The sequence below is a fragment of the Micromonospora sp. NPDC047467 genome (assembly GCF_040643095.1).
Lineage (GTDB): Bacteria > Actinomycetota > Actinomycetes > Mycobacteriales > Micromonosporaceae > Micromonospora.
This window is the reverse complement of sequence record NZ_JBEYTO010000006.1, coordinates 56,867-114,140: the sequence shown is the minus strand read 5'-3', so window position 1 is coordinate 114,140 and position 57,274 is coordinate 56,867. Positions and strand designations below refer to the sequence as shown.

General features: G+C 72.3%; 50 protein-coding genes, 1 tRNA gene and 1 pseudogene (2 of these 52 cut by a window edge). 24 read left to right on the top strand and 28 right to left on the bottom strand.

What is annotated here, in order from left to right; all coding sequences use genetic code 11:
* Positions 1–64: the 5' end (the start) of a hypoxanthine phosphoribosyltransferase gene (hpt, locus tag ABZ780_RS18200; protein ID WP_030328005.1), read on the bottom strand. Its footprint begins 512 nt before the window's first position; 64 of the gene's 576 nt are visible here — the first part of the coding sequence; it begins with the start codon at positions 62–64; its stop codon lies beyond the left edge, outside the window.
* Positions 65–164: 100 nt separating this feature from the next.
* Positions 165–314 carry a hypothetical protein gene (locus tag ABZ780_RS18195; protein WP_357010742.1) on the bottom strand — a complete coding sequence of 50 codons (150 nt, stop codon included), beginning with the start codon at positions 312–314 and terminating at the stop codon, positions 165–167.
* A 138-nt stretch (positions 315–452) separates the two neighbouring features.
* Here ABZ780_RS18195 and ABZ780_RS18190 point away from each other — a divergent pair, with 138 nt between their 5' ends.
* Entirely contained in the window at positions 453–1,415 is a 963-nt protein-coding gene (locus tag ABZ780_RS18190) for a helix-turn-helix domain-containing protein (RefSeq protein ID WP_357009827.1), read from the top strand.
* A 22-nt stretch (positions 1,416–1,437) separates the two neighbouring features.
* On the opposite strand, the gene tilS is transcribed toward ABZ780_RS18190, so the two are convergent.
* The 3 genes from tilS to dacB all read right to left on the bottom strand — a co-directional run bounded on the left by tilS (position 1,438) and on the right by dacB (position 5,015).
* Positions 1,438–2,433 carry a tRNA lysidine(34) synthetase TilS gene (tilS, locus tag ABZ780_RS18185; protein WP_357009824.1) on the bottom strand — a complete coding sequence of 332 codons (996 nt, stop codon included), beginning with the start codon at positions 2,431–2,433 and terminating at the stop codon, positions 1,438–1,440.
* Between the two features lie 10 nt (positions 2,434–2,443).
* Positions 2,444–3,514, bottom strand: coding sequence for a zinc-dependent metalloprotease (locus ABZ780_RS18180; protein ID WP_357009821.1), 1,071 nt, complete (start codon positions 3,512–3,514; stop codon positions 2,444–2,446).
* 94 nt (positions 3,515–3,608) lie between these two features.
* The gene (dacB, locus tag ABZ780_RS18175; protein ID WP_357010710.1) at positions 3,609–5,015 is read right to left on the bottom strand and encodes a D-alanyl-D-alanine carboxypeptidase/D-alanyl-D-alanine-endopeptidase; all 1,407 of its coding nucleotides are present in this window, start codon (positions 5,013–5,015) and stop codon (positions 3,609–3,611) included.
* Positions 5,016–5,729: 714 nt separating this feature from the next.
* On the opposite strand from dacB, the gene ABZ780_RS18170 reads away from it, so the two are divergent.
* On the top strand, positions 5,730–6,236 hold the full coding sequence (locus ABZ780_RS18170) for an inorganic diphosphatase (RefSeq protein ID WP_357009818.1): 507 nt from the start codon (positions 5,730–5,732) through the stop codon (positions 6,234–6,236).
* A gap of 31 nt (positions 6,237–6,267) precedes the next feature.
* On the opposite strand, the gene eccD is transcribed toward ABZ780_RS18170, so the two are convergent.
* Positions 6,268–7,671 (bottom strand): type VII secretion integral membrane protein EccD, encoded by a 1,404-nt coding sequence (eccD, locus tag ABZ780_RS18165; protein ID WP_357009815.1) that lies wholly within the window; start codon positions 7,669–7,671, stop codon positions 6,268–6,270.
* Between the two features lie 101 nt (positions 7,672–7,772).
* Here eccD and eccCa point away from each other — a divergent pair, with 101 nt between their 5' ends.
* The 3 genes from eccCa (at position 7,773) to ABZ780_RS18150 (ending at position 13,949) form a co-directional block, all read left to right on the top strand.
* Positions 7,773–11,750 (top strand): type VII secretion protein EccCa, encoded by a 3,978-nt coding sequence (gene eccCa, locus ABZ780_RS18160; protein ID WP_357486717.1) that lies wholly within the window; start codon positions 7,773–7,775, stop codon positions 11,748–11,750.
* Positions 11,751–11,824: 74 nt separating this feature from the next.
* The gene (gene mycP, locus ABZ780_RS18155) at positions 11,825–13,159 is read left to right on the top strand and encodes a type VII secretion-associated serine protease mycosin (RefSeq protein WP_357486716.1); all 1,335 of its coding nucleotides are present in this window, start codon (positions 11,825–11,827) and stop codon (positions 13,157–13,159) included.
* A 43-nt stretch (positions 13,160–13,202) separates the two neighbouring features.
* On the top strand, positions 13,203–13,949 hold the full coding sequence (locus ABZ780_RS18150; RefSeq protein ID WP_357486714.1) for a phosphatase PAP2 family protein: 747 nt from the start codon (positions 13,203–13,205) through the stop codon (positions 13,947–13,949).
* 13 nt (positions 13,950–13,962) lie between these two features.
* Here the strand turns inward: ABZ780_RS18150 and ABZ780_RS18145 are convergent, their stop codons facing one another.
* The 6 genes from ABZ780_RS18145 to ABZ780_RS18120 form a co-directional block, all read right to left on the bottom strand.
* Complete coding sequence (locus tag ABZ780_RS18145; RefSeq protein ID WP_357009803.1) at positions 13,963–15,141, bottom strand: MarP family serine protease; 1,179 nt, start codon at positions 15,139–15,141, stop codon at positions 13,963–13,965.
* Between the two features lie 63 nt (positions 15,142–15,204).
* Positions 15,205–15,897, bottom strand: a complete 693-nt coding sequence (locus tag ABZ780_RS18140) for a CoA pyrophosphatase (RefSeq protein WP_357009800.1) — start codon at positions 15,895–15,897, stop codon at positions 15,205–15,207.
* Positions 15,894–16,559, bottom strand: coding sequence for a TlpA disulfide reductase family protein (locus tag ABZ780_RS18135; RefSeq protein ID WP_357009797.1), 666 nt, complete (start codon positions 16,557–16,559; stop codon positions 15,894–15,896). Before ABZ780_RS18135 ends, ABZ780_RS18140 begins: the two co-directional genes overlap by 4 nt.
* Positions 16,556–17,344 (bottom strand): endonuclease III, encoded by a 789-nt coding sequence (gene nth, locus ABZ780_RS18130; protein WP_357009794.1) that lies wholly within the window; start codon positions 17,342–17,344, stop codon positions 16,556–16,558. Before nth ends, ABZ780_RS18135 begins: the two co-directional genes overlap by 4 nt.
* Positions 17,345–17,385: 41 nt before the next feature.
* Positions 17,386–18,564 carry a CapA family protein gene (locus ABZ780_RS18125; RefSeq protein ID WP_357009792.1) on the bottom strand — a complete coding sequence of 393 codons (1,179 nt, stop codon included), beginning with the start codon at positions 18,562–18,564 and terminating at the stop codon, positions 17,386–17,388.
* A gap of 56 nt (positions 18,565–18,620) precedes the next feature.
* Positions 18,621–19,283: an adenosylcobinamide amidohydrolase gene (locus ABZ780_RS18120; protein WP_357009789.1), complete on the bottom strand. Its 663-nt coding sequence runs from the start codon at positions 19,281–19,283 to the stop codon at positions 18,621–18,623.
* A gap of 144 nt (positions 19,284–19,427) precedes the next feature.
* On the opposite strand from ABZ780_RS18120, the gene ABZ780_RS18115 reads away from it, so the two are divergent.
* From ABZ780_RS18115 to ABZ780_RS18070, 10 genes are all read left to right on the top strand, one after another.
* Positions 19,428–20,105, top strand: a complete 678-nt coding sequence (locus ABZ780_RS18115; RefSeq protein WP_007466162.1) for a Crp/Fnr family transcriptional regulator — start codon at positions 19,428–19,430, stop codon at positions 20,103–20,105.
* 135 nt (positions 20,106–20,240) lie between these two features.
* Entirely contained in the window at positions 20,241–20,984 is a 744-nt protein-coding gene (locus ABZ780_RS18110; RefSeq protein ID WP_357009787.1) for a metallophosphoesterase family protein, read from the top strand.
* 642 nt (positions 20,985–21,626) lie between these two features.
* Complete coding sequence (locus ABZ780_RS18105) at positions 21,627–22,232, top strand: helix-turn-helix domain-containing protein (protein ID WP_357009785.1); 606 nt, start codon at positions 21,627–21,629, stop codon at positions 22,230–22,232.
* A gap of 37 nt (positions 22,233–22,269) precedes the next feature.
* Positions 22,270–23,067, top strand: a complete 798-nt coding sequence (locus ABZ780_RS18100; protein WP_357009782.1) for a TIGR03084 family metal-binding protein — start codon at positions 22,270–22,272, stop codon at positions 23,065–23,067.
* The gene (locus tag ABZ780_RS18095; protein ID WP_357009779.1) at positions 23,064–24,764 is read left to right on the top strand and encodes an acyclic terpene utilization AtuA family protein; all 1,701 of its coding nucleotides are present in this window, start codon (positions 23,064–23,066) and stop codon (positions 24,762–24,764) included. The genes ABZ780_RS18100 and ABZ780_RS18095 overlap by 4 nt, the downstream gene beginning before the upstream one ends.
* Positions 24,761–25,957, top strand: coding sequence for an acyl-CoA dehydrogenase family protein (locus ABZ780_RS18090; protein ID WP_357486712.1), 1,197 nt, complete (start codon positions 24,761–24,763; stop codon positions 25,955–25,957). The genes ABZ780_RS18095 and ABZ780_RS18090 overlap by 4 nt, the downstream gene beginning before the upstream one ends.
* Positions 25,954–27,555, top strand: coding sequence for a carboxyl transferase domain-containing protein (locus ABZ780_RS18085; RefSeq protein WP_357486710.1), 1,602 nt, complete (start codon positions 25,954–25,956; stop codon positions 27,553–27,555). The genes ABZ780_RS18090 and ABZ780_RS18085 overlap by 4 nt, the downstream gene beginning before the upstream one ends.
* A 68-nt stretch (positions 27,556–27,623) precedes the next feature.
* Positions 27,624–29,681: a biotin carboxylase N-terminal domain-containing protein gene (locus ABZ780_RS18080; protein ID WP_357486708.1), complete on the top strand. Its 2,058-nt coding sequence runs from the start codon at positions 27,624–27,626 to the stop codon at positions 29,679–29,681.
* Positions 29,678–30,841: an acyl-CoA dehydrogenase gene (locus tag ABZ780_RS18075; protein ID WP_357009769.1), complete on the top strand. Its 1,164-nt coding sequence runs from the start codon at positions 29,678–29,680 to the stop codon at positions 30,839–30,841. Before ABZ780_RS18080 ends, ABZ780_RS18075 begins: the two co-directional genes overlap by 4 nt.
* Before the next feature lie 165 nt (positions 30,842–31,006).
* Entirely contained in the window at positions 31,007–31,345 is a 339-nt protein-coding gene (locus tag ABZ780_RS18070) for a hypothetical protein (protein WP_357009767.1), read from the top strand.
* On the opposite strand, the gene ABZ780_RS18065 is transcribed toward ABZ780_RS18070, so the two are convergent.
* From ABZ780_RS18065 to ABZ780_RS18035, 7 genes are all read right to left on the bottom strand, one after another.
* Positions 31,332–32,831 (bottom strand): protein kinase, encoded by a 1,500-nt coding sequence (locus ABZ780_RS18065; RefSeq protein WP_357486706.1) that lies wholly within the window; start codon positions 32,829–32,831, stop codon positions 31,332–31,334. The genes ABZ780_RS18070 and ABZ780_RS18065 overlap by 14 nt on opposite strands.
* A 30-nt stretch (positions 32,832–32,861) precedes the next feature.
* Positions 32,862–33,386, bottom strand: a complete 525-nt coding sequence (locus ABZ780_RS18060; protein ID WP_357486705.1) for a hypothetical protein — start codon at positions 33,384–33,386, stop codon at positions 32,862–32,864.
* A gap of 116 nt (positions 33,387–33,502) precedes the next feature.
* The gene (locus ABZ780_RS18055) at positions 33,503–37,126 is read right to left on the bottom strand and encodes an adenylate/guanylate cyclase domain-containing protein (protein WP_357486703.1); all 3,624 of its coding nucleotides are present in this window, start codon (positions 37,124–37,126) and stop codon (positions 33,503–33,505) included.
* A complete protein-coding gene (locus ABZ780_RS18050; protein WP_357486702.1) occupies positions 37,123–37,959 on the bottom strand; it encodes an MBL fold metallo-hydrolase in 837 nt (278 codons plus the stop codon). The genes ABZ780_RS18055 and ABZ780_RS18050 overlap by 4 nt, the downstream gene beginning before the upstream one ends.
* A gap of 123 nt (positions 37,960–38,082) precedes the next feature.
* Complete coding sequence (locus ABZ780_RS18045; protein WP_357009754.1) at positions 38,083–38,544, bottom strand: RidA family protein; 462 nt, start codon at positions 38,542–38,544, stop codon at positions 38,083–38,085.
* Positions 38,545–38,599: 55 nt separating this feature from the next.
* The gene (locus ABZ780_RS18040) at positions 38,600–38,755 is read right to left on the bottom strand and encodes a DUF4177 domain-containing protein (RefSeq protein ID WP_007466198.1); all 156 of its coding nucleotides are present in this window, start codon (positions 38,753–38,755) and stop codon (positions 38,600–38,602) included.
* Positions 38,756–38,799: 44 nt separating this feature from the next.
* On the bottom strand, positions 38,800–39,282 hold the full coding sequence (locus ABZ780_RS18035) for a hypothetical protein (protein WP_357009752.1): 483 nt from the start codon (positions 39,280–39,282) through the stop codon (positions 38,800–38,802).
* Positions 39,283–39,918: 636 nt separating this feature from the next.
* On the opposite strand from ABZ780_RS18035, the pseudogene ABZ780_RS18030 reads away from it, so the two are divergent.
* From ABZ780_RS18030 to ABZ780_RS18020, 3 genes and pseudogenes are all read left to right on the top strand, one after another.
* Positions 39,919–40,536, top strand: a pseudogene (locus ABZ780_RS18030) (hypothetical protein); the annotation flags it as partial.
* A 26-nt stretch (positions 40,537–40,562) separates the two neighbouring features.
* Positions 40,563–41,540, top strand: coding sequence for an ArsA-related P-loop ATPase (locus ABZ780_RS18025; RefSeq protein ID WP_357009749.1), 978 nt, complete (start codon positions 40,563–40,565; stop codon positions 41,538–41,540).
* Between the two features lie 54 nt (positions 41,541–41,594).
* On the top strand, positions 41,595–42,746 hold the full coding sequence (locus ABZ780_RS18020; protein ID WP_357009746.1) for an ArsA-related P-loop ATPase: 1,152 nt from the start codon (positions 41,595–41,597) through the stop codon (positions 42,744–42,746).
* A gap of 6 nt (positions 42,747–42,752) precedes the next feature.
* Here the strand turns inward: ABZ780_RS18020 and ABZ780_RS18015 are convergent, their stop codons facing one another.
* Positions 42,753–43,073, bottom strand: a complete 321-nt coding sequence (locus ABZ780_RS18015; protein ID WP_030328078.1) for a WhiB family transcriptional regulator — start codon at positions 43,071–43,073, stop codon at positions 42,753–42,755.
* 404 nt (positions 43,074–43,477) lie between these two features.
* Here ABZ780_RS18015 and ABZ780_RS18010 point away from each other — a divergent pair, with 404 nt between their 5' ends.
* A complete protein-coding gene (locus tag ABZ780_RS18010; protein ID WP_357009743.1) occupies positions 43,478–45,925 on the top strand; it encodes a transglycosylase domain-containing protein in 2,448 nt (815 codons plus the stop codon).
* A gap of 167 nt (positions 45,926–46,092) precedes the next feature.
* Here the strand turns inward: ABZ780_RS18010 and ABZ780_RS18005 are convergent, their stop codons facing one another.
* On the bottom strand, positions 46,093–46,548 hold the full coding sequence (locus tag ABZ780_RS18005; protein ID WP_357009741.1) for a GatB/YqeY domain-containing protein: 456 nt from the start codon (positions 46,546–46,548) through the stop codon (positions 46,093–46,095).
* 25 nt (positions 46,549–46,573) lie between these two features.
* Here ABZ780_RS18005 and ABZ780_RS18000 point away from each other — a divergent pair, with 25 nt between their 5' ends.
* Positions 46,574–47,467, top strand: coding sequence for a metallophosphoesterase (locus tag ABZ780_RS18000; protein ID WP_357009739.1), 894 nt, complete (start codon positions 46,574–46,576; stop codon positions 47,465–47,467).
* Between the two features lie 156 nt (positions 47,468–47,623).
* Here the strand turns inward: ABZ780_RS18000 and ABZ780_RS17995 are convergent, their stop codons facing one another.
* Positions 47,624–48,460, bottom strand: a complete 837-nt coding sequence (locus ABZ780_RS17995; protein ID WP_357009737.1) for a transposase family protein — start codon at positions 48,458–48,460, stop codon at positions 47,624–47,626.
* A 319-nt stretch (positions 48,461–48,779) separates the two neighbouring features.
* On the opposite strand from ABZ780_RS17995, the gene ABZ780_RS17990 reads away from it, so the two are divergent.
* Positions 48,780–49,751 carry an IS30 family transposase gene (locus ABZ780_RS17990; RefSeq protein ID WP_357009735.1) on the top strand — a complete coding sequence of 324 codons (972 nt, stop codon included), beginning with the start codon at positions 48,780–48,782 and terminating at the stop codon, positions 49,749–49,751.
* 107 nt (positions 49,752–49,858) lie between these two features.
* Positions 49,859–49,935 (top strand) — tRNA-Pro (locus ABZ780_RS17985).
* A gap of 359 nt (positions 49,936–50,294) precedes the next feature.
* On the opposite strand, the gene ABZ780_RS17980 is transcribed toward ABZ780_RS17985, so the two are convergent.
* From ABZ780_RS17980 to ABZ780_RS17965, 4 genes are all read right to left on the bottom strand, one after another.
* Entirely contained in the window at positions 50,295–50,747 is a 453-nt protein-coding gene (locus ABZ780_RS17980; protein WP_357009733.1) for a hypothetical protein, read from the bottom strand.
* Positions 50,725–51,111, bottom strand: coding sequence for a hypothetical protein (locus tag ABZ780_RS17975; protein ID WP_357009731.1), 387 nt, complete (start codon positions 51,109–51,111; stop codon positions 50,725–50,727). Before ABZ780_RS17975 ends, ABZ780_RS17980 begins: the two co-directional genes overlap by 23 nt.
* Before the next feature lie 211 nt (positions 51,112–51,322).
* Positions 51,323–51,913: a DinB family protein gene (locus ABZ780_RS17970; protein WP_357009728.1), complete on the bottom strand. Its 591-nt coding sequence runs from the start codon at positions 51,911–51,913 to the stop codon at positions 51,323–51,325.
* Positions 51,914–51,961: 48 nt separating this feature from the next.
* On the bottom strand, positions 51,962–52,435 hold the full coding sequence (locus tag ABZ780_RS17965; RefSeq protein ID WP_357009724.1) for a hypothetical protein: 474 nt from the start codon (positions 52,433–52,435) through the stop codon (positions 51,962–51,964).
* 154 nt (positions 52,436–52,589) lie between these two features.
* Between ABZ780_RS17965 and ABZ780_RS17960 the strand changes: the two genes are divergently transcribed.
* Positions 52,590–53,876: an MFS transporter gene (locus tag ABZ780_RS17960; protein WP_357009721.1), complete on the top strand. Its 1,287-nt coding sequence runs from the start codon at positions 52,590–52,592 to the stop codon at positions 53,874–53,876.
* Between the two features lie 345 nt (positions 53,877–54,221).
* Here the strand turns inward: ABZ780_RS17960 and ABZ780_RS17955 are convergent, their stop codons facing one another.
* Together ABZ780_RS17955 and ABZ780_RS17950 are read right to left on the bottom strand one after the other, a co-directional pair.
* Positions 54,222–55,928: a bifunctional metallophosphatase/5'-nucleotidase gene (locus tag ABZ780_RS17955; RefSeq protein WP_357009719.1), complete on the bottom strand. Its 1,707-nt coding sequence runs from the start codon at positions 55,926–55,928 to the stop codon at positions 54,222–54,224.
* A 168-nt stretch (positions 55,929–56,096) separates the two neighbouring features.
* A complete protein-coding gene (locus ABZ780_RS17950; protein ID WP_357009716.1) occupies positions 56,097–56,813 on the bottom strand; it encodes a histone deacetylase in 717 nt (238 codons plus the stop codon).
* 188 nt (positions 56,814–57,001) lie between these two features.
* On the opposite strand from ABZ780_RS17950, the gene ABZ780_RS17945 reads away from it, so the two are divergent.
* Positions 57,002–57,274 carry the 5' end (the start) of a diguanylate cyclase gene (locus ABZ780_RS17945; protein WP_357009713.1) on the top strand. It continues 1,149 nt past the right edge of the window, so the window shows 273 of its 1,422 coding nt (coding positions 1–273); the start codon lies at positions 57,002–57,004; its stop codon lies beyond the right edge, outside the window.

The window sequence follows — 57,274 nt, the reverse complement described above, 5'->3', positions numbered from 1 at the left end:
GGATCTGCGCCTCGGAGATGATCACGTGGTCGATGTCGGCGTCGTACCAGGAGCCGTCAGCCATGTCTCCTAGCCTGCCGTACGGCGGATGCCCTCCGTCGGCGGGGCCGCACCTTTCGGCGCGGTCCCGCCCGGGATTTTCGGCGCAAAAAGCATCAAAGCCATCAGCAGGTACGGGACTGCCAGCGACGGCCGTCCTCACTGGGCTTCCAGTCGGCCGAGTCGCGGCTGTCCGCGGTGAGACCGGCCGCCGAGGCGGCGACGAGCAGGGCGAGGAACAGGAGGAAGATCAGGAACTCCATGGCGGCGCTCACTTTCGCATGGTTGCTGTCGGTTTCGCCGCCGGTGCGCACCGGACTGAGACCAGTCTGCGACGACTCGCGCCGGCCGAACAGTGGCAGTGATGCCACTGATCATCGATTTACTGCCACCTGTCGGGTTACCCTCGTCACATGCTTCGCTCCGTCGCCGTCCTCGCCCTCGACCAGGTCGCCCCCTTCGAGCTCGGCGTGCTCGCGGAGGTGTTCGGCACCGACCGCACGGCCGACGGCTTCCCCGCGTACCGCTTCGACGTGTGCAGCCCGGACGGCGCTCCCGTCCGCACCTCCGCCGGGTTCCACCTCACTCCAAACGCCGACCTCGGGCCGGTGGAGGAGGCCGACCTGGTCGCCGTACCGGCGCACGCCCAGGGCACCAACGTTCCCGAGCCGGTCCTCGACGCGCTCCGCCGAGCCGACGCACGCGGAGCGCACCTGTTCAGCGTCTGCTCCGGCGCCTTCCTGCTGGGCGAGGCCGGGCTGCTGGACGACCGGGAGTGCACCACCCACTGGCGGTACGTGGACGAGCTGCAACGCCGCCACCCGCGTGCCCGGGTCCGCTGCAACTCGCTCTATGTCCAGGACGGTCGGCTGCTGACCAGCGCCGGCACGGCGGCCGGCATCGACGCCTGCCTGCACCTCATCCGCCAGGCGCACGGCTCGGCCACCGCGACCCGCCTGGCCCGGCGGATGGTGGTCCCGCCGCACCGCGACGGCGGGCAGTCACAGTACGTCGAGGCGCCCATCCCGAAGGTGCCCGAGGCGCCGACCCTGGAGCCGGTACTGGAGTGGCTGATGGGACACCTGGACCGGCCGATCACCGTGGAGGAGTTGGCGGCCCGCGCCGGCATGGCGCCGCGCACGTTCGCCCGCCGGTTCCGCGCCGAGACCGGCACCACCCCGCACGACTGGCTCACCAACCAGCGGGTGCTGCTCGCCCGGCGGCTGCTGGAGGAGACCCCGCTGAGCGTGGAGGCCGTGGCCGACCAAGCCGGCTTCGGCGACGCGGCGGCGCTGCGCCACCACTTCAGCCGCCGCGTCGGTGCCACCCCGCACAGCTACCGGACCACCTTCCGGGACCGCGCACACACCGTCTGACAGGCCGACCGAGGGAACTCAGTCAGGTGGGGTCCACCAGCGCCAGTCGGTCGGCGCGGCGGAGCACCCGGATCCCTCCGGGCAGGTCGGCCGGGCCCTGACCGTGCCACTCGGTGACCAAGGCGTCCAGCGCGTTCACGTGCCGGTACGACAGCGCACCCGGCAGTGCGCCCAACTCCCGCGCCCAGGTGTGCAGCACCCGGCCACGCACGGCGGGCACCAGGCCGGCCAGCGCCGGCACGGAGAGCCCGCCGTCGGAACACCGGGCCGCCGCCAGCGCCGCCGCCGCCACCTCGTCGAGGGCGGCATTGTCGGCCGCCACCAACCGGGCGGTACGCGCCAGGTTGCCCACCACACCCGGCCCGAGCGCCCGCACCAGCGCCGGCAGCACGTCGGCCCGCACCCGGGAGCGGGCGTACGACGGGTCGGTGTTGTGGGGGTCCTCCCATGGGCTCAGACCGAGCACCGCGCAGGCGGCGCGGGTCTGTTCCCGGCCGATATCGAGCAGCGGGCGCAGCAGCGGTACGCCGTCCAACTCCCGCCGGACGGGCATTCCGGCGAGCCCGCGCGGGCCGGCCCCCCGCGCCAACGCGAGCAGCACGGTCTCCGCCTGGTCGTCACGGGTGTGCCCGGTGAGCACCGCGACCGCCCCGTGCTGGCGGGCTACCTCGGTCAACGCCTGGTAGCGGGCCTCCCGGGCCGCCGCCTCGGGGCCACCCGGACGCCCGGCCACCTCCACCCGGGCCACCGCCACCGGGGCGAACCCCGCCTCGCGTGCCCAGGCGGCCACCGCCTCCGCCCGCTGCGCCGAGCCCGCCTGCAGGCCGTGGTCGACTGTCACCAGGCCCGCCGGCCGGCCCAGGCGGGGCACCACGAACACGGTCGCCGCCGCCAGGGCGAGCGAGTCAGCACCACCGGAGCAGGCCACCAGCACCGGGCCGCCGTCGGACGGCAGGCCGATCAGCGCGCGGCGGACCGCCACCCGGATCGCGGCCACCGGCGGAGCGAGCGCGGCCACCGACGGACGGTCAGCCGGCAGCCGGGATGGTGCCCGCCGGGCCGTGCACCCGGGCCACCCACGCGTCCGGGTCGCCCAACTCGGACAGCCGGGGCAGGGTCAGCGGTGAGTTGAAGATCGAGTTGAAGCCCTCCATGCCGACCCGCTCGACCACGCCGTGCACGAACTTGCGGCCCTCGGCGTACTGGCGCATCTTGACCTCCACCCCGAGCAGCCGGCGGATCGCCTTCTCCAGCGGATTGCCCGCCTCGCGACGCCTGTTGAACGACGCCCGGATCCGATCCACGCTCGGGATCACCGTTGGGCCGACGCCGTCCATCACGAACTCGGCGTGCCCCTCCAGCAGGGTCATCAGCGCGGTGAGCCGGTCCAGAACGGCCCGCTGCGCCGGGGTCTGCACGATGTCCAGCACGCTGGTGCGGCTCTCCGGGTCGCGGACCGCGTCGGACAGCGTCGCCACGCCACGCCGCAGCCGCTCGACCAGGTGCTCACCGCCGCTGGACGAGGCGTCCACGAACGCCTGCACCTCGCTGAGGAAGTACGCCCGCATCCACGGCACGGCGGTGAACTGGGTGCGGTGGGTGACCTCGTGCAGGCACACCCAGAGCCGGAAGTCCCGTGGGTCGGCGCCGAGCTTGCGCTCCACCTCGACGATGTTCGGTGCGACCAGCAGCAGTTGGCCCGGGTCGGCGGAGAAGACCTCGTACTGGCCGAGCACCCGGCCGGACAGGTAGGCCAGCACGGTGCCGGCCTGCACCCCGGTCAGCCGGGACCCGATCGCCTCGGTCAGCACGCCCGGCTGCTTGTCACCGGAGAGCCGGCCGACCAGCGGAGTGATCACCTCACGCAGCCCGGCGATGTTGGTGGCCGCCCAGTCCCGGCGGTCGACCACCCGGACCGGCGGATGCGCTACCTGCGCCCGCAACCCCGTGTAGTCGGCCACGTGCCCGGCCGCCTCGTCGGTCAGCCGACGCAGGTCGCCGACCACGTCGGTGGCCTCGGAGTACGACACCCGAGGGCCCGACTTGCTCAACGCCCCCGCGGTGGCGGCGGCCAGATCCCAGTCCACGAACTGCGCCATGGACCCACCGTACCCGCGCCGCGACACCCCGGCCCGGGCTCGCGTCGGCGATCGACGCCGGTCGCGGCTGCCGGAACCCACGCCGGAGGCGGGGTCAGTGGCAGCCGCAGCCGGCCAGCGCCGCGGCGATCCGGTCCAGCGCCGGCTGGGCGGTGTCCGTGCCGCCGGGCACCTTGTCGGTGAGCACCGCGAAGGTGAGCAGCCGGCCGTCAGCCGTGGTGACCAGGCCGGCGATGGCGTGCACCCCGGTCAGCGTGCCGGTCTTGGCCCGTACGGCGCCCGCCCCGGCGGCGGTGCCCGGAGCGCCTCGATAGCGGTCGCCGAGAGTGCCGGACCAGCCGCCCACCGGCAGGCCACCGAAGACGCCGGCCAGCTCCGGGTGGTCCGGGCTGGCGGCGAGCCGGATCAGGTCGGTCAGCAGTGACGGGCTGATCCGGTTACGGCGGGACAGGCCGCTGCCGTCGGAGAGGGTGATCTCCTCGGCGGGCAGGCCCAGCGTGGCCACCTCCGCGTCCATCGCGGCGGCGGCGCCGTCGAACGAGGCCGGTTGGCTGCGGGCCAGCGCCACCTGGCGGGCGAGCGCCTCGGCCAGCAGGTTGTCGCTCTCGCTGATCATGATGTCCACCAGCCGGATCAACGGCGGGGACTGCACCGTGCCCAGCTCAGTGCCGGACGGCGGGGTGCCGCCGGCGGCGGTCGACAGGGCCGGGGCGGTGCCCCGCTTGACGGTGCTGGTCGGTACGCCGAGCAGCCGGGCGAACGACCGGCCCGCGGCGAGGTCCGGCTCGGCGACGCGTTCGGCGCCGCCGGGCTCGGCTCCCGGGTCCCTGCGAGCGCCGTCGGTCATCAGCGCGGTCACCGCGCCGCCGTAGCCGCCGGTGGGGATGTCGGAATCCCAGCCGGGGCCGTACACCGGGCCGGAGTAGATCGAACCGTCGACGGTGACGCTGGTCGGGGCGGTGCCACCGAGCGCGGTACGCACCTGCGCGGCCAGGTCGTCCAGGCGGGCCGCGCCCGGGTAGTAGCCCTTCTTGTCCACGGCGAGGGTGGGGTCACCACCACCGACGAGCACCACCTCGCCGGGCTTCGTGCCGGCCACCACCCGGGTGGGGATCTGGTAGCCGGGGCCACGGGCAGCCAGCACGGTCACCGCGGTCGCCAGCTTGGTCACCGAGGCGGGCACCGTCCCGTCGTCCGCCCCCTTGGCGAACAGTGTCTGGCCGGAGGTCACGTCGGCCACCGAGACGTTCACCCGGTCACCCAGGGCGGCCGCACCGACCAGCGGGTCCAGCGCGGCTCGTACCCCATCGGGGGTGGGCAGCGGAGCATTCGCGTCCGGCCCGGCCAGCACGTCCGACGGGTCGGGTTCCGGGGTGGCGCCGGCTGCGGTCGGCGCGGACGCGACGTCCTCGCCCAGCCAGCCGGCAACCGGCCCGGGTCGGACCACGACCACGCCGACGCCGGCGAGCACCAGCAGCAGCACCGTGGCGAGTACGGCCAGGAGCCGCCCCCGGCGGCGCGGGCTGGCCGGCGCGGCGGGCGGCGGGTCGACAGCGGCCGGAGCCGGCAGCGCGGAGATCGGCGGGCCCAGCGGTGGAACGCCCCCGGGTGTCGTCGGTCCGCCCGGAGCAGGGCTGACCGGAGCAGGGCTGACCGGAGCAGGGCTGACCGGGGCCGGGCTGGCGGGGGCCGGGCTGACCGAAACTGGGCTGGCCGGAGCAGCACCACCCGGGGCTGGGCTGGTCGGCACCGTGGCGCGGCCCGCCGCCGGGGCGCTCGTGGGCCGGTCACCGCCGAGGACCGGGAAGCGGCCGGTGTTCGGCCCGGCGGGAGCCGAACCGGGCGGACGCCACGGCAGCGGCGGAGGCCGCTCGGAAACCGACTCCGGCGCCGGTGTCGGGCTTGCCGGAGACGTCGGGCTCGCCGGAGACGTCGGCTCGGGAGCCCGAGGGAGGTGGGCGTCGGGCACCGGAACCCGTCCGGTGGCACCACCGGAGCCGGATCGTCCGGTACCGCGCGCGGCGCCCCCGTCCGGGCGGTAGTGTGAATCTTCCCTCCCCACGACCCCCTCCTCCCCCAGCGAAAATCGGCTTGGGTGACACTACTTCGGTCCGAAGACTATGCGGCGGCCGGAGTCGGCGGGTGGGCATTCGCCTGTCCGGGGAGCCGTCAGTGATATCCGTTAGCCAGCATGGGCAGACGAGGGAGCGTGCAGATGGATTTCGACGTTACGGTTGAGATCCCCAAGGGTCACCGGAACAAGTACGAGGTGGACCACGCGACCGGCCGGATCCGGCTGGACCGCACCCTCTTCACGTCCACCCAGTACCCGGCCGACTACGGGTTCATCGAGGGCACCCTGGGTGAGGACGGCGACCCGCTCGACGCCCTGGTGCTGGTCCCGGAGCCGACCTTCCCGGGCTGCCTGATCCGGTGCCGCGCCATCGGCATGTTCCGGATGACCGACGAGAAGGGCGGGGACGACAAGGTCCTCTGCGTACCCTACGAGGACCCCCGCCAGGAGCACCTGCGCGACATCCACCACGTGGGCGAGTTCGACCGGCTGGAGATCCAGCACTTCTTCGAGGTCTACAAGGACCTGGAGCCCGGCAAGTCGGTGGAGGGCGCGACCTGGGTCGGCCGCATCGAGGCCGAGGCCGAGATCCACGCCTCGTACCAGCGGGCCCGCGACGCCGAGGCGCGCGGCGAGACCCTGCACTGACGCACCCTGACGCACCGGGCCCGGGGGCCGCTCAACCGAGCAGCCCCCGGGCCCGGTCGTACAGGTCGAGCACCGCGCAGGCGACCGGCACCACGGCGACCACCAGCGCCGTGTCGGTGAGGTCCGCGACCCTTCCGAGGTACGGCGAGACCGGCCGACGCGCGTACCCGGTGCCGGCGGCCACGGCCACCAGGCCCAGCGCCGCCCCGCCGAGGACCAGCGCCAGCCGCCCGGTGTCGTCGGCCCGATCGACCAGCACGGCACCCAGCACCGCGTAGCCGGCCAGCCCGGCGAGCACCGTCGGCACCCGGTGCCGCAGGGCCACGAACAGCCGCGACCGCAGCAGCAGCACCGCCGAGACCACCGCCACCAGCACCCGCCCGGCCGTACCCCCGGTCGCCCCGAGCACGGTGGCCGCGGCCACCGCCAGCAGGGCGTGCCCGAGCAGCATCCCGGTCAGCACCTCCTCCGTGCGGCTGACCGCCGCGTGCACCCGACCCCGGTCCGGCAGGTCCCGGGCCCGCTCCGGCTCGTCGGCGGACGCGGCGGCCGGCAGGGTGATCGGTGGCAGCGGCAGCTTGCCCAGCCGGATCGCCAGCAACGGGATCACCCCTACGGCGAAGACCAGCGCGCTGAGCAGCACCGCCGCCGTGCCGGCCGGCGTCAGCAGAAGCGCGCCGAGCGCCGCGCCGGCGCCGATCAGGCCGACCGTCACGCCGGCCACGAAGACCCGCAGTCGGCTGGCCACCCCGAGCAGCCCGAGCAGAGCCACCAACAGCAGCGCCACCGAGCCGGCCAGCAACTCGGGCGCGCCGACCCAGCGCGCCAGCCCGAGCGGCCCGACCGGATCGCCGGAGCCGACCGCGAGGGCGCCGGCCACGAACGCGTACGGCAGGGCGTAGCCGCCGAGCGTCGCCCCGGCCGTGCCGTCGCCGTTGGCCCGGGAGGCGACCGCGCCGGCCACGGTGAGCAGCAGAGCCACCACCGTCGCCACGAGCCAACCGCTGCGGTGCGTCGGTCCGACGGCGAGCAGGGCGAGCAGCCCGACGGCGAGCGGCACGGCGGCACCGGCCAGACCGGCCACGCGGGTGGCGGTGGGCGACCAGGCACCGCCGCGACGCCGGGCCCCGTCGGCGATCGCCTCCACCACGTCGTCGTACTCCAACTCGGGCCAGTGCGCGCGGGCCGGCACCAGGTGCAGCACCTCACCGTCGCGGACGCCCTGCGGCAGCAGTGCCTGGGCGGTCGCCAGCAGCGCGCCGTCGGTGCGGCGCAGCACCCAGCCGCCGTGCCGTTCACCGTCGTCGGCCAGGCCCTCACCGGCGTGTCGGAGCACGTCGGGCAGCAGCTCTGCCAGGGGTGTCTGCTCCGGCAGGGCGACGTCCACCCGCCGTTGCGGCGCGCTGATGGTGACGCGGGCCAGCCCGGTTGTCATCGACTGGTCTCCATATCGAGGGGGATCGGAGGCTGCGCGGACGACAGGACTTTACCTACCATGAGCCAGGCTCGGGTTACCCAGCGCTGTCAGGAGGCCGAGTGTCCACCGTCATCATCAAGCGCCCGCCCCGCCGGCCGGCACCGGAGATACCCGTCGGTGAACTGCCGGTCGAGGCGCCCCCGGAGATCCCCGCGGTGACCGGCGGGCGGTGGCAGCAGATGCTCATGCTGCTGCCGATGCTCGGGGGCACGGTGGCGATGGCGATGATGTTCGGCCGGGGCGGCGGCGCCTACTCGTACGTGGTCGGCGGGATGTTCGGGCTCTCCTCGCTGGCGATGCTGGTGACCTCCTGGGGCAGCGCCTCGGGCACCCCGAAGAAGTCGGAGATGATGGCGGCCCGCCGGGAGTACCTGCGTCACCTGGCCACCCTGCGCCGCCGGGTACGGCAGACCGCCGGGCAGCAGCGGGCCGGGCTCTACTACCGACACCCGGATCCGGGCCGCCTCTGGTCGACGGTGGACAGTCACCGGGTCTGGGAGCGGCGTCCCGCCGACCCGGATTTCGCGGTCGTGCGGGTCGCCGTCGGGCCGCAGACGCTTGCCACCCCGCTGGTCCCACCGGTCACCCGGCCCCTGGAGGAGCTGGAGCCGATGACCGCGGGCGCGCTGCGCCGCTTCCTGGACGCGTACTCCGTGGTGCCGGAACTGCCGGTGGCCCTGTCGTTGCGCAGCTTCGCCCGGGTGCACGTGCGCAGCGGCACCGGCGGCGGGTCGGGCACCGGCCGGCCGCCCGACGGCGACCCGGCGGCGCAGGCCCTGGTCCGGGCCGTGTTGACCCAACTGGCCGTCTTCCACGCCTCCGACGAGTTGCTGATCGCGATCTGCGCGGGGCCGGAACGCCGAGCCAGTTGGGAGTGGGTGAAGTGGCTCCCGCACGCGCACCACCCCGGCCGCACCGACGCGCTCGGCCCGGTGCGGCTGGTCACCACCTCGGCCGCCGAACTGGAACGGCTGCTCGGCGACGTGCTGGCCAGCCGCTCCCGGTTCAGTCCGTCCGGCCCGGCCACCGACGGCCCGCACGTGGTGGTGGTCCTCGACGGCGGCGACCTGACCGGCGCCAGCGATCTGACCGGTGACGGCGGCATCGACGCGGTCACCGTCCTGGACCTGGACACCCCACCGCCCCGCCTGCTCGACCGGTACGCGCTGCTGCTGGAGCTGCGCGGCCGGCGACTGCACTCCTGGTCGATCGAAGGGCACGCCGAGGTGGGCACCGCCGACCAGCTCGACCTGACCGACGCCGAGGCGGTCGCCCGACGGTTGGCGCCGCTCCGACTGGCCGGCACGGCCCGTGGCCCGGACGCGCCGCTCCAGGCCGAGCTGGGCCTTCCGGAACTGCTCGGCGTCGGCGACCCGGAGAGCTTCACCGCCGAGCAGGGCTGGGCGCCGCGCTCGGCCCGGGACCGGCTGCGGGTGCCGATCGGGGTGGGCGCCGACGGCGGTGCCATCGAGCTGGACCTCAAGGAATCGGCCCAGGACGGGATGGGCCCGCACGGCCTGCTCATCGGCGCCACCGGCTCCGGCAAGTCCGAGTTGCTCCGCACGCTGGTGCTGGGGCTGGCCGCCACGCACAGCTCCGAGCAGCTCAACTTCGTCCTGGTCGACTTCAAGGGTGGTGCCACTTTCGCGCCGTTCGACCGGCTGCCGCACACCGCCGCGGTGATCACCAACCTGGCCGACGCGCTGCCCCTGGTGGATCGGATGGTCGACGCGATCAACGGCGAGCTGGTCCGCCGGCAGGAGCTGCTGCGCCGGGCCGGCAACTTCGCCAGCGTGCGCGACTACGAGCGTGCCCGGGCGGCCGGCACCCCCCTCGCCCCACTGCCGTCGCTGCTGCTGATCTGCGACGAGTTCTCCGAGCTGCTCTCCGCCAAGCCCGACTTCATCGACCTGTTCGTGCAGATCGGCCGGCTGGGCCGGTCGCTCGGCGTGCACCTGCTGCTCGCCAGCCAGCGACTGGAAGAGGGCCGGCTGCGTGGGCTCGACACCCACCTGTCGTACCGGATCGGGTTGCGCACCTTCTCCGCGCTGGAGTCCCGCACGGTCCTCGGCGTGCCCGACGCGCACGAGCTGCCCCGCTCACCGGGCCACGGCTTTCTGCGCGCCGGCACCGATCCGCTGGCCCGGTTCAAGGCCGCGTACGTCTCCGGCGCGGTCCGCCGCCGGGCCGCGTCGGCGGGCACGGCAGCCGACGGGGGCGTCCGCCTGCTCACCTTCACCACCCACACCGTGCCGCTGCCCGAGTCGGCCACCCCGGCCCTACCGATGGTGGCCGAGGACGTGAGCAGCCGGAAGACTCTGCTCGACCTGCTGGTCGACCGGCTCGCCGGGCAGGGTCCGCCCGCGCACCAGGTCTGGCTCCCGCCGCTCGGCCCGCCGCCGGCCCTGGACGAACTGCTCGGCACGGTCGAGGTGGACGCGACGCGCGGGCTCACCGTGAGCAACCCCGAGTTGCACGGCGCGCTCGGCGTGCCGGTGGCCGTGGTGGACCGGCCGTTGGAGCAGCGCCGGGACCTGCTCTGGCTGGCGCTGGACGGTGCGGCCGGGCATATCGCGGTGATCGGGGCGCCGCAGAGCGGCAAGTCCACCGTGTTGCGTACGTTGATCTGCGCGCTGACGCTCACCCACACCCCCGCCGAGGTGCAGGTCTACTGCCTCGACTTCGGCGGCGGCGGCCTGGCCGCACTGCGGGACCTGCCGCACGTGGGCGGGGTGACGGGCCGCGCCGACCCGACCGCCGTTCGGCGAACCGTCGGCGAGATGACCACCCTGCTGGCCGAGCGGGAGCGTCGCTTCGGCGAGCTGGGCGTGGAGTCGATGGCGGCGTACCGGCAGCGTCGGGCCGCGGTGGGCGCGGCCAGCCAGCCGGGGGCCGACCCGTTCGGCGACGTGTTCCTGGTGATCGACGGTTGGAGCACCGTCCGTGGCGAGTACGACGACCTGGAGCCCCTGGTCACCGACCTGGCCACCCGGGGTCTGTCGTACGGGCTGCACGTCGTCGCCACTGCGCTGCGCTGGCTGGATTTCCGCCCGGCGATCCGGGACCTGTTCGGCTCCCGGCTGGAGCTGCGACTCGGTGACCCGGCGGACTCGCTGGTGGCGCGCAGAGCGGCGGCGAACGTGCCGGAGCAACCCGGTCGGGGGGTGACGGCAGAGGGCCTGCACTTCCTCACCGCGCTGCCGCAGCTCGGCACCGACAGCGGGGACACCGCCGACCTGGTCAAGCGGGTCGCCGACAGTTGGACAGGCCCTCGGGCGCCCCGGGTCCGGCTCCTGCCGCCGGTGCTCCCGTACGCCGAACTGGACCTCACCGCGACGACCGGCCTGCGGCTGCCGATCGGGATCGCCGAGGCGGACCTGAGCCCGGTGCTGCTCGACTTCGCGACCGAACCGCACTTCGTGGTCTTCGGCGACGCGGAGTGCGGCAAGTCCTCGTTCCTGCGGGCGTTGGCAACCTCGATCATCACCCGGTTCACGCCCGAGGAGGCCCGGGTGATCCTGGTCGACTACCGGCGCAGTCTGCTCGACGCCATCGAGACGCCGCACCTGATCGGGTACGGCACGGCAGCGGCGCACACCGCCGACCTGGTCGAGTCGGCCGCCGGATACCTGGAGCGGCGGGCACCCGGTCCGGAGGTCACCGGGCAGCAGTTGCGCGACCGGTCCTGGTGGTCGGGGCCGGAGCTGTTCGTGCTGGTCGACGACTATGACCTGGTGGCGGCCGGTCCGGCGAACCCGTTGCGGGCGCTGGAGGAGCACCTGCCGCACGCCCGGGACGTCGGGCTGCACCTGGTGCTGGCCCGCCGAACAGGTGGGGCGGCCCGGGCCCAGTACGAGCCGATCGTGCAGCGGCTACGGGAACTGTCGACCGCCGGTCTGGTGATGGCGGGCAGCCCCGACGAGGGCGCTCTCGTCGGGCCGGTACGGCCCGGGCCGCTGCCACCGGGCCGTGGCCGGCTGGTCACCCGGCGGGAGGGCGTACGCCTCGTTCAGCTCGCCCAACTGCCGCCGCCATGACCTGTCTTCGTAGTTCCTCCCGAGACGGGTGGGGAAACCGGTAATCTCCGATCGTCATGGTTCCGTCGGGGTGAATGGCTGGGGATGTGACTGGGGTTCGGCACAGCTGTCCGGCAGCGGCCCGCAGGGTCGCCGGCCGGGCGCTGCTCGGTGTGGTGGCGGCGCTCGCCGTCACGGCCCCGGCCGCCGCACCCGTCACGGCGCCCACCACTGGCGGACAGCTCGCCGGCGCACCGATGGCGTTCGCCCCCGGCGACACCGTGGCCCGCACCGACCAGGTCCGCGACGAGCAGTGGCAGCTCGACGAGCTGCGAGCCGAGACGGCCTGGCGCACCTCGACCGGCCGGGGCGTGACAGTCGCGGTGGTCGACTCCGGAGTGGACGGCACCCATCCCGACCTGGTCGGCCAGGTGCTGAACGGCGTCGACCTCGTTGGTCCCGCCGGCGGCGCCGGCCCGGATCCGGTGGGGCACGGCACGACAGTCGCCGGCCTGATCGCCGGCCGCAAGGACGACAAGCGGGGTGTGGTCGGCCTGGCGCCGGACGCCCGGATCCTGCCGGTCCGGGTGCTCGACGAGGAGAACCGCTACGACGACGCCCTGATCGTCGCCAAGGGGGTTCGCTGGGCGGTCGACAACGGTGCCCGCGTGATCAACCTGTCGCTCGGCGGCAGCGGCGACAGCCCGGCTTTGGCGGCGGCTCTGGACTACGCGTTCGCCCGGGACGTGGTGGTGGTCGCCTGCACCGGCAACCTGGCCACCTCCACCAACTCGAAGGTGTGGTACCCGGCCCGCGAGCCGGGCGTGATCGCGGTCGCCGGACTGGAGGGCAGCAGCGACAACCTGTGGTCCGGGTCGATCACCGGCCGGGCCACGGTGCTCACCGCCCCCGCCACCGGCCTGGTCGGCGCCCGACCTCCCACCGGGTACTGGCGGGTGCAGGGCACCAGCTTCGCCGCTCCACTTGTGGCAGCCACCGCCGCGCTGGTCCGGTCCCACTATCCGCAGATGTCCGCGGGCGAGGTGGTCAACCGGTTGCTGGCCACCGCCCGGGACCTCGGCCCGACCGGCCGCGACGACCGCTTCGGGTACGGGGTGGTCGATCCGGTGGCCGCGCTGACCGCTCAGGTGCCGTCGGTGACCGCCAACCCGCTGGACGATCAGACGTCGCCCGGTGTGGTCGGCTTCGGCCCGGCCCCCGGTTCCGCCGACGACGACCCGGTGGAGGGTGCCGGCAGCGACCCGCTCGGTTTCACCGCGCCACGGCAGCAGACGGGGTGGACGGCCCGGGCTGCGGGCGTGCCGGACGATTCGGCGCCCGAGCAACTGTGGACGGGGGCTGTGCTGCTGGCCGCCCTGATCACCGGCGCGGCCCTGATGGTGCGCCGGTTCCGTCAGCGCGCCCGCTGATCGGCAGGGCTGATCACCGGCCGAGCGGGGTAGAACCCTTCCCATGAGTACGTCCGGCACTCGTACCCTCGACACCGCCCGGCATCCGTCCTGGCGGCGCCGCCGTCTGGACCCGGACCAGGCACTCGGCCTGCGGCTGACCCTGGCGGCGACGGCGGCGTTCCTGGTGCTGGTGCCGTTCGCCCTGCTCGCCCTCCTGGTGCTGGGGGTCTGGGCGCCGCTGCACCGGCTGGACACGACGGTCACCGAGGCGCTGCACGACTACGCGCTCGACCACCCGGCCTGGGTCACGCTGATGCGGATCTGGACCGAGGTGTTCGCGCCCATGCCGCTGCGGGCCGCCGCCCTGCTCGTGGTGATCTGGCTGCTGCGTCGGGGTGCCCGCCGGCTGGCCCTCTGGGTGACGACCACCATGGTGGTCGGTGGGTCGCTCGGTCCGCTGCTCAAACTGCTCGTCGGCCGGGACCGGCCGGAACTGCTCGACCCGGTGGCACGGGCCGCCGGCTACTCGTTCCCCTCCGGGCACGCGCTGAACGCCACCCTGGCCGCCGGGGTGCTCCTGCTGGTGTTCCTGCCGTACGCCGGGCGGGGAGTCTCGCGGGTCGCGCTCTGGGTCGCCGCCGTGCTGGTCACCGTGGTTACCGGGCTGAGCAGGGTGGCGCTCGGCGTGCACTTCACCAGTGACGTGATCGGCGGCTGGATGCTCGGTGTGGCGGTGCTCGCGGCGACCACTGCCGCGTTCACGAGTTGGCGGGCGGCACCCGGCGAAGCCGCGGGTGGCCCGAGCTGACGTCGCTCGACGCTCAGGTGCACTCGCCGGTGGCGACGGCACGGTTGCGCTCGGCACCGGCCAGCGCCACCGGGCGGGCCTCGGCGGCGGTCACCGCGAAGCCGGTGTTGGGGTCGTCCGCCGCCGCCGCGAAGATCACGCCGAGCACCAGGCCGTTGGCGGAGAGCAGCGGGCCGCCGGAGTTGCCGCTGCGCACCAGCGCCCGGATCGTGTAGACCTCTCGGGTGACGTCGCCGGAGGAGTAGATGTCCGGCCCCTTGATCTTGTCGACGTCGCGGATCCGCGCCGACTGCGCGTTGTACGGGCCGTCGAGCGGGAAGCCGAGCACGATGGCGTCCGATCCGCTGCCCGCGTTGCCGGCGGCGAACCGTAGCGACGGGCCGGGCAGCCCCGGCACCAGCAGCACGGCCAGGTCCCGGTTGGGGTCGTAGACCACCACCTGACCGTCGTACCGCTCGCCGCCCAGCTCCACGGCCACCGATCGGGTGCCGGCGACCACGTGCGCGTTGGTCATGACCCGGTCGTCGGCGTAGACGAAGCCGGAGCCCTCGATGCGGCGCGAGCAGCTCGGCGCGGAACCGAGCACCTTGACCACCGACCGCTGGCCGTTGACCACCACCTGGGAGCCGGCCAACGCCGGGTCGGGCGGGTCGACCTGCCGGGCCCGGGTGGGCGCGAGGTCGCCGAAGACGTCCGGGAAGCCGTCGGTGTCGACGGTGTCCTCCAGCGCGGTGGAGAGCCGGTGGGCCTGCTCGGGCAGGACACCGTTCACCACCGTGATCAGCGCGCTGTTGCGCACCGCGGACGCGAGCCAGGGGACCGAGGACGAGCCGAGCGGCACGGCGACCAGCCAGGCGAGCAGGAGCACCGCGAACAGTGAGACGAAGGCCCCACCGACGTCGTCGATCCGTCTGCCCACGTCGCTGGTGATCGTCTTGCGCAGGTGCGAGCCGAGCCAGCCGGCGAGCGCCTGCCCGACCACCGCCAGCCCGAAGATCGCCACCAGGGAGATCAGCACGCGGGTGCCGGCATCCACGAACTGCCGGGCGAACAGCGGCCCGACCTGGAGGCCGAGCAGCAGACCCAGGAAAAACCCGGACAGCGACGTGATGCCGATGACGAAACCCTGACGGTATCCGCTGATCGCGAACACGAGCATGAGCAGCAGGAGGACGAGATCCACGACGGACACGGGTCAAGCGTACGGGCAGCGCGCCCGCCAGATGACCATCGCTTGCGGAAGGTGACCGCGTGGTCAGCGCAGGGCGGTTTCGTCGACCTCGTCGGTGCCGGCCGACGGCGCCGGGGTCGCCCCGCTGGGCGGCAACTCGACCACCCGTTTCCGCGACCACGGGCGGGCCCAGCCACCCATCTCCAGCAGGGTGGCCAGCACCCCGGCGGTGAAACCCCAGACGAGCATGCCGCGCGCCGAAAACGCCGGCCCGATCCAACCGCTGGGGTGGCGGACAAGCATCCGGTTGGCCGGATCGACCAGCTCACTGACCGGCAGTCGGGCCACGTGCGCCACCTCGGCGGGCTCCCGGGGGTGCACCGGGTGCGGGTCGTGCCACCAGGCCAGCACCGGGGTGACCACGAAGTCGCTGACCGGAATCCACAGCTTCGGCAGCTCGGCCAGCACTGTCACACTGCCCGGGTCGAGGCCGACCTCCTCGTTCGCCTCGCGCAGCGCGGTGGCGCGCACGTCGGCGTCCTCGGGATCGGCGGCACCGCCGGGAAAGGCGGGCTGGCCGGCGTGGTTGCGCAGGTTGGCGGCCCGTTGCAGAACCAGCACGTCGGGCCCCACGCCGGGCTGCTCGCCGAGCAGCACCAGCACGGCGCTCTCCCGGCCACCCTCGGCGGGGGTGGTCAGGCGGGTGAAGTCCTCGGCACGGGCAGTGCCCAGCCGGGCCAGCAGAGGCTCGAACCAGCCCGGCGGTCGGCCGGTCACGCCGGCACCGCCAGGCCGAGGTGCTGGCGGACCAGCGTGGTGAGCTGGGCGTCGTCGAGGGCCCCGGTGGCATCGATGTGCCGGATCCGGCCCTGCGTGTCGACGAAGAGGGTCAGTGGGATGGCGTTGCGGTTCAGTCCCCGTTGCAGCGCCTCGCCCTGGTCGACCAGGATCGGGAACCGTACGCCGAAGTCCTCACCGATGGACTGCGCGCCGCCGCGGCTGTCCCGGCTGTTCACGCCGACCACCTGGAGCTGGCCGGCAGCCCGCTCGCTGAGCCGCTGGAAGGCGGGCAGCTCCTTGCGGCACGGCGGGCACCAGGAGGCCCACACGTTGATCACGGCCGGCCCCGCCACGTCGCGCAGCGCGACTGGCGCACCGCCGGTGAAGCAGGTCAGGGTCAGCTCCGGCAGCGCCACCCCGCCAGGTGCCGTCGACGTGCCCGAGCCGGGTGTGGCGGGGGCCGCCGTGCCGGCACCGGGCGACGCGGGGGTCGACGGCGCGGCGGTGGGCGACGTGCCCAGCGCGGCGCAGTCCCGGAACGGCGACGGGCGCTCGGCGGCGGCCCGCCTCGGCGCGGGGTCGTCGTCGGCCGTGCCTCCGGTGCAGCCGGCGACGGCCAACAGCAGCGGCAGGGCGAGCAGGGCGAGACGCCGGTTCACGGCACCTCCGCGGCGACCGCCTGGGCGGGCACCAGCTCCGGGTCGACCCCGGCGGCCACCGCCAGGTCCCGTGCCCGAGGGCCCTTGAGCAGCTTGGCGGCGGCGGCCGGCTCGGTCGGGCCGGTGCCGTAGGAGGGGCAGAGCTTCACGAGCGTGCACGCGCCGCAGGCCGGCTTGCGGGCGTGGCAGACCCGTCGCCCGTGGAAGATGATTCGGTGCGACAGCATCGTCCAGTCACGCTTGTCGTACAGCGCGCCGATCGCGTGCTCGATCTTGACCGGGTCGGTCTCGGTGGTCAGCTGCCACCGGTGCACCAGCCGCTGGAAGTGCGTGTCGACGGTGATCCCGGGGACGTCGAAGGCGTTGCCGAGGATGACGTTGGCGGTCTTGCGGCCGATCCCGGGGAGCGTCACCAGGTCGGCGAGCCGGCCGGGGACCTCGCCGTCGTACCGCTCGACGAGCGCCTGCCCGAGCTTGAGCAGCGAGTCGGTCTTGTTGCGGTAGAAGCCGGTGGGCCGGATCAGCTCCTCCATCTCGCCCCGGTCGGCACCGGCGTAAGCGGCGGCACTCGGGTAGCGGGCGAAGAGCTTCGGGGTGACCTCGTTGACCTTCTTGTCCGTGCACTGCGCGGAGAGGATGGTGGCGACGGCCAGCTCCAGGGCATTGGAGTGGTCCAGCTCACAGTGCGCGTCGGGGTGCGTCTCGGCCAGCACCCGGCCGATCTTGCGGGCACGGCGTTTGCGCCCGAGGTCGGTCTCGCTGGCACCGGGAGGGCTACTGGTCACGACGGCCAGCCTACGTCGCCCCCCGGACGTTCCTGCTCGGGTCAACCGGCCGTCGGCGCGGAGATCTTGCCGTCGGTGTCGAACCGGGCGCCGGTCTTCGGGAAGTCGGTGCGGCTCAGTTCGGTGACCAGGCCCAGACCCCGGTCGTTCGGGTCCATCGTCGGCTTGCCGGCGGAGTTCATGTACGTCGAGGTGAACGAGCCGCCGGCCCAACTGCCGTCGGGCTTGAGCGACACCTTCAGCACCCCGCCCCAGCCGAGCCGCCCGGCGTTGCTCAGCGAGTTGCCGCCACCGGCGAAGTTGCCCAGGCTGTAGGCGATCAGGCGCCCCTGGTAGAACTCCACCCCGCGCAGCACGTGCGGCCCGTGCCCGACGATCAGATCCGCGCCAGCGTCGATCATGGCGTGCGAGAACTTCACCGGGTCGCCCCGGTTCTCGCCCAGGAACATCTCGGTGCCCGGCTTCACGCGGGTCTTGTCCGCCCCCTCGCCGCCCATGTGCACCTGCACCACGACCAGGTCTGCCATCGTGGCGGCCTTGGCGACCACCGCCTTCGCCTTGGCGATGTCGACGAGGCTGTTCGACCAGACGTACGACGAGAAGCCGGCCACGGCCACCTTGACACCCTTGACGTCGACCACGGTGATCTGGTTCGGCGCCCCGGTGTGCTGCAGGTCGTACTTCTCCAGCGCCTGCTGGGTGTTCTCGTAGCCCTTGGGGCCGTAGTCGTAGCCGTGGTTGTTCGCCTGGTTGAGCAGGTCGAAGCCGGCGTCACGCAGGTGGGCGGCGTACTCCGGTGGAGCCCGGAACTGGAAGCAGCGCGTCGAGTTGGCCCCGCACTTGCCGGTGCCGGTGTCCACCGTCAGCGGCTCCTCCAGGTTGCCCATGACCAGGTCGGCCTTGAGTGCCTGGGTGACCGAGTCGAAGAAACCCTTACCGCCGCCGGCGGGCAGCCGGTTCGGTGCGTTGCCCATGATGATGTCGCCGGTCGCGGACAACGAGATGGCGTCACCCCCGCTGGCGGCCGAGGCGTCACCGCTGGCCTTCGGGCCGGCCGTGGCCACCGGCGCTCCGGTGCCACCGCCACCGACGCCCGGCTGCCACACCGGAGCCTCAGCGGCCTCGGCGCAACCGGTGACGAGAAGGGCGGCCAGCAGCGCGGCGAGGCCGAGGGCGACGCGGCGACGCGGGCGGGACGCGAGGGGGGCGGTAGCGTACATCGCCCGCGACCCTACCGGCCCGTAAACGCGCCGACGAGGGCCGATCGGTCGGAACTTCAGCCGGTCAGCTGGTCTGACCAGGGCACGACCGGCCGGTCACCGCCGGCGAGCACCGCAGCGTGGACCGCTCGGGCCAGCGGGGCGCCCCAGGTGGAGCGCGGCCCGCCGTACGTGGCCTCCGGCCCGTCCACCGGGCAGAGCACCGTGACCGCGTCGGTGGGGGTGCCGGTCCCCGGCAGCCCCAGCTCGCTGATCGCCTGGGTCTTCGCCTCGGTGGCGGTGGCCACGGCGTTGACCAGAGCGGAGTCGGCGAGCCGCGCCGGCACGTACACCACGATGTTGACCGTGCCGACGCGCTGGGTGAGCGCGTCGGCGGCCGGCGCGGCGGCGAGCACCGGGGTGCCGAGCCCGACCGTCGCCCAGGCCCGCACGCCGGTGTCGGTCCGGGCCACCACCTCGGCCACGTCGACGCCGGTCAGCAGGCCGACCCCGGGCCCGTCGAGGGCCAGGTCCGTGGCGAGCGCGGCCAGGTGGGCGGCGGGGTCGTCCCGGTCGTACGACATGGGCACCGTCGCGTTCAACACCCAGCGCCGGACGCCGATGCCACCGCCGAGCGGGCCACTGCTGACCGCCCGCAGCGGCCCGTCGGCGCGCCAGACGAGCAGCGGGATACGCCGCCCGTCCTCGACGCGGCTGGTCAGACTCGGATCGCTCAGCACGTCGGGCAGGTTACGCCCACCGATCAGGATTCCAGGGGCGACCTCTGATTCATGCTCACGTGCGCCTAGACTTGGCGGCGCGCGAGGGGATCAGCGGACGGCGGCCCCGGGCCGACGGACGGCACGCGCAACCGGAGGTGCGTGATGGATGAGGTACTGGCACGCAGCGGGATCTTCCAGGGTGTCGACCCGGAAGCTGCCGAGGCGCTCGCTAAGGAGATGGAGACGATCGAGGTCCGCAAGGGCGAGATCGTCTTCAACGAGGGCGAGCCCGGCGACAGCCTCTATATCCTGCTGTCCGGAAAGATCAAGGTTGGCCGCCGGGCGGCCGACGGCCGGCAAAACCTGATCGCGGTGATGGGGCCGTCGGACATGGTCGGTGAGCTGTCGCTCTTCGACCCGGGTCCGCGTACGGCGACCGCCACCGCGGTGACCGACACCCGGCTGGTACGGCTGCGCAAGCAGGCCCTGCGGCCGTGGCTGAACAACCGCCCGGAGATCGCCGAGCAGCTCCTCCGGGTGCTGGCGCGGCGACTGCGCCGGACCAACGACTCGCTCGCCGACCTGATCTTCACGGACGTGCCGGGCCGGGTCGCCAAGAACCTGCTCCAGATGGCCGGCCGGTTCGGCACGCGCGACGGCGGCGTCCTGCGGGTGACCCACGACCTCACCCAGGAGGAGATCGCCCAGCTCGTCGGCGCCTCCCGGGAGACGGTCAACAAGGCGCTGGCGGACTTCGCCTCGCGCGGCTGGCTGCGGCTGGACGGCAAGAGCATCATCATCCTCGACCCGGAGCGCCTGGCCCGTCGCGCCCGCGTCTGACCCCTGACCGCCGTATCTCCCCGGCCCGGATCGCCCTCGGCGGTCCGGGCCGGTCGGCGTGTCGGTGCTCTGCCCGGCGGTCTGCCCGGCGCAGAATCGCTGGCGTCCGGCCGGCGCGGCGGTGAGGGTGGGGGGATGCTGAACCGGGTTGCCGTGCTCTCCGACATCCATGGAGTGCTGCCCGCGCTGGAGGCCGTGCTGGCCGAGCCGGACGTCGCCACCGCTGACCTGATCGTGCTCACCGGCGACATCGCGGCCGGCCCACAGCCGGTCGAGGTGCTGGACGTGCTCGCCGGCCTCGGTGATCGCGCATGCTGGGTGGGAGGCAACGCCGACCGCGAACTGGTCGAGGCACGAGCCGGCCGGCCCGCCTCGATCGAGGTGTCGAACTGGGCCGCCGGGCAACTCCGCGACGACCAACTCACCCGCCTCGCCGGGCTGCCGACAACCGCCACGTTCGAGATCAATGGTCTCGGCCAGACGCTGTTCTGCCACGCCACACCCCGCGACGACGAGGAGGTCGTGCTCGTCGACTCCCGGATGGAGCGCTGGTCGGAGGTCTTCGCCGACCTTCCGGCCGAGATTTCGACGGTGGTCTGCGGTCACACCCACATGCCCTTCACCCGGCTGGTCGACCGACGCCTGGTGGTCAACCCTGGAAGCATCGGCATACCGTACGGAGGTACGGGTGCGTGGTGGGCACTGCTCGGGCCAGGTGTGCAGCTACGCCGTACCGTCTTCGACGTGGACGCGGCCTGCGCCCGGGTAGCAGCCGAGTCGACCTTCCCCGACGCCGCTGCCTGGGTCGACGAGTACCTGCGCTCCCAGCACAGCGACGCCGACGCGCTGGCCGCCTTCGGCCCCCGCGACGGCCGCTGAGCAGTGACCCCCGCAACGGCCGTCAAAGCAGCAGTCCTCGACGGCCGTCCCCGCGACGGCAGCCGTCGCGACCGCCGCCGAGGCAGCGGGTGGGGTCCATGCTGGGGGCCTTTGGAGCTGAATCGCTTGCGACATCAGCGGGCGACATCAATCCGACGCGACCAGGCCGACGCGACCAGGCCGACCCGACCAGGCCGACCCGACCAGGCCGACCCGACCAGGCCGACCCGACCAGGCCGACCCGACCAGGCCGACCCGACCAGGCCGACCCGACCGGGCCGACACTGCCAGGCCTGGCTGCCCAACGGTCGGTGCGGTGACCCGGGTCGTAACGGAGTTGAGGGACGCGACCAGGTCGACGCGACCAACCCGACACCGCCACGCTCGTGCGACGCGCTGTCGGCCACGCCGACGCAACCGCTCCGACGCGACCAGTAGATGAGTCCGCGCGGACCACACCGGCCGATGACTCGTTTGTGACATCAGCTCCAAAGGGCGCCACCACACTGCACCCAACCCTTGGGGCGGTGCCACGCCGCGACCACGCACCGGCCCCACCGTTCCACCGCCCCACCCCGTAACGCGAGCACCCAGAAAAAGTCAGTCTTGACTGTTTGTTTCTGAGCCGGCAGGCTGTCCCGCATGGCCGCCGCATCGACCCGTGTCCCGCAGCAGGAGCGCAGTCGCCTCACCCAGGCCCGCCTGCTGGAGGCGACCGTCGACTGCCTGATCGAGCACGGCTGGTCCGGCACCACGACCACCGTCGTCGCCGCCCGGGCCGGTGTCTCGCGTGGTGCGCAGCTGCACCACTACCCCACGAAGGCCGCGTTGGTCACGGCCGCCGTCGCCCATCTGGCCGAGCGCCGGGCCGACGAGCTGCGCACCGAGGCGGAGATGTTGCCGGCCGGCCCGCAGCGGTTGGACCGGGTGATCGATCTGCTCGCCGCCGCGTTCACCGGGCCGCTCTTCGTCGCCGCACTCGAACTCTGGGTCGCAGCCCGCACCGACCGCGAGCTTCGCGACGCCCTTATGCCGCTGGAGGCGATGGTCGGTCGGGAGATGCACCGGCTCACCCTCTCGCTGCTCGGCGTCGACGAGCGCCGACCCGGCGTCCGGGAGGCAGTGCAGGCCACCCTCGACCTGCTCCGCGGACTCGGCGTGGCCAACCTGCTCAGCGACGACTCGGCCCGTCGCACCGCCCTGCTCGTCACCTGGAAGCGCCAACTCGCCACCCTGCTCACCCCCTGACCACCGGCCGCACCGGCCCGCACCGACCGGAGGCACCATGGTCGACCTCACCGACCTACTCGCGGACCTCGCCGCTGAGTCCGCTGAACTGGACGCTCTGGTGGCACCCCTGTCGGCGGGCGACTGGGCGCGGCCGACCCCCGCACCGGGCTGGAGCATCGGCCACCAGATCGCCCACCTCGCCTGGACCGACCACGTGGCGGTGCTGGCCGCCACCGACGCGGAGGCGTTCTACGCGACGGTGCTGGCCGCGCCGGACCCGTCCCGGCTGGTCGACGCTGGCGCTGAAGAGTTCCTCGCCCCGCCCGCAGAGTTGCTCGCCCGCTGGCGGGCCGGCCGGGCAGCCCTCAACGACGCGCTCGCGGTGGTTCCGGCCGGCGAGAAACTGCCCTGGTACGGCACCCGGATGTCAGCCACCTCCATGGCGACCGCCCGGATCATGGAGACCTGGGCACACGGCGAGGACGTGGCCGACACGCTCGGTGTCGTCCGCCCTGCCTCGGACCGGCTCCGGCACGTGGCGCATTTGGGCGTGCGTACCCTCGGGCACGGTTTTGCCGCCCACGGCCGACCGGTTCCGACGGCGCCGGTCCGGGTCGAGCTGGCCGCGCCGAGCGGCGACACGTGGGCCTGGGGTCCGGCGGACGCCGCCGACCGACTGACCGGCCCGGCTCGGGACTTCTGCCTGCTGGTCACCCAGCGCCGGCACCGCGCGGACCTCGCCCTGCTGGCAAGCGGCCCGGTCGCCGACGAGTGGCTCGACGTGGCACAGGCCTTCGCCGGCCCGCCGGGCGCCGGCCGCGAGCCGGCCAGCCGGAACGGAGCCCTGGCGTGATCCGCATCGGCAACGCCTCCGGCTTCTACGGCGACCGGTTCACCGCCTGGCGGGAGATGATCGACGGCGGCGAGCTGGACGTGCTGACCGGTGACTACCTGGCCGAGCTGACGATGCTGATTCTCGGCCGCGATCGGCTGCGCGACCCCGACCTGGGGTACGCGAAGACCTTCCTGCGCCAGTTGGAGACCTGCCTCGGCACGGCCCTCGACCGTGGCGTGCGGATCGTGACCAACGCCGGCGGGCTGAACCCGGCCGGCCTGGCCGTCGCCATCGAAGCCCTCGCCGGTCGGCTGGGCGTGCCGGTGCGGGTCGGGTACGTCGAGGGCGACGCGCTCCAGCGGCCCGACGCGCTGACCGCGAACGCCTACCTCGGCGCGTTCGGGATCGCCGCCTGCCTCGACGCCGGGGCGGACGTCGTGGTGACCGGCCGGGTGACCGACGCGTCGCTGGTCGTCGGTCCGGCGATCGCCCGGTACGGGTGGGGTCGTGACGACCTCGACAAGCTGGCCGGCGCGACTGTCGCGGGGCACCTCCTCGAGTGCGGCGCGCAGGTCACCGGCGGCAACTTCAGCTTCTTCACCGAGTTGCCCGACGGAGGGCGCCGGCCGGGTTTCCCGATCGCCGAGGTGCACCCGGACGGCTCCGCGGTGCTCACGAAGCATGCGGGCACCGGCGGTGCGGTCACGGTGGAGACGGTCACCGCCCAACTGCTCTACGAGGTCGGCTCGCCCGCGTACCTGGGGCCGGACGTGGTCACCCGGCTGGACTCGGTAACGCTTCACGCCGATGGGCCGGACCGCGTCCGGGTCTCCGGCGTCCGGGGCACTCCGCCGCCCGCCACGTTGAAGGTAGGCGTCAACAACCTCGGCGGCTTCCGCAACTCGATGACCTTCGTCCTCTGCGGGCTGGACATCGAGGCGAAGGCGGCCCTGGTGCGGGGGCAGATGGAGGAGGCGGTCGGCAAGGAGGGGCTGGAGTTCACGCTGGCCCGGACCGACCACCCGGACGCCACCGACACGGAGGCGGCCAGCGCCCTGCTCCACGTCCACCTGCGCGACACCGACCGGACGCGGGCCGGCCGGGCCTTCTCAGCCGCCGCGGTGGAGCTGGCCCTGGCCTCGTACCCGGGTTGCACGCTGACCACCCTGCCGGGCGACGCGACACCGTACGGCGTCTTCACCTCCGACGCCGTGCCGCAGGACGCGGTGGCGCACGTGGCGGTGCTGCCCGGCGGCGCACGGGTACCGATCGCTCCCCCGAGCCACACCGCGCCCACGCCCGTCCCGGACACCGAGGCGGCACCGGGCGACGCGACCGCGGTCGACGGCCCGACCCGACGCGGGGCGCTCGGCGAACTGGTCGGCGCTCGCTCCGGGGACAAGGGCGGCGACGCCAACCTCGGTGTCTGGGCGCGCTCCGATGCCGGGTACGCGTGGCTGCGCGGCTGGCTGACCGTCGAGCGGCTGGCCGAGCTGCTGCCGGAGACCGCGCCGCTGGTGGTGCGGCGCTACGAGCTGCCGAACCTCCGTGCGGTCAACTTCGTGATCGAGGGCCTGCTCGGGGCGGGAGTGGCCGCGTCCACCCGGTTCGATCCGCAGGCCAAGGCGCTCGGCGAGCTGCTGCGCTCCCGGCTCGTCGACCTGCCGGCCGACCTGTCGATCGACCCTGCGGCCAACGATGGGGAGGTGGCATGAGCATCGTGGACACTCCGGAACGGCGGCAGTTGCGCGAGCTGACCAGGGCCTTCGTGACCCAGGAGGTGCTGCCACACCTGGACGACTGGGAGCGGGCCGGCGAGGTGCCGAGAGCCCTGCACGCCACCGCCGCGAAGCTCGGCCTGCTCGGCGTCGGCTTCCCCGAGTCGGTCGGCGGCAGCGGCGGCGACCTGCTCGACTCGATCATCGTGACGGAGGAGGTGATCCGCTCCGGCGGCTCGTCCGGCCTGATCGCGGCCCTGTTCACGCACGGCATCGCGCTGCCGCACATGGTCGCGGCGGCGGGCGTGGGCATCGGCGGTTCGCTGGTCGGCCGGCTCGGCGGCACCTCGACGCCCGGCGACGACGACCTGATCCAGCGGTACGTCCGGCCGACCCTGGCCGGCACGATGATCGGGGCGCTGGCGATCACCGAGCCGGACGGCGGTTCGGACGTGGCCGGCATCCGCACCACCGCCCGCCGCGAGGGCGACCACTACGTGGTGAACGGGTCGAAGACGTACATCACCAGCGGGCATCGGGCCGACTTCGTGACCACGGCGGTCTGCACCGGTTTCCCTGGCAGCGGCTCGGTCAGCCTGCTGGTCATCGACAAGGACAGCCCCGGGTTCACCGTGGGACGTCGGCTGGAGAAGCTGGGCTGGCACTGCTCGGACACCGCCGAGCTGTCGTTCGTCGACGTGCGGGTGCCGGTGGCAAACCGGATCGGCGCGGAGGACACCGGCTTCCTGGCGATCATGCAGAACTTCGCCGCCGAGCGGCTCTCGCTGGCCACCCAGGCGTACGCCACCGCGCAGCGCTGCGTCGAGCTGACGGTGCGCTGGTGCCGGGACCGGGAGACCTTCGGCCGTCCGCTGGTCAGCCGGCAGGTGGTCCGACACCGGCTCGCCGAGATGCACACCCGCGCCGAGGCGGCCCGGGCGTACGTGCACGAGGTCGCGGTTCGGGTGGCGGCCGGTGAGCCGGTCGTGACCGAGGTGGCGATGGCCAAGAACGTGGCGGTGGCCGCCTGCGATCAGGTCGTCGACCAGGCGTTGCAGCTGCACGGCGGGTTCGGCTACATGCGTGACGCCGAGGTGGAGCGGCACTACCGCGACGCCCGGATCCTCGGGATCGGCGGCGGCGCCACCGAGATCATGAACGAGATCATCGTGAAGGGGATGGGCCTGTGACCACACTGGACACCGCTGCCGACCCGTCCGCGCCCGGCTTCGTGGCGAACCGGGCGGCGCTGCTGGACCGACTCGCCGAGTTGGACGCGGCGCTGGACCAGGCCCGCGCGGGCGGCGGCGAGAAGTACGTGACCCGGCACCACAAGCGGGGCAAGCTGCTGGCCCGGGAGCGGATCGACCTGCTGGTGGACGCCGACAGCCCGTTCCTGGAGCTGTCGCCGGTGGCGGCGTACGGCACGGACTTCCCGGTAGGCGCCAGCGTGGTCACCGGCATCGGCGTGGTCGAGGGCGTGGAGTGCCTGATCGTCGCCAACGACCCGACGGTACGCGGAGGCGCGGTCAACCCGTGGTCCCTCGCCAAGACCCGGCGGGCCGGCGAGATCGCCCTGGCCAACCGGCTGCCGATGGTCAACCTGGTCGAGTCGGCGGGCGCGGACCTGCCCACCCAGGCGGAGATCTTCATTCCGGGTGGACGGGTGTTCCGGGACCTGACCCGGCTCTCCGCCGCGAAGATCCCCACGGTCAGCGTGGTTTTCGGTAACGCCACAGCGGGTGGCGCGTACGTGCCGGGGATGTCCGACCACGTGATCATGATTCGGGACCGGTCACAGGTCTACCTGGCCGGGCCGCCGCTGGTGAAGATGGCCACCGGCGAGGTCACCGACGACGAGTCGCTGGGCGGGGCGGCGATGCACGCCGGCACGTCTGGACTGGCCGATCACTTGGCCGAGGACGAGCGCGACGGCATCCGGCTGGCTCGGCAGTGCATCCGCCGCCTCAACTGGCACAAGGTGGGCCCGTCGCCGCGTACGGCCGTGCCGCAGCCGCCGAAGTACGACCCGGAGGAGTTGCTCGGCATCGTCAGCGGCGACCTGAAGGTGCCGTTCGATCCCCGCGAGGTGCTGGCCCGGATCCTGGACGGCAGCGACTTCGACGAGTTCAAGCCGGCGTACGGGGACGCGCTGGTCACCGGCTGGGGCGAGCTGCACGGCTACCCGGTGGGTGTGCTGGCCAACGCGCGGGGTGTGCTGTTCAGCGAGGAGGCGCAGAAGGCGGCGCAGTTCATCCAGCTCGCGAACGCCTCGAACACCCCGTTGATCTTCCTTCAGAACACCACCGGCTACATGGTGGGCACCGAGTACGAGCAGCGCGGCATCATCAAGCACGGCGCACTGATGATCAACGCGGTGTCCAACTCGACGGTGCCGCACCTGACGGTGAACCTGGGCGCCTCGTACGGGGCCGGCAACTACGGCATGTGCGGCCGGGCGTACGACCCGAGGTTCCTGTTCACCTGGCCGAACGCGAAGTCGGCGGTGATGGGTCCGGCGCAGCTCGCCGGTGTGCTCTCCATCGTGGCCCGGCAGGCCGCCGCCGCGCGGGGGCGCGACTACGACGAGGACTCCGACGCGGCGATGCGAATGATGGTCGAGCAGCAGATCGAGTCGCAGTCCGGCGCGCTGTTCCTCTCCGGCCGGCTCTACGACGACGGGGTGATCGACCCGCGCGACACCCGGACCGTCCTCGGGCTCTGCCTCTCGGCGATCCACAGTGGCCCGGTGAAGGGCGCCGATGGCTTCGGCGTCTTCCGGATGTAGCCCGTGAGCACGAGGAACGCAGCGAACCGCAACCCCGCAGTGGCGAACGAGAGGCAGGCTCAGCCAACATGATCAACCGATTGCTCGTCGCCAACCGGGGGGAGATCGCCCGCCGGGTCTTCGCGACCTGCCGGGCGCTCGGCGTGGAGACGGTCGCCGTGCACTCGGACGCCGACTCCGACGCGCCGTTCGTCGCGGAAGCCGACCAGGCGGTCCGGCTGCCGGGTGACACGCCGGCCGAGACGTACCTGCGGGTGGACCTGATCCTGGACGCGGCCCGGCGCAGCGGCGCGGACGCCGTCCACCCGGGCTACGGGTTCCTGGCCGAGAACGCCGAATTCGCCGCGGCGGTGACCGACGCCGGGCTGACCTGGGTCGGCCCACCGGCCAAGGTGATCGCGGCGATGGGCGACAAGCTGGCGGCGAAGTCGCTGCTCGCCGAGGCGGGCGTGCCGATGCTGCCGAGCTGGACCGACACCGAAGCGGTCACCGACTTCCCGGTGCTGGTGAAGGCGTCCGCCGGTGGCGGCGGCCGGGGCATGCGGATCGTCCGGGAAGCCGGGGAGTTGGCCGAGGCCGTGGCGTCCGCGCGCCGCGAGGCGGCTGCGGCGTTCGGCGACGGCACGGTCTTCATCGAGCGGTACGTCGAGCGTGGCCGGCACGTCGAGGTGCAGATCTTCGGCGACACCCACGGCACGGTGAACGCGCTGGGTGTGCGGGAGTGCTCGATCCAGCGCCGACACCAGAAGATCATTGAGGAGGCGCCCGGCGTCATCCCGGCGGACGTGCGGGAGCGCCTGCACGAGGCGGCGGTGGCGGCGGGCCGAGCGGTCGACTACGTGGGCGCGGGCACGGTCGAGTTCCTGCTGGCGCCCGACGGGGCGATCTACTTCCTGGAGATGAACACCCGGCTCCAGGTGGAGCACCCGGTGACCGAGCTGACCGCCGTGGGCGGGTTGGACCTGGTCCGGCTGCAACTGCTGGTCGCCGAGGGCGCGGCCCTGCCGGAGCTGGCGCAGCACCCGGCCGCCGACGGCTGCGCGATCGAGGTGCGGCTGTGCGCGGAGGACCCGGCCCAGAGTTTCCGCCCGGCCACCGGAGTCCTGCACCGCTTCGCCGTCCCCGGGGTGGACCGCGAGTTCGGCGACCTTCAGCGGGCGGGCCTGCGGCTGGACTCGGGTGTCGTGGACGGCTCGGTGGTCGGCGTCCACTACGACTCCATGTTGGCGAAGCTGGTCGCCTGGGCGCCCACCCGCGCCGAGGCGGCCCGGGCTCTCGCGGGCGCGCTGGCCCGGGCCGAGCTGCACGGGGTGGCGACGAACCGGGATCTGCTGGTCCGCGTGCTGCGCAGCCCCGAGTTCGGTGCGGTGGAGATCGACACCGGCTTCCTGGACCGGCACCCGGAGGTGTTCGCCCCGCTGCTTCCCGCCGACCGCCTTCCGGTGGCCGCGCTGGCCGCAGCGCTGGCGTCGGCCGCCGGCCGTCGCGCGGACGCGAAGGTGCTCGCCGGGCTGCCGTCGGGCTGGCGCAACGTGCCGGCCGTCCCGCAGGTCGCCCGGTTCGGCGGTCCGGACGGCGAGATCGAGGTCCGCTACCGCCTGGACCGCTCCGGCCGGCTCGCAGAGTGGTCCGCCGCACGCGACACCGACGACCCCGCCGACGACGACGACCGCGCTGCCGGGGCGCCGCCCACGGTGGAGTTGGTCGAGGCCACCCCCGACCGGGTGGTCCTGGACGTCGACGGGGTTCGGCGGGCTGTGCGCGTACACCGGGTGGGGTCGGAGGTCTTCGTGGACGGCCCGGACGGGGCGGCGAGCCTGGTCGAGCTGCCGCGTTTCCCGCTGCCCACCGCGGAGCTAGCCGCCGGGTCGCTGCTCGCGCCGCTGCCCGGCGCGGTGACCCGGGTGCACGTCGAGGTCGGTCAGCGGGTCGCGGCCGGCGACCTGCTGCTCACGCTGGAAGCGATGAAGCTGGAACACCCCGTGCTCGCCCCCACCGACGGCGTCGTCGCCGAACTGCCGGTTCCCGCTGGCGGTCAGGTGCGTACCGGCGCCGTGCTGGCCGTCATCGACGGCGCATCCACCCCAGACCCTGCGCCGTCGAACCCCGAGGAGGACCCCCGATGACCTTCGACCTCACCCCCGAGCAGGACCAGTTGCGCGACGCCGTGCGGGCGTTGGGCCGCCGGTACGGCCACAGCTACTTCGTCGAGAAGGCCAAGTCCGGCGAGCACACCACCGAACTGTGGGCCGAGGCGGGCCAACTCGGCTACCTGGGCGTCAACATCCCCACCGAGTACGGCGGCGGGGGCGGCGGCATCACCGAGCTGGCCATCGTCTGCGAGGAGCTGGCGGCGGCCGGTTGCCCGCTGCTGCTGCTGGTGGTGTCCCCCGCCATCGCGGCCACGGTGATCAACCGGCACGGCACCGAGGAGCAGCGCAAGCGGCACCTGCCCGGCCTCGCCGACGGCTCCCAGAAGATCGTCTTCGCGATCACCGAGCCGGAGGCCGGCTCCAACTTCCACCGGCTCGGCACGGTGGCCCGCCGCGACGGCGACGACTGGCTGCTCTCCGGCCGCAAGTGCTACATCTCCGGCGTGGACGAGGCGGACCACGTCCTGGTGGTGGCTCGCACCGAAGACTCGTCCACCGGCAAGCTGAAGCCGGCGCTGTTCCTCGTGCCGACCGACGCCGCCGGGCTGACCCGCTCCAAACTGGACATGGAGATCCTGTCGCCGGAGAACCAGTTCCTGCTCTACCTGGACGACGTGCGACTGCCCGCCGACGCGCTGCTCGGCGGATCGTTGGACTCCGGCCTGCCGGCACTCTTCGCCGGGCTCAACCCGGAGCGGATCACGGTGGCCGCGATGGGTGCCGGCACCGGCCGGTACGCCATCGAGCGGGCCACCGACTACACCGCCACCCGCAAGGTCTGGGGTGGCCGGACCATCGGCTCCCACCAGGGCGTGGCGCACCCGCTGGCGCACGCGGCGGTGCAGGTGGAGCTGGCCCGCCTGATGATCCAGAAGGCGGCCACCCTGTACGACGCCGGCCGCGACCTGGAGGCGGGCGTCTCCGGCAACATGGCCAAGTACGCCGCCGGGGAGGCCGCCGCGCTCGCCGTGGACACCGCCGTCCAGGCCCTCGGCGGGGCCGGCATGACCACCGAGTACGGGATCGCGACCCTGCTCGGCGCCGTCCGGGCGGGTCGGATCGCCCCGGTCAGCCGCGAGATGATCCTCAACTTCGTGGCCCAGCACGTCCTGGGCCAGGACAAGTCCTACTAGAGCTGGAGGGGTTGAGCCGCCCGGGAAACACGCAGGGTGACGAATCGAGTCCAATGCGTGTCGAACTGGATCGGCCATGTCGGACCAACCGGTCGATCCGGGCCGATTTACGCGGCGAGTCGTCTCTCCGGTTGACAGCCGGCCAGGTCACGGCATGCTTGAGGGGTGAATCGACTGGTCAGGCCCGACCCGCGGATGGTGGCGGCGGTCGCCGCCCTGGGAGCACTCACGCTCCTGGTCCTGTTGGTCGTGTGGCGCCGTCAGGACCTTCTCGGCGTGGTTCTCGCGCTGCTCTTCGTGCTGCTGACCATGGTCACCGGCGTGGCGGTGTCCGCCGCCCGGCAGGACGACGGGCCGGAGCCGACGGACCGGATCGCTGCCGGGCCGCCGGAGTTGATGCCGTACGGGATCGACGCCGACACTCTCGACGCCCTGGACAGCCGGGCCGCCCTGCGTGCGGTGCGTGACCGGCGTGGGACGCCCGGCAGCCTCAGCGACCGGTGAGGGTCGGGCCGGTGAGCGCGTCGACGCCCCGCCCGGCCAGGCACCGGTAGGACCGGTCGACACTGCCGTCCACCGGCGGCAGCACCTCCAGGTGCCAACCGACCGGGTCGCTGATGCCGGTGGTCACGCGGAACGTCGTCGTGCCACACACCTGCCGGACCGGCGCGGCGGAGGCCACCTCGTCGTAGGCTGCGCCGACGAGCGACACCGGCAGGATGCCCTCGGCGTACGTCTCCCAGGTGTGCCGGGCGTCGCAGGGGACCCGGACCGCCTCGGCACGGTTGCCGCGGATCCGCATCGGCCCGAAGCACTCCAACTCGGGCAGGCACCGGGCACCGCTGGGCAGGGCTGTTGGCGCACCGGCGCCGGCCGAGCAGCCGGGCAGTGGCCCGGTCGGCGGCGCCCCGACCTGACTGACCCAGGGAGACGGGCCGGGCGGCGGCCCAGTGCTGGCGACCCAGGCCCCGGCGGTCGCTGAGGCGGCGAGCGCGAGCACCCCTGCGCCGCCGAGGAACCAGCGTCGCCGCCAGCGCCGAGCGTCGGGGGCCGTCGGATGGGCGTCCTCGACCGGGGGCCGGGGTGCCGGCTGGCCGGCGACGTACGGGCCACCGCTGCTCGGCGCGCCACTGATCGGGGCACCACTGACCGGCGTCGGCGGCGAGCCGAACGGCAGGCTGGTGAGCAGGTCGTGCAGTTCGAGGGCGGAGGGCCGCTCGGCCGGATCGTTGGCCATGCCGGCGCGCAGCACCTCGATCAACTCGTCCGGCACGCCGGGCAGGCCCGGGACCTGCTGGTTGAACATCTCCAGCACGGTGACCAGGCTGGGGTTGCGCTCGGACTGCCAGCGTGGCGGACGGCCGTTCATCACCGCGTAGAGGGTGGCGCAGAGCGCGTACACGTCGACGGCCGGCGACGGCGGGCTGTGGCTGAACATCTCCGGTGGCGCGTACGCCGGGGTGAGCACCTCCAGGGTGACCGAGGGGTCGCGGTGCTCCGCGAGCACGGCCAGCCCGAAGTCGGCGAGCACCGCCGAGTTGAAATGCGAGTAGAGGATGTTCGCGGGCTTCACGTCCCGGTGCAGCACCCCGGCCGCGTGCGAGTGGGCCAACGCGTCAGCGATCTTGATGCCGAGATCGCGGGTCTCCACCGGACCGAGCGGCGAGGTACGCATCCGCTCGGCGTACGACCCGTCGCAGAGTTCCATGATCAGGTAGGGGTGCTGGTCGACGGTGACCCCGACATCGAAGAGGTCCACCACGTGCGGGTGGGACGACATCCGCCCGGCCGCCCGCGCCTCGCGCAGAAAGCGGGCCTGGTCCCGCTCGCTGTCCAGCGTGCGGTTCTCTACCTTGACGGCGACCTCACGCCCCACCGAGATCTGGGTGGCCCGGTAGACCGTCGCATATCCGCCTCGGGCAAAAATGCGCAAATCGGTCAGGCCGGGCACGATCGGCACCCGCAAGCCGCCGGTCGGGGTGTCGGTCACTGCTCGAAAATACCCAACCCGACCGGAGGCTCAGCGCACCGCGTCCGCCGGAGCGGCACCGGCCGCGCCGGGAGCCTCCCCGGCGTCGCCCGGCGCCACCTCGGCGGCGGTCGAGGTCGCGTCGACGGCGGCCGGCGTGTCCGTGCCGGCCGGCGCACCCCGGCGCGCGTCCAGGCGCAGGCCAACCGCGGTGGCCAACGCGCCCAGGCCCTCCCAGGCGGCCACGCCGAAGAACCGGTCGGGAGCGATGTCGGCGAGCACCGCGATGGTGAACACGGTGAAGGTGACCAACCGGAAGACCACTGTGAAGCGGTAGAACGCCCGCCACTCGGTGACCGTGGCGAGCAGGTAGTAAACGCCCATGTTGAACGCCGCCATCGAGGACGCCAGCAGGAACGTGCCGGTGTAGTCACCGACAGCCCGCGTCTCCGGCGTCTCGAACCCGAGCATCCGCAGCTGAGCCTCCGGCCAGAGCAGCCCGAGCGCGCCCATCAGCAGGGCCAGCACACCGAAGACCGCGATGGTCCAGCCCGCGACGGAACGCGGCAGCTTCATGAGGGGCCTCCCAGGCACGGCGACGGTCACCACTGTGGACCGGCACACGGTGGTGACACGCTAGCCGGTCCCCCCGACAAACCACATCCCCAGAACCGCCAAAACCCGATGAAACGCTATGTCTGGGCGGCGATCCTGGCTCGCAGGGCGTCGGCGTCGGCGCGTTCACTGCGCTGCTCGGTGGCGTACGCCAGGCGAACCGCCTCGTCCGCGCAGGACAACGCCTCCGCCGGTCGGCCGCAGGCGGCCAGCGCCTCCGCCAGCACGCTGGCCGCGATCACCTGGCTGCGCACGTCCTCGGCGGGCACGGTGACCGCCCGTCGGGCCCAGTCCAGCGCCTGCTCCCGCTGACCGTGGGCGAGCAGCGCCGACGCGTACCGGGCCATCGTCTGTCGACGGGAGAAGAGCAGCGAGGGCGCGTTCGCGGCGGTTGTCGCCACCGGAGCGAGCAGCCCGACCGCGGTCGCCGGGTCGCCGGCCGCCAGTCGGGCGGTGGCCAGCAGGACCCGCGGCGCGACCTGCGCCGGCGCCTGCGGGTTGTGCGGCTCGACAGCCGTGAGCACCCCGCGCGCCGCCTGCTCGGCGGTCTCCCAGTCGCCCATGTCCAGCGCCACGAAGCCGCGCAACGTGCCGGCCATGCCGGTGAGCAGCGGGTGCGAGGTGCGCTGCGCGCCCGCCAGGGCATCGGTCAGCAGGTCGGCCGCGTGTTCCGGCTCCCCCAGCCCACGCGCCACCACGGCCCGGACCACCAGCGCGAACCCGAGCCCCCAGTCGTCGGACGCGGCAGCGAACTCGCGGTACGCCCGGCGTGCCTCCTGGTCCGCCTCGGCCAGCTCACCCAACTCGGCCGTGGCGTACGCCGCGACCGCGCGCAAGGTGCCGACCGCCCACGCCTCGCCGACCCGCTCGCCGAAGGGCAGGAACGCCTGCGCCAACCGACACGCCTCCCCCAGCCGGCCGGCGAGCAGCCGGGCGAACGCGGTGGTGCCCCGCAGCCAGGCCCGCCCGTACGGGTCCTTCAGCTCGGCGAACAGCCGGGCGGCCCGGCCGAGCACCGCGTCGGTGCCGGCGAAGTCACCTCGGGTGGTGGTCACCCAGGCCAGGTTCTGCAACGACCAGGCCTGCCCGCGGCGGTCCTGCGCACCGAGGCTGACCTGGTACGCGGCGGCCAACCGGCTGCTCGCCTGACCCAACCGCCCACCCACGAAGTCGGCCATGCCGAGCCGACGCATCGCGGACGCGCGCAGCGTGGGCAGCCCGCCGTCCGTGGCCACCTGCAACGCCTCCTGCCAGGCGGTCACCGCTCGGCCCTGGTCACCGAGGGTCTGCTGGGCCTGCCCGGTGAGCAGCAGGGCGCTGGCCCGGGTGGCCTCGTCGCCGGCGTTCGCGGCGATCTTCTCGGCGTAGGCGAGCGCGTCGACGACCCGACCGATCTGGAGCAGCGCCCGGGCGTGCACCACCCGGTCGATCGCCGGCACCCCGTCGCGGGCCAGATCGTTGGCGCGTTCGGCGTACTCCACGGCGAGCGCCGGCTCACCGGCGGACAGCGACCGGCGGGCGGCCCGGCCGAGCGCGGCGACCCCGAGCGGGACCACGGCGCGGGCCGGGGCGTCCGGTCGCAGCTTCACCGCGTCGGCGAGCCGTGCGGCCCGCTCGACGTGCGTCGCGACGAAGTCGTCCCGGGCCTCGTCGGTGAAGCCGCCGGGGGTGGGCGCACCGGCGTCGCCGCCCGGTGCCGCCCAACGGGCCAGCGCGGCGTGCCGATCAGCCAGCTCCGCCTTGCTCACCCCCGCGTACGCGGCCTCCCGCATGAGCGGGGTGGCGAACGCGTAGCCGGTGCGGGTGCGGTGCAGCATGCGGCGTTGCAGCAACTCCTCCACGGCCCGGTCGAGCTCCACCGCGACCACGGCCGAGGGCCGCCCGTCGCGGCCGGCGCGCTGGTCGCGCAGCGCCTCCAGGGCGCCGTCCGGCACGGTGTCACCGACCACGGCGGCGTCCCGCAGGACCGAACGGGCACCCGGCGGCAGCGCGTCGATCCGGGCGGCGAGCACGGCCGCGAGGTCACGGGAGAGCAGTCGGCTGCCAAGCGAGCCGGGCACCAGCCGCCAGGTCGCCGGGTTGCCCTGATCCCGCTCGCCGAGGCCGGGCCGGGCACCTCGAGCGGGCTCGACAGTCGTGAGCGCGCCGCGTTCGATAAGTAGGGTGACCAGCTCGGCCAGGTAGAACGGGTTGCCCTGGGCGGTGGCGAGCAGCCGGTCGGCGTCGGCCGGCGGCAGCTTTCCGCCGCCGAGGTAGCTGGTGAGCAGCCGGGCCGCGTCGGCACCGCGCAGCGGCGGCAGGGAGTGCACCTCGGCGTCCGCGACGCGGGTCAGCGCACCGGCGGTACGGACCAGCTCGGGGCGGCCGAGCAGCAGCACGAGGACCGGGCCGGTGAGTCGGGACAGGGCCAGCCCGAGAGCGCCGATCGTCTCGGCGGTGGCGTCGTGCAGGTCGTCCACCACGATCACCAGCGGCGCCTCCGAGGCGAGCCCGCTGAGCAGGTCGGCGACCGCGTTCGGCACCGCCTCGGCGTCGGCGGCCGACGTGCCCGTGCTGCCCCACTCGCCGTTGTCGGTGCCGGCGTGCGCGGGGAGTTCGGCATAGCCGAGCAGAGCGAGCAGTTGGTCGGTGACGATCGGCGGTTGCTCGGCGCCGGCCCGGGCGAGCCGCTGGCCGAGCCGGCGCAGCCGCTCCTCGACCGCTGGCCGGGTCAACGCGGTGGCCGCGTCACTGGGCAGGCCGACAGCGGCGCGGACCAGGTCGGCCAGCGGAGCGAGCCGGCGTCGCTCACCGAAGGCGGCGCAGCGCACCGAGAGCACCCGGGCACCGGTGTGCGCCGCGTACCGGCCGGCGCCCACGTCGTATCCGGCGGCGAGGCGCTCGACCTCGGCGGCGAACCGGGACTTGCCGATGCCCGCCTCGGCGGTCATCAGCAGCACCCGAGGGTCACCCTGGTCGATCACCTCGGCGAGCCGGCCGGCGACCCGGCCGATCTCGGTCTCCCGGCCCACGTAGGGCGCCTCGTCGCCGAGACCCGACCGGGTGCCCGGCGCGTCCAGCAGACCCAGCAGCTCGTACGCCTCGACCGGCTCACGCTTGCCCTTGAGCCGCAGCGGGCGCAGCGCCCGCCAGGAGGCGACGTGCCGGGTGGCGGCGGCGGTGCGACCACCGGCGTAGACGGCGCCGACCGCGGCGGCGTCGGCCAGTCGGGCGGCGGTGTTCACCGTGTCGCCGATGACCGTGTACTCGATGGCGGCCTGGATGCCCGCGATGACGTCGCCGGTGTTCAGCCCGACCCGCAGCCCGAGCGGCGCGCCGCCACCCCGCTCGTCGTCGAGCACCCGGCGGACGGCCCGCTGCATGGACAGTGCGGCCCGGACGGCCCGCTCGGCGTCGTCCTCGTGCGCCACCGGAGCCCCGAAGACCGCCATGATCCCGTCGCCGGTCAGCTTGTCGACGTGCCCGCCGAAGGTCTTCACCGCTCCCGCGAGGGAGGCGAGCACCCGGTCGGTGACCGCTCCGACGCGTTCCGGGTCGAGATCCTCCGACCAGGAGGTGAATTCGGACAGGTCGCCGAAGAGCACGGTGACCACCCGGCGCTCGGCCGCCGGCAACGTGGCGGCGGCCGGCAGCGCGGCACCGCAGTTGTGGCAGAACCGCGCGCCGGGCACGGCGACGGTTCCGCACACGGGGCAGGTCACATGTGCTCCAACCCACTGACCCCGGGTGCGGATTCCCCGGTGTCGACACCCAGGTACTCCAGTTGGGCGCGGACCGACCAACCGGCTGCCCACCAGAGCGAGCGGTCCACGTCCGCGTAGACCACGGCGACCACGTCGTCGGGCGTGCGGGCGCCGGCGGCGACCGCCGCCCGGACCTGGTCGAGCCGGGCACGCCGGTGGGCGAGGTAGAAGTCGGCCGCGGCGCCGCAGTCGGCCAGCGCCGGGCCGTGCCCGGGCAGCGCCGTGATTCCCTGGTACGTCGACAGCAACTCCAGGCTGCCCAGGTAGTCGCCGAGGTGCCCGTCCGGGTGCGCCACCACGGTGGTGCCCCGGCCGAGGATGGTGTCGCCGGTGAGCACCACCCGCTCGTCGGCGTGCTCCACCAGGAAACAGATCGAGTCGGCGGTGTGCCCGGGGGTGCTCAGCAGGCGAATGTCGAGGCCGAAGCCGCCGAGGTGCTCGGCCGGCTCGGTGAGGGGCTCACCACCGATGGTGTGCCTCGGGTCGGCGGCCAGGACGTGTGCCCCACCGAGCAGTTCGCTGAGCCGGGCCGAGCCGTCGGTGTGGTCCGGGTGGCCGTGGGTGATCAGCACGAGCCCGATCGGCCCGTGCGCGGCGATCGCCGCCAGGTGCCCCTCGTCGGCCGGCCCGGGGTCGATCACCACTGCCGGCTCGCCCGGGGCCGCGCGCAGCACCCAGGTGTTGGTGCCGTCGAGGGTCATCGGGCCTGGATTCGGCGCACGCAGCAGCGTCACCCAGCCTGGCAGCTCAGCGGCGAGTGTCGCCGCCGGCGCCGTCACGTGACCACTCATGGCTGCGATCGTACGACCCCGCCCGCCACCCCCCGCGATCTTGCGCTTTCGGCCCCTGATTCGTCCCTGTTCAGGGCTTTGATCCGGGCGCAAAGTGCAAGATCGCGGGGTGCTGGGGTCGTGTCAGGCGACCTCGACGATCAGTTCGACCTCTACCGGGGCGTCGAGGGGGAGCTCAGCCACCCCTACGGCGCTGCGGGCGTGGCGGCCGGCCTCGCCGAAGACGGTGCCGAAGAGGTCAGAGGCGCCGTTGATCACGCCGGGCTGGCCGGTGAAGCCGGGCGCGGAGGCCACGAAACCGGTCACCTTGACCACCTTGACCACGTTCTCCAGGCCGACCAGCGAGTCGATCGCGGCCAGCGCGTTGAGCGCGCATCGCTGGGCCAGGTCCTTTGCCTGCTCGGCCGAGACCCCGGCACCGACCTTGCCGGTCGCCAGCAGCTTGCCGTCGGCGATCGGCAGCTGGCCGGAGACGTACACGTGCTGCCCGGACTGCACGGCCGGCACGTAGCTGGCCACCGGCGGCACCACCTCGGGCAGTTCGAGGCCCAGCTCGGCGAGCTTCGCGTGCGGACCGTTGCTCATGCCGTCACCCCTTTGCTCGCGACTGCGGGGCTCCGCTGCGCTGCACTCCTCACGCTCACGCCTTGGGCCGCTTCAGGTACGCCACCAGCTGGTCCGGGTTCGGGCCGGGGACCACGGCGACGAGCTCCCACCCGTCCTCACCCCAGTTGTCGAGGATCTGCTTGGTCGCGTGGACCAGCAGCGGGACCGTGGAGTATTCCCACTTCTGCATCGCTGGAAGGCTCCCTCTCGGTACGGACTTCGTCGAGGCACAGCCTACGGTCCGCTTGCCGAGCGAGGCGCGGGACGCTGCTCCGGCGTGGCTGGCAGCTCCCCACAGGGCCCCTCGTGTCCGTACCCCTGGGGGCAGCGCGACCGGTCGGGCAGCAGCAGGTCGCAGAAGACCCGGTACCGGTTGTTCTGGTCGTCGGCGTCCGACACGGTGGTCTCGCCGGCGTCCAGCTCCGGCAGGAACCCCAGGGACACCGCGACCCGACCGGCCAGCGCGGTCGCCGCCGCCAGGTCGGGGACTCGGATCGGCAGGTGGATGACGAAGCCCGGCTCGTCGTCGTCCCGCCGCTCGACGGATCGACTCGGCTCGCGGACCACCTCCGGCGGCTCCGGAACCCGGCGGTACGACCGCTCGTTGATCGGCAGGTTGCCGAGCGACCCACCGGCTGCCTCGCCCACCGACCCGGGCCGGCGCAGCCGGTCGTTTGTCGGAAACTGGGTGCGAGGGATGTTGTCCGCGTCGCGCATGCACTTCCTCCGGTCGAACCTCTCGGGTCACGCCTCCGGCCGGGCCATCCAGCGTCCGGCCCCCGCACCGGGACGAAGGTAGGTCTGCGGGGGCAGTCCCGCCAACAGGACGCGCACATCAACGCCCTAAAGTCACATATGCGACAGATCGCATGCGGGGAGCCAGCGGTGTCCGAAGCGGCAGTCCCGTCGACCGGATCCGTGACCCGCGCGGCGCGATATGGGCCATACCAACCGGGCGATCGACCGCTACCCTTCCCGTCGGACGGTCGCGAGCAGCGCCCGGCCGCCCGCTCGATCACGCTCGGCGCCCGGGATGGCGGCCGGGCATCGCACCCTCGGGGGAACGAGATGACCCAACCGCCCAGCGGCGACCAGACCGGCCCGCGCGCCCTCCCGGCGGCCCACCCGGATCCCGCCGGTCAACCCGGCGATCCCACCGTCCCCCCGCAGCCCGACGCACCGGCCGTTCCCGGTCAGCCGGCCATCGCCGCGCAGTCGGGGACGGCCGCGCAGCCCGGCCCGCTCGCTCTTCCGGCCCAGCCCACCCCGCCCACGCTCCCCGCGCAGGCGGGTCCTCCCACCCAGCCCGGCGCACCCGGCGACGCCCCGCACCCGCACCCCGGGGCTCCGGCGAGCGACCCATACTCCGGAGTTCCGGCCGGCGACCCATACTCCGGGGCTCCGGCGAGCGACCCGGCGGCCCAGGCACTCGGGGCCGGCACGACCCCGGCTCCGGCCACCTCCGAGCCGGGTGCGATCCCGCCAGCCCCGCCCGGCTACCCGCCGTACCAGGGCACCGCCGAGCCGAAGAAGAAGCGTGGCCTGCTGATCGCGGCCATCGCGCTCGTCGTGATCATGGTGCTCTGCGTGGGTGGCGGCGTGGTGGCGTTCCTGACCCTGCGCAACGCCGAGTCCGGTGAGGGCGCCAAGGAGCCGGCGGTCGCCGTCGACGAGTTCCTCACCGCGGTCTACAAGGATCGCAACGCCGACAAGGCGGCCAGCCACGTCTGTGCCGCCTCCCGCGACGACGACAAGATCGCCGCGAAGGTGGCTGAGGTGCAGAAGTACGCGGCCGAGTACCAGAACCCGCGCTTCAAGTGGACCACCCCCAAGGTCGACAACCAGACCGGGGACCGGGCGACGGTCTCCACCCGCGTCACCATGACCACCGCCGACGAGAAGGTGGCCGACCAGGACCTGCGCTTCACGGTGGTGCAGAAGACGGGTTGGTGGGTCTGCGAGGTCGCGTGACCCGCGACCCTGGATAGGCTCGACGGGTGCGAGCAGCTGAGCGGCCGTCCGACCCGGCCGGTACCGGATGGTCGGCCCGCCTCCACGTCGTGACCGGCAAGGGTGGCACCGGCAAGACCAGCGTGGCGGCGGCGCTTGCCATGGCGCTGGCCGCCGGCGGCCGGCGCACCCTGCTGGTGGAGGTCGAGGGGCGGCAGGGCATCGCCCAACTCTTCGGCATCGACCCGCTGCCGTACGAGGAGCGGCACCTCACCGACGCCCCGGGCGGCGGTGAGGTGCGGGCGCTCGCGGTGGACGCCGAGGAGGCCCTGCTCGAATACCTCGACATGTTCTACAAGCTGGGTGCGGCGGGACGGGCCCTGCGCAAGCTCGGCGCCATCGACTTCGCCACCACGATCGCCCCGGGTCTGCGGGACGTGCTGCTCACCGGCAAGGTGAAGGAGGCCACCACCCGCACGTCGGGGCAGCGACGCGTGTACGACGCGGTGGTGCTTGACGCACCGCCGACCGGGCGGATCGGTCGCTTCCTCAACGTCACGGCTGAGACGGCCCGGCTGGCCAAGGTCGGCCCGATCAAGACCCAGAGCGAGGGGGTCTCCGCGCTGCTGCGCTCCCCGATCACCGCGGTGCACGTGGTCACGCTGCTGGAGGAGATGCCGGTGCAGGAGACGGTGGACGCCATCGCCGACCTGACCTCCCTCGGCTTCGGGGTCGGCAAGGTGATCGTCAACGCCACCCGCCCGCCGCTGCCTGCCGGCCAGGCGGTCAGCCCGGCGGAGCTGAGGCGTGGGCTGGTCGCCGCCGGGCTGCCGGCCGACCGGGAGATCGTCGCCGGCCTGCACGGCGAGGCACGTGACCAGGTCATCCGGCGCGAGCTGGAGGATTCGCTGCGGGCCGAACTGGTGGAGCTGGGGCTGCCGATGGTCGAGTTGCCGCTGTTGCCCGAGGGGGTCGACCGGGCCGGACTCACCACCCTGGCACGGGCCCTCGTGCGGGCCGATTGACTCACACCTGATGTCGGCACAGGCGCACGGAACCAGCCGGCCCGATACGCTCGATTGGTGCCTTCCGAAGACGCGGCGCCGCAGCTGGACGTCGACCAGATCCTCGCCGACCCGGGCGTGCGGATCATCGTGTGCTGCGGTGCCGGCGGGGTGGGAAAGACGACCACGGCCGCGGCGCTGGCGCTGCGGGCCGCCGAGCACCACGGGCGGCGGACGGTGGTGCTCACCATCGACCCGGCCCGCCGGCTGGCCCAGTCGCTGGGCCTGACCGAGCTGGACAACACACCCCGTCAGGTCAAGGGGATCGACGTCGAGGCCAGCGGCGGTGAGCTGCACGCCATGATGCTGGACATGAAGCGCACCTTCGACGACGTGGTGCTGCAACACACCGATCCGACCAGGGCCGCGGAGATCTTCGCGAACCCGTTCTACCAGGCCATGAGCTCGACGTTCGCCGGCACACAGGAATACATGGCGATGGAGAAGCTGGGCCAGCTGCACGCCCGGGGCGAGTGGGACCTGATCGTGGTGGACACTCCGCCGTCCCGCTCGGCGTTGGATTTCCTGGACGCGCCGGCACGGCTCTCCCGCTTCCTCGACGGCCGGATGCTGCGACTGCTGCTGGCACCGGCGCGCAGCGGTGGGCGGAGCATGTTCAGCCTGGTCACGGCCTCCTTCGGGATGTTCTCGAAGGTGGTGCAGAAGGTTCTCGGCGCGCAACTGCTCACCGACCTGTCCGGCTTCGTGGCCGCACTGGACTCGATGTTCGGGGGCTTCCGGCAGCGGGCCGAGCAGACGTACCGCATCCTCCAGGCACGGGAGACGGCCTTCGTGCTGGTCGCGGCACCGGAGCCGGACGCGGTCCGGGAGGCCGCGTACTTCGCCGGTCGGCTGCGGGACGAGAAGATGCCGCTGGCCGGCCTGGTGCTCAACCGGGTGCACCGACCGGCGGTTCCGGAGTTGGACGCGGAGCAGAGCCGGGCCGCCGCGGAGCGGCTGACCGAGCTGGGTGGGCACGAGGCCACCGCCGAGGTGCTTCGCGCGCACGCCGCGCTGGCTCGTCAGGCGGTACGCGAGCAGCAGGTCGCCGCGCGGTTCACCGAGGCGTTCCCGGGCGTGCCGGCGGTGTCGGTGACGGCGCAGCCCGCCGACGTGCACGACGTCGACGGGCTACGGACGATCGGCGCGGCGATCAGCCGGCCGTGACGGGCGTCAGTTGGCCGCGCTGACGAGGATTTTGTCCTTGCCGGCCTTGTCCTTGCTGTTCTTCTTCATCGCCGCCTCGAACATCTTGCGCCAGCTCGTCACCTGCGGGTGACGACGCAGCAACGCTCGGCGTTCGCGTTCGGTCATGCCGCCCCACACACCGAACTCGATCCGGTTGTCCAGCGCGTCGGCCAGGCACTCGTACCGAACTGGGCAACTCCGGCAGATCCGCTTCGCCACATTCTGTTCGGCGCCCTGTACGAACAACGCGTCCGGGTCCCCGTTCTGACACGCCGCCAGCGACGGCCAGTCAGTGATCATGCCCATGTGTACACGTCCCCCCTTGCAGTACCTACCGACCTCGTTGCACGGCAGCCGGCAATTCCCCCCGATCGTTCGGCCTGCCTTCCCCAAGGCGGCACGAACGACATGTGGCGCTGTCGCCGCCATCATCATGCTCTGTAGTCGACCGATTACGCAACGTTGTCGACGAAATCCATCATTCCGGACACTCCCGGCTTCCCGGGCTTTCGACCGCCGGTTACCCCGCCGAGGTCCGTGAAAACGCTGCGCCGTTCCCTCCGATCGGAGGAGACTCACGCCAGGTCACACGCAACCTCGTACGGGGGGTCATGCGTTTAGCACAACGAGGGCAGCGCACGCAGGAAATGGGGAAAGAACGCCCCAGCGCCCCTCGTTCCCTACTCGCGTACCCTGTCGAGGTGACCTGGATGCGGAAACGTGACCACAATGTGCTGACCAACGCCGCATCGCTGCTCATCTGTGGCCTGTTGGCTGGCGTGGTGGTCGCTGCGGCGGCCTTCCCCGCGGTGGCGATGTCCGGCTTGGCCGCCAAGGCCGGTGCCGAGACCTTCGGTAATTTGCCCACGGAGCTGACGGTGGCCCGCGCGCCGCAGATCAGCTACCTGCTGGCCTCGGACGGCAAGACGCCGCTCGCGACGATGTACGACGAGAACCGGCGCGACGTGAAGCTCGCCGACATCTCCGAGCCCATGCAGAAGGCCATCATCGCGGCCGAGGACCACGACTTCTACAAGCACAACGGCGTCGACATCAACGGTGTCGCCCGCGCGTTCGTCAACAACCAGAACGAGAGCGCCGGGCGCCAGGGCGCCTCGACGCTGACCATGCAGTACGTCCGGCTGGCCATCGCCTACTCGGCCACCCACCCGGCCGACGTGGTCGCCGCGACCGAGGACACCAGCGCCCGCAAGCTCCGCGAGATGCGACTGGCCCTGCAGGTCGACAAGGAGTTCTCCAAGGACGAGATCCTGACCCGCTACCTCAACCTCGCCTCGTTCGGCAACGGCGCGTACGGCATCTACGCCGCCAGCCAGGTCTACTTCGGTAAGCCGCCGAGCAAGCTCAAGATCGAGGAAGCGGCGCTGCTGGCCGGCATGGTCAAGGCTCCGACGACGAACGACCCGACCACCAAGAGCGGCTACCCGCTCGCGTTGGACCGGCGCAACTACGTCATCGACAACATGGTCAAGACCAACGCCATCACGCAGCAGGAGGCCGACGCGGCCAAGGCGACCAAGCTGGTCGTAAAGGACCGGCGCACCCCGAACGGCTGCGTCGCCGCCAACGTCAACAGCTGGGGTTTCTTCTGCGACTACTTCTACCGCTGGTGGATGCAGCAGGAGACGTTCGGCTCGACGTCATACGACCGTGAGCGCCGGTTGAAGAGCGGCGGCTACACCATCATCACGTCGATCGACGTCCAGGCGCAGAAGGGCGCGGACAAGGCGGTCCGCAAGGCCAAGAGCGAGAACAGTAAGGAAGCCGCCATGGTCGCGGTGGTCGAGCCCGGCACCGGCCGGGTCCGGGCGCTCGCGGTCAACCGGCAGTTCAAGCTCGACGACCCGAAGAACCCGAAGAACAAGATCTCCAGCGATCCCGCGAAGAGCAAGAAGAAGATCCGGGGCAACTACCCGGCGACCGTCAACCCGCTGCTCACCGGCGGCGACGGCATCACCGGCTACCAGGCCGGCTCGACCTTCAAGATCTTCACCATCCTGGCCGCGCTGGAGAAGGGTGTCCCGCTCAGCTACCCGATCAACGCGCCGCAGCAGTTCAAGTCGGAGTACAAGATTCAGCCCGGCCCGGCCGCCTGCCCCGGCACCAACCTGTACTGCCCGACCAACTCCGGCATGAAGGCCGGCGGCATCCAGAACATGTGGAGCGCCTTCGCGCAGTCGGTCAACACCTACTTCGTCCCGCTCCAGCAGCAGGTCGGCGCGGAGAACGTGATCGACGCCGCCAAGCGGGCCGGCATCCAGTTCCGCACCTCGGAAGACCTCCGACTCAGCGGCACGAAGGAGGCCGCGCACCAGTGGGGCGCCTTCACCCTTGGTGTCTCGCAGACCACTCCGCTGGACCTGGCCAACGCGTACGCGACCCTCGCGGCGGACGGCAAGTACTGCGAGCCGATCCCGGTGCAGGAGATCCGCGACCCGGAGGGCAACAAGCTGGACATCGCCAACCCGCGCTGCGAGAAGCGGTTCAGCACCGACGTGGCCCGGGCCGCCGTCGACGCCGCCCGCTGCCCGGTCGGCGACAACTCCAGGACCAGCAAGTGCGGCGGCAGCCGCACCGCCGGCGTGGTGAAGGGCATCGTCGACGCGCCGGTGGCCGGCAAGTCGGGCACCACCGACTCGGAGAAGACCGCTGCCCTGGTCGCGATGACCAAGCAGTACGCGGTGGCCGGCATCATGGCCGACCCGGACTGGCCGCAGACCAACGTCAAGATGAAGCACAAGGAGCGGGACGGCATCAACCCGCCGGTGTACGAGACGCTGCGGGACGCCATGAAGGGCAAGCCTCGGATCAACTTCGAGCCTCCGGGCCAGAAGATCTCCGAGGGTGACCAGCGCAGCATCCCCGATGTGAAGTGCCAGTCGATCGAGACCGCCAAGTCCCGGCTCAAGGGCGCTGGCTTCGTGCCGATCGTCTCCGACGGGCGGGTGACCTCGACCTGCCCGGCGGGCACCGCCGCCGGCACCAGCCCGAACAACCGCCAGATCAAGGGCGGCGTGGTCTCCATCGACGTCAGCAACGGTGGCGGCACCACACCCGGCACCACCACGCCGGGGCAACCCGGTAACGGGCCGGGCAACGGGCCTGGTCGACCCGGCGGCGGCCGACCGGGCGGCTGAGTCGCTAGGTAAAGCACGCGAAACGGGCGGACACCCCTGGAGGGTGCCCGCCCGTTCGCCTGTTCTCGACTATCGCTGCGCGCCGACGCGCCCGGCCACGCTGCAATATTCGCCGGTCTGTCTGAGGCCGAGCTGGCGGGCTCGCGCTGGCCCGATTCGCCGGTCGGTCAGAGGCCGAGCTGGCGACGTACCTCGGCGGCAACCCGACCACCCTCGGCCTGGCCCGCCACCGCGGCCTGGGCCGCCTTCATCGCCGGGCCCATCTGGGCCTTGCCGGTGAAGCCGCCCGCGGCGAGCGCCCCCGACACCAACTCGGTCAGCTCGGCCTCCGAGAGCTGCCTGGGCAGGTAGCGGTCCAGCACCTCGCCCTCGGCGGTCTCCTTCGCGGCCTGCTCGGCGCGGCCCGCGTCGGCGAAGGCGGTGGCCGCCTCCCGGCGCTTCTTGGCCTCCTTGGTGAGAACAGCGAGCACCTCGTCGTCGGTGAGCTCGCGCTTGGCCTTGCCGGCGACCTCGGCGGTGCCCACGGCGGCCAGGGCCATCCGCAGCGTGGAGGTGGTCAGTTCGTCGCGCGCCTTGAGCGCGGAACGCATGTCAGCGGTGAGGCGGTCCTTCAGCGTGCTCATGGACGGTCAAACTACCCTGAACGCCATGCGAAAGCGCACACTATTCCGTCTCGCCGCCGGAACCGCCACGCTCGGCGCGGCCACGCTCGCCTACGCGTCGCTCATCGAGCGCAACATGTTCACCCTGCGACGGTACGACGTGCCGGTGCTGCCGGCCGACGCGGAGCCGCTACGCGTGCTGCACCTGTCGGACCTGCACATGATGCCCGACCAGGCACGCAAACAGCGCTGGGTGGCGTCACTGGCCGCCCTCGACCCCGACCTGGTGGTGGTGACCGGCGACAACATGGCGCACCCGGGGGCGGTGCCGGGTGTGCTGCGGGCCCTGCAGCCGCTGCTGGATTATCCGGGCGCGTTCGTGTTCGGCTCCAACGACTACACCGGCCCGGTGTTGAAGAACCCGTTCAGCTACTTCCTGCCCGACCGGGAGTACACCGAGGGCGTCGAGCTGCCCTACGAGGAGCTGCGCCAGGTGTTCACCGGCGCCGGCTGGGCGGACCTCAACAACGCCCGGACCACCCTCAAGGCCGGCGGTCGGCAGCTCGACCTGGTCGGCGTGGACGATCCCCACATCGGCCGGGACGACTACCCGTCGGTGGCCGGCGCGGTCTCGTCCTCGGCCGACCTGTCGATCGCGCTGACGCACTCCCCCGAGCCGCGGGTGCTCGACCAGATGGCCGCGGACCGCTTCGGGCTCCTGCTGGCCGGGCATACCCACGGCGGACAGGTCTGCGTGCCCGGGTACGGGGCGCTTGTGACCAACTGCGGCCTGCCCCGCTCGATGGCGCGCGGGCTGCACCGGTGGCCCGGCTCGGACTCCTGGCTGCACGTCTCCGCCGGCCTCGGCACCCACCCGACCGCCCCGATCCGCTTCGCCTGCCCCCCGGAGGCGAGCATCCTCACCCTGATCCCCCGCTGACCCTGGCTTCTCGTCCGTCTGCCTTTCAAGATCCGCACAACTTCCGGGAGCTTGTCTCATCCTGTTTGGGCTGGTGGGGGGTGGTTGACAGGTTTGGTGGTGTGGTTGGGGTGCTGGTGGGCAGGTGTGGATCTTTAGTGGTGATCATTTGTTGGGTTAGCGGTTGATTTCGGCGTTGGTGAGGACGAGTAGGGCGCGTAGCAGGGTGGTGGCGTGGTGGCGCCAGCCGTGGCGTAGTCGGGTGAGGATGCGCCAGTTTTTGAGGTGGGCGTGGGCGTGTTCGTTGGGTGCGCGTTCGCGGCTGAGCAGGGTGTTCACGGTGTGTTGGGCGGGGGTGAGTGGGTGGTGGCGGTTGCCGCGGTGTCCGGTGATGACGGTGGGGTTGTCGGGTTGGTCGTCGAGGCGGGTGTGGATGCGGTCGCAGATGATGGCGAGGTCGTGATGGCGGAGTCGGGCGGGTAGGCGCAGGCGTTTGGCTTGGGTGGCTTCGTGGGTGCGGGCGCCGGTGGCGGCGGAGATCCAGAGCAGCCGGCCGTGGTGGTTGGTGAGGGTGAGTACGCGTAGGTGGTGGGCTTTGTGTTTGCCGCACCACAGGCGTCGTTCGGCGTGACCGGCCGGTCGGTGCACGGGTAGGCAGGTGCCGTCGAACAGCAGTGGGTCCTCATCGTTGGTGTGGGCGGCGCGGGTGAGGACCCGGTCGAGGCGGGGGGCCATCGCGGCGAGGGTGGTGATGCTCTGCCGAACCCAGCGACGCACGCTGTGATGCGATACCCCGTAGGCGGCGGCGAGGTCGGCGGGACGTTGATCATGGCGGAGTACGGCCAGCACGATGAGGGCGACCTGCTCATCGGGCAGCTTGCGCCACCGTGAGCCCACACCGCGGCGATACTGATGGATCGCTTGGGTGATCAAGGCCAGCGACTTCGTCGACAAGGGCAGATGGACCTGGTAGACCAGAGCGTGGCCCTCGGTGGGCGTGTTGTCGTGTGTCACGACCTGCAACCCTCACCGAGGGCCCCGCTATGAACCACGCGCAACGCCGGACACGGTCAAACATCCACGAGGGCAGCTGATCACCGACGAAGATCACCACGCCCTGACCAGGGTCCCGACTCCATCACCCATCCTGTCAACACCACCCGACCAGCCCAAACAGGATGAGACAAGCTCCGGGATGTAGTGCCCTCCGGGCGCCGCGAGGCCACCCCGTGCTCAGCTGGTCGTAGCAATCGATCTTGTCGTTCGTTGTCCTCTTGGCGGGGCGAATCGCTGAGAGATCGGTGGGCACGTGGCGGGTCGTAGACCGTTGACGGTGGCGGATCGGGAAGAGATCACGCGGGGTATCGCTGAGGGGTTGTCGGGTCAGCAGATCGCGGTGGTGATCGGTCGGGATCCGAGTGTGGTGTCGCGGGAGATCAGCCGGGGTGGTGGGCGGGGGTTCTATCGGGCGTGGCGTTCGCAGCGGCAGGCGCAGCGGGCGCGGCGTCGGCCGAAGCCGTGCAAGCTGGAGTTGGACGCGCGGCTGCGGGAGGTGGTGGTGGCGTTGTTGGGTGAGGGCTGGTCGCCGGATCAGGTTGCTGGGCGGTTGCGGTTGGACTATCCCGACGACGAGGCGATGCGGGTGTCACACGAGGCGATTTACACGTGGATGTACGCGTTGCCGGTCGGGGAGTTGGCCCGGCAGCACCTGCGGTTACGCAGTGGCCGCAGAAACCGTCGTCCGGCGCGTTCGGCCGCGTCGCGGGCGCCGAAGATTCCCAACCCGACGTTCATCGATCAGCGGCCCGCCCAGGCCGAGGACCGGCGGATACCCGGGCACTGGGAAGGCGACCTGATCATCGGCAAGAACGGCGCCAGTGCCACCGCCACGCTGGTGGAGCGCACCTCCCGCTTCTTGATCCTGATCCCGCTGTCCGGCCGAGACAGCCCCACCGTCACCAGCGCCGTGGCCACCGGCATCGCCGGCTTACCCGACGCCCTGCGCCGCACCCTGACCTGGGACTGCGGCACCGAGATGGCCGAACACGCCGCCCTGAGCGTCGCCGCTGACATCGACGTCTACTTCGCCCACCCCCACAGCCCCTGGGAACGCGGCACCAACGAGAGCACCAACCGCTGGATCCGCGAATACCTCCCCCGCGGCACCGTCATCCCCAACGACCACCAGCACCTCAACGCCATCGCCGACCGACTCAACAACCGACCCCGCCGTATCCTCGCCTACAAGAAACCCAAAGAAGTCTTCGCCGAGCTGCTGACCAGCCAGATTGCTTCCACCAGCTGAGCACGGGCACTAGATCCCTGAAGTTGCGCGGATCTTGGCTGCTCCAGGCGGCGGGGGTACCGAGTTTGACCATCGGAGCGGGTGGGCTACTATTTGTCGGCACGCCTCGGGGTGTGGCGCAGCTTGGTAGCGCGCTTCGTTCGGGACGAAGAGGTCGTCGGTTCGAATCCGGCCACCCCGACCAGGTCAGAGGGCACATCCGATCCATGGATGTGCCCTCTAGTGCTTCCTGGATGACTATGCCTCGGCAGCCGGCGCGAACATGACCGCCGCGCCCTAAAGCAGCACCGGCCGCCCCCGAAAGGTTGCGGGCGCAGTTGACCAAGCCCAGCGCGGCTGTCCTGGTCAACCGCTGCAAGCCCTCACCATCGACCCGACCCAGCTGCACAACCGGAACACGCCACCGCCGCCGCCTTGGCGGGCCTCGCCCGCCGAGTCACCGCACTACCGGCGGAATCACCACCCTCGGCCGGCAACTGGCACCGCTGGTCCGCCGGGCCGTGCGTGACAGACCGGTCTGGGGACTTGGCTGGCACCGTCCGGCTAGAAGATCTCTAGTTGGCCAGGGCACGGCGTGGGTGGTTCTGGCGGGGGCAGGAGGTTCGTAGCTTCGGTCGTGAGGCGGTCGAGCGTGTCGAGGGGCATGGAGATGGCGAGGTGCCAGGTTTCGTCGTCTGGGCCGATCAGAGCTGTGAGGGTGTCGTCGATGATTGACCAGTGCACCGGCGTGCCAGCACCGTCTTCGCCGAGCTGCACCGAGCGCCGTGCGTTCCAGTCGGCCTTGCGGAGAGACCGTAGGCGAGCGAGCTCACTGAGGTGGATCCAGAAGTGGAACTCCCATGACGGTGGCCCCTGCAGCATCACCATCACGACAGCAGGGTCCTCACGGTTGTCGTCGATCACCACGTTGACCATTCGGGGATGGTCGCAGACCTGCTTCGGTGGGAGCGACGAGCGGCGTGGCGGCTCGGGCTTACGGGCCTTGAACCGGGCCATCTGCTTGATGGTGCGGGTGGTTTCGATGAGGAGTAGGCCGCCGCCCGCGCCCCCTCTTGATCAGAGCACCGAACACGCCGGCGCACACAACCGAGCAGACGCCCATGACCACCGCCGCGAACGGATCACTTTTCGGGCCTGACAAGAGACCCACCGATGCAATTCCTGACCCGATGGCAAAGATGGGCAATACCATGCGCGCCGCACGGCGGTGATGACGCCGGTTGTGCTCGGCGTTAATCCGACGTTCTTTGGGACTGAGCTTGCTCTCCCACGGGGTGTTGAAGGGCCAGTTGGCGACCCAGATTATTGCAGCCAACCCCGCAATAGGCACCAGCGCCGCAAGGATGGATTTGAAGGACACGGTCTACCTCCCAGAAGCAGGGCCCGGGCTCAGTGGCTAACCGGCTGACGACCGATACACACCGCCGGACGACCGTGGCGCTTGTGGACCTTTCCGCAGCTCAGCCAACAGATCGAATCCGGCCACCCCGACCAGAGGTACGAGGGCACACCCGATTCATGGATGCGCCCTCGTGTGCCTCTCGAGTGACCAACACCTCGGGCTCAGAGGGTTATTCGAACCGGTCGGCGAGCTTCGTCAGCCTGGCGACGTACGCCGTCCAGTCATAGCCGTCGGGGATGTTGGTGTTCTCCCGCCGCAGGCCGATCACCGTGTCGTGCTGCTCGCGCATGATGTCGGCGTGACCGGCGTGACGGGCGAGATCGCACGTCACGTGCATGATGATCCTGTGCAGCGTCACGGCCTGCGCACCTGGCCGCCACCACGTCACCTGCCCCGGCGCGTCGAGCGGTAGCTCTCGGATCGTCTGATCCGCGAACGCCCCGACACGGCGATACAGGTCGATCAGCCCGTCCTTCGTCTCGTCCTCCCGCGCGTACCAGTCTGCCTGCGGGTCCTCGTCGAACGCCTGCTCGGGAACCAGTTCCTCGGGCGTGGGGAATTCGCGCCCGAAGGTGGGCCCGAAGTACCCGGCTTCGACATTGAGGCAGTGCTTGATCACGCCCAGCAGATTGTTGCCGGTCGCGGTGCGGGGCAGTCTGGCTTCGCGTTCGCTCAGCCCGTCAAGCTTCCAGATCAGGTCTTCGCGAGTCCCCTGGAGGTAGTCGTGTAACGCGGTTTTCGCATCGCCCAGGTCAGCCATGCCGGCCAGTGTTCCCTATGCGCCGAGCCATTGTGGGGCACGGGCCGGTCAGTCGTGCCGTTCGGTACGCTCGATCTCGGCGAACGCGGCAGCCAGATGGTCGTCGAGCGGCCGACCCGCAGCCGACACCAGGTCGGCGATGAGCAGCGGAGCGTGTCGGGCAACCGCCGCCGGGCTGGGCGGATGGTCGTCGTCGCCCGGGTCGTACACGCCGAGCGCCCCGGCGAGAAGCACCAGCACCACATGCGGGTCGACGTCGGAACACCATTCGGCGGCCGAACGAACGCAGCGTTCCAGCACCTGGCGGACGTCGTCACCGTCCAGCCCGTCCGGGTGGGTCTCCTCCAGCAGCAACCGGACCGCGACGCCGAGCACCAGGCCGGACCGGTCGGCGCCGGTGAGCCGCGCAACCGCCGCCTCGTACGCCGTGGGGTCGCGCTGCTGCACGGCTGCGACGGCCTCCCCGGCCGCGTTGGCGATCTCACGGGCCGATGCGGGCAGATGCCGCCAGGTCACGCTCACCGGGCCAGCATGGCAGAGCACACCGACAGCCGCCGCGCGCCCCGGCCACGGAGGACGCTGACCTGTGCACGACAGTGCCGGCGCTGGGGGCTCGGCCACGCAGGCCGGTTAAACGGTTCGCACTCCGTCGTACCCAGCGCACAGAATGCCGGACATGCTGCGCCGCTCCCTGCCCCGCCGTCCGGAAGCCCGCCGACTCCTCATCGGCACTCTGCTGTCGGCGATCGGGCGGGGCATGACCCTGCCGTTCCTGTTCATCTACCTGACCGACGTACGCGGACTCACCGACACCCGCGCCGGTCTGGTGATCGGCTGGTACGGCGTCGTCACCCTGGCCCTGTCTCCGCTGGGCGGAACGCTGATCGACCGGTTCGGCGCCCGCCGGGTGGTGATTCCCTGCCTGCTGATCGAGGCGGTCGGCACCGGCTCGCTCGCGCTGGTCCACTCGACCGGCTCGGCCCTGCTGGTGATGACGGTGATCGCCGTCGGCAGCTCGGCGATCTGGTCCGGGCAGAACACGATCCTCGCCTCGCTGACCGAAGACGACGAGCGGCAACGCGTCTTCGGGTTGAACTTCGCCCTGCTCAACCTCGGCATCGGCATCGGCGGCATGACCTCCGGCGCGATCGTCGACACGGCGCGACCGGTCACCTTCCAGACGCTCTACCTGCTGGACGCGGTGAGCTACCTGATGCCGGCAGTGATCCTGTTGACCCTGCCGGGCGTTGGCCACCGACTCGTCCACCGTTCGACCGGCGAGGGGCCGTCGTCGGGCGGCGGCTACCTCACCGTGCTCCGCGACCGCCCGTTCCGCCGGCTCGTGATCTTCGGCCTGGTCCTGACCACCTGCGGGTACGCCCAGGTCGAGGTGGGCTTCGCCGCATTCGCCGTACGGGTCGCCGAGGTGAGCCCGCGGGTGGTGGCCTGGGCGCTCGCGGCCAACACCGTGATGATCGTGCTCGCCCAACTCCTGGTGATCCGCCGGATCGAGGGGCGCAGCCGTACCGGCGCACTTGCCCTGGTGGGCGCGGTGTTCGCCACCGCCTGGTTGGTCCTCGGCGTCGCCGGCGTGGTCAGCACCGGCAATGCCCTGGTGGCAGCCCTGTGCGTGGTGGCCTGCTCGGCGATCTTCGGCTTCGGCGAGACGATGCTGTCGCCGGTGATGCCGGCGCTGACCAACGCGCTGGCCACCGACGAGCTACGCGGCCGGTACAACGCCATGAGCTCGATGATCTTCGGCATCAGTGGGGTGATCGGCCCGGTGACCGCCGGCCCACTCATCGAACTGGCGAACGGCATGGTCTGGGTGGCGGTGGTGGTCGGCGGCTGCCTGGTCGCCTCGGTCATCGCGCTCTCCCTGCGCCGGTTGCTCACCGCCGATCAGGACGGCCGCGCAACGACGACCCCGACCACCCCCGACCCAGCCCTGGCCTCCGCCTGACGCTGCGCAACCCAGCCCCGCCGCGCACCCCCCGCGACGCATCGCACCGCCCCGCCCCACACCGCATCGCCTCGACGCCTCGACGCCTCGACGCTCGCAAGATCGTGCTCGATCCTGGTTGTAGTGGCCTTCCTCCCCGCCGGAGGCCACTACTTCCATGTTCGAGCACGATCTTGCGCGGGACAGGCGGCAAGACCCGCGCACGCCGCAAGGCCTACGCAACGGCAAGGCCCGCGACAGGCGGCAAGGCCCGCGCAACGGCAAGGCCCGCGCAACGGCAAGGCCCGCGCAACGGCAAGGCCCCGGAGCGGATGCTCCGGGGCCCGGTCGTCGCGGGGTCGGCCGTCAGGCGGCGGGGACCTCGGCGGTGGTGCGGATACGGTCCAGCGTCGGGGCGGAGACCGGCGACTGCGCGGTCAGGTACGCCACGAACGCGTCCAGGTCGATCTGGCCGGTGACCAGGTTCGTGCCGCCGGTGAGGGCGCTGAACCCGTCGCCGCCGCCGGCGAGGAAGTTGTTCACCGTCACCCGGTAGGTGGCGGCGGTGTCGACGGCGGTGCCGCCGAGGGTGAGGCTGCCCCGGACGACGCGGGTGCCGGCGCACGGGTCGGTGGCGGTGCCGGTGGTGCCGGCCGGGTCGACCACGTAGCCGACGGTCGACGACGGGTACAGCGTCCGGCCGGTGACGAACTGCTGCTCCAGGACGCAGTAGAGCTGTGCTCCGGTCAGGTCCAGTGTCACCAGGTTGTTGGCGAACGGCTGCACCGTGAACGCCTCCTCGTAGGTGACCGGGCCGGCGTCGAGGTCGGCCCGGACGCCGCCCGGGTTCATGAAGGCGGCGACGGCATTCTGTTCGTCGTCGGTGGCGGCGAGTTGCGCGTCGGCGATCAGGTTGCCCAGCGGGGACTCGCCCATGGCCGTACCGAAGAGGGTTTCCTGGCTCCGGGTGATGGCCTGGGTGGTCTCGCCGACCTGGCGGCCGGCGACCGGGCCGAGCACCGTCTTGTAGCGGTTGATCAGCGCGGTCTGCTTCGGGTCCTTGGCGACGTCCCGGCTGACCACCACGTTCTCGGCGGCCGCGGAGATGATGTCACCGGAGTGACGATCGATCTTCAGGTCGATGTTGGTGACCAGGCGACCGAACGAGCTGGCACTGGTGACCAGCTTGCCGTTGATGTCGCAGTTGTACGCCTGGTGGGTGTGGCCACTGACCACCACGTCGATCGACGGGTCCATCCGGTTGGCGATGTCCACGATGGGCCCGGTCATGCCGACGCAGTCGTTGATGCCACCGGTGGCGGCCTGGGTGCCGCCCTCGTGCAGCAGCACGACGATCGCTTCCACGCCCTTGCGCCGCAGCTCGCGGGCGTACCGGTTGGCGGTGTCGGCCTCGTCGGTGAAGGTGAGGCCGGCGACGCCCTGCTGGCTCACGATCTCCGGGGTGCCCTCCAGGGTCATCCCGATGAAGCCGACCTTGACGCCCTGCACCTTGTGGATCGCGTACGGCGCCATCAGCGGCTTGCCGGTGGCGGTCTTGAAGGCGTTGGCGGACAGGTACTTGAAGCCGGCGCCCCGGTACGGGGTGCCGTCGCCGCAGCCGTCCACCGGGTGGCAGCCGCCGTTCTGGATCCGCAGCAGCTCGGCGGCGCCCTCGTCGAACTCGTGGTTGCCGACGCTGGCGTAGTCCAGCCCGGCCATGCTCAGCGCCTCGATGGTCGGCTCGTCGTGGAACGCGGCGGAGAGCAGCGGGGACGCACCGATCAGGTCACCGGCGGCGACGGTGATGGTGTTCTTCTTCTTGGCGGCGGCACGCAGCTCGGCCAGGTGGGTCGCGAGGTATTCGACGCCGCCAGCGGTCTGCCCGGCGATGGTGCCGCTGGACCCGCTCGGCGGTTCGAGGTTGCCGTGGAAGTCGTTGAGGGCCAGCAGGGTGACGTCGACCGGCTTCGGTCGGGCATCCGCCTGCTCGGGGGTGGTGGCGACGGCGCCGAGCGCTGCCACCGCGAGCGCGGTCAGGCCGACAGCGGCCCGACGCATCCCGGGTATGGACATGAGACTCCTCGTGAGAATCGGCGTGTGCGGCGTCCGGACTGTGGGTCGACCGGGCCGCCGACCGACGCCGTCGGAAGTGTCGATCGTGGATGGCGGCGGTTGGGGGTCGCCGCCCTCGGACAGCCTCTCATCCGAACGCCGACCGGTCGAGCCGTGTGTTCGGCGCGGTCAGTCGACGGCGAGCGCATCGATGACCAGGGCAGTGACAGCATCGGGTGACCAGCCGTCCGCGACACCGGGACGCTGCGCGAGGTAGCCGGCGATCCGCTCGGCCGGCCAGCCGTGCGACTCGCGCAGCCCTCGGGCGATCATGCCGAGGTAGAGCGGCGCGGGTGGCCGGCACCGGACGGCGGATGCCGGCTCGGGAGCGGTGAAGGTGAGCATCGGGACTCCGGCGCGGCGGCCCGGGCAGACCAGCGTCTCGTAGCGTCCGGGGCCGAGCGTGGCGCGTCCGTCGGCGACGGCGGTGTCGATCGCCTCGACGGTCGTCGGGAGCAGGCCGGCGCTGTCGCCCGCTGGGCGGTACATCTCCTGGGCGGCGATGTCGGTGAACTGCTCGATGGTGACCAGGTAGGCCCGAGCCGCGGCCAGCCCGGGCAGGTGCGGGTCGTAGAACGCCATCCCACCGGTCCAGGCACCGGACTCGCCAGCGAAGTAGATCCCGCCGGGCAGCGACACCGGCATCGACCGGCTCGGAGGGCGGGGGTTCCGGCAGCCCGGGTACGTCCGCCGGCCGCCGGGCGGGCAGCCGCCACCGATGTACCAGGCCAGCCGGGCGGCGTGCATGTTCGAGCCGTACGCGACGTACCAGACGAGTTGTTCCTCGGCGGCGACCCCGACGGAGCCGCGGGTCACGGCGGCGGTCGGACGCGGGTCACCGGGCATGGGCTGGCCTCCTCGGCGCCGGGGGTCCCCACGCTAGTGCCGGCCGCCGCCTGAACCCACAGGCTGCGTCCACAGCCTGTGGATGGCACATGTGTACGAAGCAAATCGGTGCCCGGTCAGCCGTGAGTACGCTTGATCGCGCGGCTCGGCGCCCGGCCGACCCCTCCCCTACCTGGAACGACGTGCGAGTGGATCATCAGCGAGTCATCCGTGACGTCACCGCCCGCCTGACGATGGCGTCGAGCGTGCCGGAGGCCTGTCGGTGGACGGTAAGCGCCCTGTCCCAGCACACCTCGGCAACCATCTCCGTGCTTCTCGATGTCCATGATCGGCTGCGCTGCGTGGCAGCGACCGGCGCCTGGCAGGTCTTCGCCACGGTGCCGGCACGCACCGGGATCGTCGGCCGGGTGTTCGCCACCGGCACCGCGGCCGTGGTCCCGGATGTCACAGTCGACCCCGAC

What these genes read in the sequence shown, in the direction of transcription:
- ABZ780_RS18190 (WP_357009827.1), top strand. Translation starts at nt 453, where the DNA reads ATGCTTCGCTCCGTCGCCGTCCTCGCCCTCGACCAGGTCGCCCCCTTC.
- ABZ780_RS18180 (WP_357009821.1), bottom strand. Translation starts at nt 3,514, where the DNA reads ATGGCGCAGTTCGTGGACTGGGATCTGGCCGCCGCCACCGCGGGGGCG.
- ABZ780_RS18170 (WP_357009818.1), top strand. Translation starts at nt 5,730, where the DNA reads ATGGATTTCGACGTTACGGTTGAGATCCCCAAGGGTCACCGGAACAAG.
- eccD (WP_357009815.1), bottom strand. Translation starts at nt 7,671, where the DNA reads ATGACAACCGGGCTGGCCCGCGTCACCATCAGCGCGCCGCAACGGCGG.
- mycP (WP_357486716.1), top strand. Translation starts at nt 11,825, where the DNA reads ATGGCTGGGGATGTGACTGGGGTTCGGCACAGCTGTCCGGCAGCGGCC.
- ABZ780_RS18150 (WP_357486714.1), top strand. Translation starts at nt 13,203, where the DNA reads ATGAGTACGTCCGGCACTCGTACCCTCGACACCGCCCGGCATCCGTCC.
- ABZ780_RS18125 (WP_357009792.1), bottom strand. Translation starts at nt 18,564, where the DNA reads ATGTACGCTACCGCCCCCCTCGCGTCCCGCCCGCGTCGCCGCGTCGCC.
- ABZ780_RS18115 (WP_007466162.1), top strand. Translation starts at nt 19,428, where the DNA reads ATGGATGAGGTACTGGCACGCAGCGGGATCTTCCAGGGTGTCGACCCG.
- ABZ780_RS18110 (WP_357009787.1), top strand. Translation starts at nt 20,241, where the DNA reads ATGCTGAACCGGGTTGCCGTGCTCTCCGACATCCATGGAGTGCTGCCC.
- ABZ780_RS18105 (WP_357009785.1), top strand. Translation starts at nt 21,627, where the DNA reads ATGGCCGCCGCATCGACCCGTGTCCCGCAGCAGGAGCGCAGTCGCCTC.
- ABZ780_RS18100 (WP_357009782.1), top strand. Translation starts at nt 22,270, where the DNA reads ATGGTCGACCTCACCGACCTACTCGCGGACCTCGCCGCTGAGTCCGCT.
- ABZ780_RS18090 (WP_357486712.1), top strand. Translation starts at nt 24,761, where the DNA reads ATGAGCATCGTGGACACTCCGGAACGGCGGCAGTTGCGCGAGCTGACC.
- ABZ780_RS18080 (WP_357486708.1), top strand. Translation starts at nt 27,624, where the DNA reads ATGATCAACCGATTGCTCGTCGCCAACCGGGGGGAGATCGCCCGCCGG.
- ABZ780_RS18075 (WP_357009769.1), top strand. Translation starts at nt 29,678, where the DNA reads ATGACCTTCGACCTCACCCCCGAGCAGGACCAGTTGCGCGACGCCGTG.
- ABZ780_RS18060 (WP_357486705.1), bottom strand. Translation starts at nt 33,386, where the DNA reads ATGAAGCTGCCGCGTTCCGTCGCGGGCTGGACCATCGCGGTCTTCGGT.
- ABZ780_RS18050 (WP_357486702.1), bottom strand. Translation starts at nt 37,959, where the DNA reads ATGAGTGGTCACGTGACGGCGCCGGCGGCGACACTCGCCGCTGAGCTG.
- ABZ780_RS18045 (WP_357009754.1), bottom strand. Translation starts at nt 38,544, where the DNA reads ATGAGCAACGGTCCGCACGCGAAGCTCGCCGAGCTGGGCCTCGAACTG.
- ABZ780_RS18040 (WP_007466198.1), bottom strand. Translation starts at nt 38,755, where the DNA reads ATGCAGAAGTGGGAATACTCCACGGTCCCGCTGCTGGTCCACGCGACC.
- ABZ780_RS18035 (WP_357009752.1), bottom strand. Translation starts at nt 39,282, where the DNA reads ATGCGCGACGCGGACAACATCCCTCGCACCCAGTTTCCGACAAACGAC.
- ABZ780_RS18015 (WP_030328078.1), bottom strand. Translation starts at nt 43,073, where the DNA reads ATGGGCATGATCACTGACTGGCCGTCGCTGGCGGCGTGTCAGAACGGG.
- ABZ780_RS18010 (WP_357009743.1), top strand. Translation starts at nt 43,478, where the DNA reads ATGCGGAAACGTGACCACAATGTGCTGACCAACGCCGCATCGCTGCTC.
- ABZ780_RS18005 (WP_357009741.1), bottom strand. Translation starts at nt 46,548, where the DNA reads ATGAGCACGCTGAAGGACCGCCTCACCGCTGACATGCGTTCCGCGCTC.
- ABZ780_RS18000 (WP_357009739.1), top strand. Translation starts at nt 46,574, where the DNA reads ATGCGAAAGCGCACACTATTCCGTCTCGCCGCCGGAACCGCCACGCTC.
- ABZ780_RS17980 (WP_357009733.1), bottom strand. Translation starts at nt 50,747, where the DNA reads ATGGCCCGGTTCAAGGCCCGTAAGCCCGAGCCGCCACGCCGCTCGTCG.
- ABZ780_RS17970 (WP_357009728.1), bottom strand. Translation starts at nt 51,913, where the DNA reads ATGGCTGACCTGGGCGATGCGAAAACCGCGTTACACGACTACCTCCAG.
- ABZ780_RS17960 (WP_357009721.1), top strand. Translation starts at nt 52,590, where the DNA reads ATGCTGCGCCGCTCCCTGCCCCGCCGTCCGGAAGCCCGCCGACTCCTC.
- ABZ780_RS17955 (WP_357009719.1), bottom strand. Translation starts at nt 55,928, where the DNA reads ATGTCCATACCCGGGATGCGTCGGGCCGCTGTCGGCCTGACCGCGCTC.
- ABZ780_RS17950 (WP_357009716.1), bottom strand. Translation starts at nt 56,813, where the DNA reads ATGCCCGGTGACCCGCGTCCGACCGCCGCCGTGACCCGCGGCTCCGTC.